This window comes from Pedobacter sp. AJM (genome assembly GCF_002197755.1).
In the GTDB taxonomy this organism is placed as follows: Bacteria; Bacteroidota; Bacteroidia; order Sphingobacteriales; family Sphingobacteriaceae; genus Pedobacter.
The window spans coordinates 170,792-228,462 of record NZ_NHOT01000006.1 but is presented as its reverse complement, the minus strand read 5'-3'; the positions used below and the strand labels follow the sequence as shown (position 1 = coordinate 228,462).

The 57,671-nt window shown below is 38.6% G+C and carries 47 protein-coding genes (2 of these 47 running past the window's edge); 23 read left to right on the top strand and 24 right to left on the bottom strand.

Annotated elements, in window-relative coordinates:
• From CBW18_RS14360 to surE, 9 genes are all read right to left on the bottom strand, one after another.
• Positions 1-584, bottom strand: partial view of a basic secretory protein-like protein gene (locus CBW18_RS14360; RefSeq protein WP_088302005.1) — the 5' portion only. Its footprint begins 88 nt before the window's first position; only the first 584 of its 672 coding nucleotides appear in the window; the start codon lies at positions 582-584; its stop codon lies off the left edge, out of view.
• Between the two features lie 205 nt (positions 585-789).
• Entirely contained in the window at positions 790-1,665 is an 876-nt protein-coding gene (locus tag CBW18_RS14355) for an ROK family protein (protein ID WP_088302004.1), read from the bottom strand.
• A 306-nt stretch (positions 1,666-1,971) separates the two neighbouring features.
• Positions 1,972-4,416: a glutaminase family protein gene (locus tag CBW18_RS14350; protein ID WP_088302024.1), complete on the bottom strand. Its 2,445-nt coding sequence runs from the start codon at positions 4,414-4,416 to the stop codon at positions 1,972-1,974.
• 292 nt (positions 4,417-4,708) lie between these two features.
• Positions 4,709-5,710: a LacI family DNA-binding transcriptional regulator gene (locus tag CBW18_RS14345; protein WP_088302003.1), complete on the bottom strand. Its 1,002-nt coding sequence runs from the start codon at positions 5,708-5,710 to the stop codon at positions 4,709-4,711.
• Between the two features lie 164 nt (positions 5,711-5,874).
• Positions 5,875-7,527 (bottom strand): RagB/SusD family nutrient uptake outer membrane protein, encoded by a 1,653-nt coding sequence (locus tag CBW18_RS14340; protein ID WP_088302002.1) that lies wholly within the window; start codon positions 7,525-7,527, stop codon positions 5,875-5,877.
• An 11-nt stretch (positions 7,528-7,538) separates the two neighbouring features.
• Positions 7,539-10,574: a SusC/RagA family TonB-linked outer membrane protein gene (locus CBW18_RS14335; protein ID WP_088302001.1), complete on the bottom strand. Its 3,036-nt coding sequence runs from the start codon at positions 10,572-10,574 to the stop codon at positions 7,539-7,541.
• Positions 10,575-11,500: 926 nt separating this feature from the next.
• A complete protein-coding gene (lpxB, locus tag CBW18_RS14330) occupies positions 11,501-12,601 on the bottom strand; it encodes a lipid-A-disaccharide synthase (protein WP_088302000.1) in 1,101 nt (366 codons plus the stop codon).
• Between the two features lie 156 nt (positions 12,602-12,757).
• Positions 12,758-13,030, bottom strand: coding sequence for a stationary phase survival protein SurE (locus CBW18_RS14325; protein WP_088301999.1), 273 nt, complete (start codon positions 13,028-13,030; stop codon positions 12,758-12,760).
• 10 nt (positions 13,031-13,040) lie between these two features.
• Positions 13,041-13,883, bottom strand: coding sequence for a 5'/3'-nucleotidase SurE (gene surE / locus CBW18_RS14320; protein ID WP_088301998.1), 843 nt, complete (start codon positions 13,881-13,883; stop codon positions 13,041-13,043).
• Between the two features lie 204 nt (positions 13,884-14,087).
• Here surE and CBW18_RS14315 point away from each other — a divergent pair, with 204 nt between their 5' ends.
• The gene (locus tag CBW18_RS14315; protein WP_088301997.1) at positions 14,088-17,021 is read left to right on the top strand and encodes a pitrilysin family protein; all 2,934 of its coding nucleotides are present in this window, start codon (positions 14,088-14,090) and stop codon (positions 17,019-17,021) included.
• 178 nt (positions 17,022-17,199) lie between these two features.
• Here the strand turns inward: CBW18_RS14315 and CBW18_RS14310 are convergent, their stop codons facing one another.
• Positions 17,200-18,252 (bottom strand): glycoside hydrolase family 130 protein, encoded by a 1,053-nt coding sequence (locus CBW18_RS14310; RefSeq protein WP_322974788.1) that lies wholly within the window; start codon positions 18,250-18,252, stop codon positions 17,200-17,202.
• A gap of 432 nt (positions 18,253-18,684) precedes the next feature.
• On the opposite strand from CBW18_RS14310, the gene CBW18_RS14305 reads away from it, so the two are divergent.
• A complete protein-coding gene (locus CBW18_RS14305) occupies positions 18,685-21,759 on the top strand; it encodes a TonB-dependent receptor (protein WP_088301995.1) in 3,075 nt (1,024 codons plus the stop codon).
• A 17-nt stretch (positions 21,760-21,776) separates the two neighbouring features.
• The gene (locus tag CBW18_RS14300) at positions 21,777-23,156 is read left to right on the top strand and encodes a RagB/SusD family nutrient uptake outer membrane protein (protein WP_088301994.1); all 1,380 of its coding nucleotides are present in this window, start codon (positions 21,777-21,779) and stop codon (positions 23,154-23,156) included.
• A gap of 53 nt (positions 23,157-23,209) precedes the next feature.
• Here CBW18_RS14300 and acs read toward each other — a convergent pair whose 3' ends face one another.
• Positions 23,210-25,108 (bottom strand): acetate--CoA ligase, encoded by a 1,899-nt coding sequence (acs, locus tag CBW18_RS14295; RefSeq protein ID WP_088301993.1) that lies wholly within the window; start codon positions 25,106-25,108, stop codon positions 23,210-23,212.
• A 213-nt stretch (positions 25,109-25,321) separates the two neighbouring features.
• Here acs and rpmB point away from each other — a divergent pair, with 213 nt between their 5' ends.
• The 7 genes from rpmB to CBW18_RS14260 all read left to right on the top strand — a co-directional run bounded on the left by rpmB (position 25,322) and on the right by CBW18_RS14260 (position 29,563).
• Positions 25,322-25,555: a 50S ribosomal protein L28 gene (gene rpmB, locus CBW18_RS14290; protein ID WP_025145121.1), complete on the top strand. Its 234-nt coding sequence runs from the start codon at positions 25,322-25,324 to the stop codon at positions 25,553-25,555.
• A gap of 42 nt (positions 25,556-25,597) precedes the next feature.
• A complete protein-coding gene (gene rpmG, locus CBW18_RS14285; protein WP_010599807.1) occupies positions 25,598-25,780 on the top strand; it encodes a 50S ribosomal protein L33 in 183 nt (60 codons plus the stop codon).
• An 84-nt stretch (positions 25,781-25,864) separates the two neighbouring features.
• Entirely contained in the window at positions 25,865-26,020 is a 156-nt protein-coding gene (locus CBW18_RS14280) for a DUF4295 domain-containing protein (protein ID WP_088301992.1), read from the top strand.
• A gap of 81 nt (positions 26,021-26,101) precedes the next feature.
• Entirely contained in the window at positions 26,102-27,064 is a 963-nt protein-coding gene (gene ftsY / locus CBW18_RS14275; RefSeq protein WP_088301991.1) for a signal recognition particle-docking protein FtsY, read from the top strand.
• Between the two features lie 85 nt (positions 27,065-27,149).
• Positions 27,150-27,524, top strand: a complete 375-nt coding sequence (locus tag CBW18_RS14270) for a GxxExxY protein (RefSeq protein ID WP_088301990.1) — start codon at positions 27,150-27,152, stop codon at positions 27,522-27,524.
• Between the two features lie 80 nt (positions 27,525-27,604).
• Positions 27,605-28,936: a 30S ribosomal protein S12 methylthiotransferase RimO gene (gene rimO, locus CBW18_RS14265; RefSeq protein ID WP_088301989.1), complete on the top strand. Its 1,332-nt coding sequence runs from the start codon at positions 27,605-27,607 to the stop codon at positions 28,934-28,936.
• A gap of 120 nt (positions 28,937-29,056) precedes the next feature.
• Positions 29,057-29,563, top strand: coding sequence for a hypothetical protein (locus CBW18_RS14260; protein WP_088301988.1), 507 nt, complete (start codon positions 29,057-29,059; stop codon positions 29,561-29,563).
• 56 nt (positions 29,564-29,619) lie between these two features.
• On the opposite strand, the gene CBW18_RS14255 is transcribed toward CBW18_RS14260, so the two are convergent.
• The 4 genes from CBW18_RS14255 to CBW18_RS14240 form a co-directional block, all read right to left on the bottom strand.
• Positions 29,620-29,961 carry a hypothetical protein gene (locus CBW18_RS14255; protein ID WP_088301987.1) on the bottom strand — a complete coding sequence of 114 codons (342 nt, stop codon included), beginning with the start codon at positions 29,959-29,961 and terminating at the stop codon, positions 29,620-29,622.
• Between the two features lie 201 nt (positions 29,962-30,162).
• Positions 30,163-31,161, bottom strand: a complete 999-nt coding sequence (locus tag CBW18_RS14250) for an NAD(P)H-dependent glycerol-3-phosphate dehydrogenase (protein WP_253249045.1) — start codon at positions 31,159-31,161, stop codon at positions 30,163-30,165.
• Positions 31,162-31,278: 117 nt separating this feature from the next.
• A complete protein-coding gene (locus CBW18_RS14245; protein WP_088301986.1) occupies positions 31,279-32,613 on the bottom strand; it encodes an efflux RND transporter periplasmic adaptor subunit in 1,335 nt (444 codons plus the stop codon).
• 29 nt (positions 32,614-32,642) lie between these two features.
• The gene (locus CBW18_RS14240) at positions 32,643-34,001 is read right to left on the bottom strand and encodes a TolC family protein (protein WP_088301985.1); all 1,359 of its coding nucleotides are present in this window, start codon (positions 33,999-34,001) and stop codon (positions 32,643-32,645) included.
• A 74-nt stretch (positions 34,002-34,075) separates the two neighbouring features.
• On the opposite strand from CBW18_RS14240, the gene CBW18_RS14235 reads away from it, so the two are divergent.
• Positions 34,076-34,711: a polysaccharide deacetylase family protein gene (locus CBW18_RS14235; RefSeq protein WP_088301984.1), complete on the top strand. Its 636-nt coding sequence runs from the start codon at positions 34,076-34,078 to the stop codon at positions 34,709-34,711.
• 349 nt (positions 34,712-35,060) lie between these two features.
• A complete protein-coding gene (locus CBW18_RS14230) occupies positions 35,061-37,340 on the top strand; it encodes an aconitate hydratase (protein ID WP_088301983.1) in 2,280 nt (759 codons plus the stop codon).
• A 343-nt stretch (positions 37,341-37,683) separates the two neighbouring features.
• On the opposite strand, the gene CBW18_RS14225 is transcribed toward CBW18_RS14230, so the two are convergent.
• The 3 genes from CBW18_RS14225 to CBW18_RS14215 all read right to left on the bottom strand — a co-directional run bounded on the left by CBW18_RS14225 (position 37,684) and on the right by CBW18_RS14215 (position 41,737).
• The gene (locus CBW18_RS14225) at positions 37,684-38,115 is read right to left on the bottom strand and encodes a putative signal transducing protein (RefSeq protein WP_088301982.1); all 432 of its coding nucleotides are present in this window, start codon (positions 38,113-38,115) and stop codon (positions 37,684-37,686) included.
• Between the two features lie 334 nt (positions 38,116-38,449).
• On the bottom strand, positions 38,450-39,787 hold the full coding sequence (locus tag CBW18_RS14220) for a GH1 family beta-glucosidase (RefSeq protein ID WP_088301981.1): 1,338 nt from the start codon (positions 39,785-39,787) through the stop codon (positions 38,450-38,452).
• 135 nt (positions 39,788-39,922) lie between these two features.
• Complete coding sequence (locus CBW18_RS14215) at positions 39,923-41,737, bottom strand: DNA mismatch repair protein MutS (RefSeq protein WP_088301980.1); 1,815 nt, start codon at positions 41,735-41,737, stop codon at positions 39,923-39,925.
• 43 nt (positions 41,738-41,780) lie between these two features.
• Between CBW18_RS14215 and rlmH the strand changes: the two genes are divergently transcribed.
• Positions 41,781-42,254, top strand: coding sequence for a 23S rRNA (pseudouridine(1915)-N(3))-methyltransferase RlmH (gene rlmH, locus CBW18_RS14210; protein ID WP_088301979.1), 474 nt, complete (start codon positions 41,781-41,783; stop codon positions 42,252-42,254).
• 259 nt (positions 42,255-42,513) lie between these two features.
• Here the strand turns inward: rlmH and CBW18_RS14205 are convergent, their stop codons facing one another.
• A complete protein-coding gene (locus CBW18_RS14205) occupies positions 42,514-43,056 on the bottom strand; it encodes a DUF5606 domain-containing protein (RefSeq protein WP_088301978.1) in 543 nt (180 codons plus the stop codon).
• 72 nt (positions 43,057-43,128) lie between these two features.
• Positions 43,129-43,587, bottom strand: a complete 459-nt coding sequence (locus CBW18_RS14200) for a peptidylprolyl isomerase (protein WP_088301977.1) — start codon at positions 43,585-43,587, stop codon at positions 43,129-43,131.
• Positions 43,588-43,817: 230 nt separating this feature from the next.
• Between CBW18_RS14200 and CBW18_RS14195 the strand changes: the two genes are divergently transcribed.
• Both CBW18_RS14195 and CBW18_RS14190 read left to right on the top strand, forming a co-directional pair.
• A complete protein-coding gene (locus tag CBW18_RS14195; RefSeq protein WP_088302022.1) occupies positions 43,818-44,999 on the top strand; it encodes an asparagine synthetase B in 1,182 nt (393 codons plus the stop codon).
• 261 nt (positions 45,000-45,260) lie between these two features.
• On the top strand, positions 45,261-46,007 hold the full coding sequence (locus CBW18_RS14190) for an outer membrane beta-barrel protein (RefSeq protein ID WP_088301976.1): 747 nt from the start codon (positions 45,261-45,263) through the stop codon (positions 46,005-46,007).
• A gap of 267 nt (positions 46,008-46,274) precedes the next feature.
• On the opposite strand, the gene CBW18_RS14185 is transcribed toward CBW18_RS14190, so the two are convergent.
• From CBW18_RS14185 to lpxK, 3 genes are read right to left on the bottom strand one after another with little or no spacing between them, the layout of a single operon-like run.
• Positions 46,275-48,287, bottom strand: coding sequence for a putative porin (locus CBW18_RS14185; RefSeq protein ID WP_253249044.1), 2,013 nt, complete (start codon positions 48,285-48,287; stop codon positions 46,275-46,277).
• On the bottom strand, positions 48,274-49,089 hold the full coding sequence (locus CBW18_RS14180; protein WP_088301975.1) for a purine-nucleoside phosphorylase: 816 nt from the start codon (positions 49,087-49,089) through the stop codon (positions 48,274-48,276). Before CBW18_RS14180 ends, CBW18_RS14185 begins: the two co-directional genes overlap by 14 nt.
• Complete coding sequence (lpxK, locus tag CBW18_RS14175) at positions 49,061-50,125, bottom strand: tetraacyldisaccharide 4'-kinase (protein WP_253249043.1); 1,065 nt, start codon at positions 50,123-50,125, stop codon at positions 49,061-49,063. The genes CBW18_RS14180 and lpxK overlap by 29 nt, the downstream gene beginning before the upstream one ends.
• A 330-nt stretch (positions 50,126-50,455) precedes the next feature.
• On the opposite strand from lpxK, the gene CBW18_RS14165 reads away from it, so the two are divergent.
• The 8 genes from CBW18_RS14165 (at position 50,456) to CBW18_RS14130 (ending at position 56,987) form a co-directional block, all read left to right on the top strand.
• A complete protein-coding gene (locus CBW18_RS14165; RefSeq protein ID WP_088302019.1) occupies positions 50,456-51,595 on the top strand; it encodes a sterol desaturase family protein in 1,140 nt (379 codons plus the stop codon).
• A gap of 78 nt (positions 51,596-51,673) precedes the next feature.
• The gene (locus tag CBW18_RS14160; protein WP_088301973.1) at positions 51,674-52,798 is read left to right on the top strand and encodes an NAD(P)/FAD-dependent oxidoreductase; all 1,125 of its coding nucleotides are present in this window, start codon (positions 51,674-51,676) and stop codon (positions 52,796-52,798) included.
• Positions 52,799-53,512 (top strand): methyltransferase domain-containing protein, encoded by a 714-nt coding sequence (locus CBW18_RS14155; RefSeq protein ID WP_088301972.1) that lies wholly within the window; start codon positions 52,799-52,801, stop codon positions 53,510-53,512. It begins immediately after the preceding gene.
• Positions 53,509-54,561 carry a type III polyketide synthase gene (locus CBW18_RS14150; protein WP_088302018.1) on the top strand — a complete coding sequence of 351 codons (1,053 nt, stop codon included), beginning with the start codon at positions 53,509-53,511 and terminating at the stop codon, positions 54,559-54,561. The genes CBW18_RS14155 and CBW18_RS14150 overlap by 4 nt, the downstream gene beginning before the upstream one ends.
• A 2-nt stretch (positions 54,562-54,563) precedes the next feature.
• A complete protein-coding gene (locus tag CBW18_RS14145; RefSeq protein WP_088302017.1) occupies positions 54,564-55,010 on the top strand; it encodes a 3-hydroxyacyl-ACP dehydratase FabZ family protein in 447 nt (148 codons plus the stop codon).
• Entirely contained in the window at positions 55,003-56,280 is a 1,278-nt protein-coding gene (locus tag CBW18_RS14140; protein ID WP_088302016.1) for a beta-ketoacyl synthase, read from the top strand. The genes CBW18_RS14145 and CBW18_RS14140 overlap by 8 nt, the downstream gene beginning before the upstream one ends.
• The gene (locus CBW18_RS14135; RefSeq protein WP_088301971.1) at positions 56,273-56,533 is read left to right on the top strand and encodes an acyl carrier protein; all 261 of its coding nucleotides are present in this window, start codon (positions 56,273-56,275) and stop codon (positions 56,531-56,533) included. Before CBW18_RS14140 ends, CBW18_RS14135 begins: the two co-directional genes overlap by 8 nt.
• Positions 56,523-56,987 (top strand): 4'-phosphopantetheinyl transferase superfamily protein, encoded by a 465-nt coding sequence (locus CBW18_RS14130; RefSeq protein ID WP_088301970.1) that lies wholly within the window; start codon positions 56,523-56,525, stop codon positions 56,985-56,987. The genes CBW18_RS14135 and CBW18_RS14130 overlap by 11 nt, the downstream gene beginning before the upstream one ends.
• A gap of 211 nt (positions 56,988-57,198) precedes the next feature.
• On the opposite strand, the gene CBW18_RS14125 is transcribed toward CBW18_RS14130, so the two are convergent.
• Positions 57,199-57,671, bottom strand: partial view of a type II CAAX prenyl endopeptidase Rce1 family protein gene (locus CBW18_RS14125; protein WP_088301969.1) — the 3' portion only. 205 nt of this gene lie beyond the right edge of the window; 473 of the gene's 678 nt are visible here — the last part of the coding sequence; its start codon lies beyond the right edge, outside the window; it ends in the stop codon at positions 57,199-57,201.

Genomic DNA, 57,671 nt, shown 5'->3' with positions numbered 1-57,671 from the left:
TGATCTCTTAAAGATGCATCAACTGCTTTGATGGTACCTGCCTTTACCTTTTTTTCTATCCAGGCAAAAAACCGGGCGGTAATTCTGTAACTGTTCTGATAACTGTGTTCAGGTTTTAAAGCCGGTAAGGTCCATTTTGCACCTGCATGATCTACACCAAACTTAAAGCGTGCATAATCTGCAATGCCTTCTGTAAGCCAACCTGGCCCAACACTGTTACCATAATCCTGAACAATATGCATTACTTCATGCGTAACTACATCAATATCTTCAGGGTGCTTGTTCATCCAGATCGAGCTGTAAGTTACTTTACCATTAGTCGTTGCCGCCACACCTTTATAAGCAGTATCTACAAAAAACTGAACTGATTTCAACGTATTTGGATTATACTCCTTCGCCAGCTTTGGATATACCACAAAAAAGGTTTCTATTAATCTTTTCTTCAGTTTTGGATCGAGCGCATCGTCATTACTTTCAAAGGATAGCGTGTAACCATTTTTTTTAATGGTTTCCTGGGCCGAAAGCTTTGATAAAGGCAATAGGGCCATAATGGGCAATGAAATTAAAAAGGATATTTTTTTCATTTAATTTTATTTTCAGTTTTAATCATTTGATGATAATACAAGTTTGCAATATATTTAAAACGTTTTAGCAAATCATCCAATTTTTTTCAGGCCGTTAATTACATTATTAAAAATTTTGTGAATGATATTTAAGCTGTAATTTAATCCTTATCTCCATTAATGAATGGATGGAAATTTTCCACCCATTTATATAATATCCGGTGATTTACATTACACGCCCATCGCAACAACTGGCGGCTCCAATTAAAGTGGCATGTTCTTTCAGTTCTGACACTTTAATACTGGCATCAATATCGTTACCCTTTAAGGCAGCAATCAATTCAGGTGCAAAAGCAGGAAAAGCTTGTGATATATTTCCACCAATAATGACGGCATCTATCTTATGTTCATTGATAATGGGAATCAGAAATTGCGCCAGGTTATAGCCAAACTCCATAAATACACGGGTGGCCAAATGATCCTCTTCTACAATCTCCACCAGTTCTTTTACACCTGCCAGTGTTTTTCCACTCAATTGCTGATACCGTTTGACAAACCAGCGGGTAGACAGGTAATCCTCGGCAATGCCATCCAAAAACGGGGCATTCCATAAATCGGCATCTATTGCCCTGGTTTTTAAACTCAATGATGACCCTAAACCTGTTCCCAGGGTTAAGCCCAAAACATTGGCATTTCCTTTTGCCGCACCTGCAAAAACTTCGCCTTGCAAAAATCCGGCGGCATCGTTAATGAAGTGAATGTTTTCAAGCGGAATATTAAGTCGACTGGCCAGCTCCTGTTTTACATTGACTTTGTAAAGTGATTTAAATTTATCCTGATCTTTGATGAGCGATATACCTTCCTGGTAATCAAACGGGCCAGGCATCGCGATCCCAATGTTCCGATGACCGTTTTTAATGTTTTCAAATGATTGATTAATAACCTCACACCAGGCGGATAAGATATCTTCTTTACTCTCCTGAGAATTTACAGGGCTACGTTTGATTGAATCATCAATCAGGCTTCTTGTTTCTAAATTTACCAATGCGGCTGTAATATGCGAGCCGCCGATATCTACACCCAGTGCTACAGGCTTTTCCATTATTTATGTATTTCTATTTTATTTGTTCATTATTTTACCAGACGTTAAACGTTTTACCAAATGAAAAATATAGATTTTTTATAAAAGCAATATTTAAATCATTCGTTATAAAGCAATTTATTTTCCGCCTGGTTCTGCAAGTACCGGCACGTATAAATTTTTCATCGGCCTGCGAAAATACAGAATCTAACCGAGCAACAAAATTTTAATGGCACTGATCAACAGGTGAATGTTCTTTTATAACGCATTTATTTCAAATCTGGTCTCCATTAAACCTTGTACTGCTCCTGTTCTGACAACTTTTGTCTATTTTATATTCCATTGATCAGCCAGCATTTTGATAAAATATCCGCCCACAACACTTCGTGCCTGAAAACCAACCTGTTTACCCGTTTTGGTTTCATGCCAATCTGTTAAGGGTACCTTACTCGTTGTTTCTGTAGCGAATTTGTGAACAGGACTAATAAATTTCTCAAAGTCAGCCTGATTATCTGCCAATGTAGCTGTCCACATGATCCAGTCTGATTTGGTATAGTCTTTCCGGCTATCCAATGGCAAACCAAATTCATTTTGTTTGCTCAGGTAAAAATCTATTTCTTTTTTATATACCTCCTGTGGAAAAAGATTTAGTTTTAAAAGCTTATCCCAAATGAGGTTATATTTCTGGCTCCAGGTATTTTTATCATTAAAGGTCAGGGCAAAATGATCACCGCTGTTGGCTAAAGTCTGCCAGTTTTTCGCCATTTCCAATGCTGCGTTTTTGTATTTAGTGGCGATATCCTTTTTACCTAATTTTTCGGCCATTTGGGCATAAGCGCCTAAACCTACAATTGCTTTCACTGATAAGTTTGCATTTCGGGCAAGATGACCTGCGAAATCATCTGTGCACAATTGATTTGCCGGATCAAAACCTTCCTTGAGGAGATAATCTGCCCAGATGGACATCACGGCCCAATGTTTACCTGCATAAGCGGTATTGCCATCTGCCCTGGTAATGGCCGCCGTTAAAATCAGCATGTTACCTGCTTCTTCTACCGGCATGTCTTCTCCGTAAATCTGGCCATTGGCTATGGGATAAACGCCAATATCATGTGCAGGATAAGGTTTTTTCCATCTTCCGCTTTCTGAATAATAGAAAATACCGTTTAGCATACCTTTTAACAATTCAGGATTGTATAACAAATATTGGGGTGCTGAAGGATAAGTTACATCAACAGTATTAATGAAACCACCACTAAAATTTTCCTTAGAGAGAAACAACAGGTCTCCGTTTGGTGCATAAACAATTTTATGTGCAGCTATACTCTGCCTGTACACCAGTTTACATAAATCTGCATATTCCTTACCGCCCGCTCGTGTCGCATCAGCAAGTAGCCTGGCATCAAAAGCTTTTGTTTTCGCCTGGAGGGATTCATAATCCTTACTGGCTGCCGCTAGTTGATTTTCAAAAGTACTCGCTTCAGATTTTCTCCAGATGGGAAGCAGTTGATTGCCAAAATATTCGATAGACTTCAGGTCATCATAGCCCAGCATGAGATATTTCTCTACCGGTTTCGAATTAACCGTACCAAATGGGATTACTGTACTTAAGCTTTGTGTTTTAACATTCAAAGCCTGTGTGGTTTGCGGGTATTTTCCTGTTTTGAAATTGCGGAGACTATCCATCGGTGTGCCTAAAAATTGGGTAGCCTTGAATTGATTGGGCACAGCGATGTACAGGTAACCCCAATCAATTCTTAAATCATCGTTTTTCTTTTTCAGCACGGGTTGTTCAACTGATCCGGCTTTTAGAATAGAAAGGTTATCCTGGTTCTTCTTCCAAACAGCAACGGGTTGATTGGGTGTATTTACAGCGAGATCAGATGAAGCACTAAAATAAATATCCACCTGATGTGGTTTTGCATCTGCTGATTGTACGGTATAAGTCAGGTAACTGATGGGCCTGGCGATTAAATTCAAATCATTCAGCAGTAAGGGCGAAGTAAAAGTAAGATTAAGGTTTATACCGCCGGCTTTAAAAGTATAAAGGGTATGGGTAGCCCCAACTGAAACATTGGTTTGACTTGCATTTAACATATTTGCAGCCTGCGGAACCTCTTCCACGATGCCGGCATCTAAAAACCGTCCGCCAGCTGTGTTTTTACATTCTATGGCTAAAAGGTTTTCGCCTTTTTTTAAAATACCCTCAGCCAATGGAATGTAAATGTATTCATGTACCCAGCCTTCTTTTTCATAAACTTTCTGACCATTGATATACACGATGACATTGTCATCATGGTTAAGCTTTAAATATTTTCTGGCTGAAGATATTTTGTTGACAGTAAACTTTCTTCTGTAAAAGATTTCATCCGTATTCCATTTGGTTTCCGACTGCTGGTTATCACCAAAAGGTGCATCTCCATTTTGCCAATTTTTATCGTTAAAGGCAAGCGTATTCCATCCATCAGCAGGCTTTTTAGTGAGATAAACGGCTTTATATTTTAATTCATCAGCCGCGGCCAGAATGGCTTTATAGGTTTTACCATCTGCACCTAAAAAGCGGTAGCACTGGTTATCTACTTTGATGATTCCGGTGAGGGCTTGTTCTTTACCTGTCCAGTGTTTGGTTGTTGATTGATTCAGTCCATCACCGAACGACCAGATACTGAGATACGTATCATGTGTGATTAAAGGATATGCAGGAGCCTTGTCCTGTCCGAAAGAACAAAGGTTCAAAAATATTAAAACTGCTGATAAATAAAGGGGTTTCATATAGATCATATTGGTTAGTGTTCTTCGCAAAAAAAATTACTTATTCAATTAGGGGCTAATTAGACAGCATCCCATAAATAAGTAAAACGTTTTACTACTCAATATTAAAAACTAAAGCCTGCAAATACAATAGTTCTCAGTAACATTTACATGACGGAATGATTAAGTCGGTTTTTTTGGTTGGTGTTATCTCCGGTTAATGTGTTGCATAGGAGTGGTGATTTACCGAGTTTGTTAGTGAAAACGCTACCTGAATGGAAAATCAAATGATAGAAGAATGAATGAATTATCATTATCTCTGAACAATTTTAGCAGGGAATATGATCTGCTGGTTATCCAGCTTGGTTTTAGAAGATAGCTGTCTCAAAATCAACTGAATAATGGCTTCAGCAATTTCCTCCAGTGGCTGTTGTATGGCTGAAATGCCTGGTGTATGGAGTTCGAAAACCTCATGGTCATCATATGCCATCACACTTAAGTTTTTGCCGATTTTTTGTCCGGTTTGTTTCAATACTTTTAGCCCGCTGATGGCCAGGTAATTGGTTGCAAAAAGTATGGCATCTGTTTCTACGGTGCGAAACAGTTTTTCCATCTGCAGCCTGGTTTCATCTTCTTCCTGATTAAAATGAACCTTTAAAACCAGGTTTTCATCATAGGCAATGTCATGGTCCTCAAGTGCTTTCTGATATCCTTCTAAGCGGGCAGTAATTTGCGCCACATCAATATCAGTGGTAATCAGTGAAATTCTCCTTCGTCCCTGTTTAATAAAACTTGCTATGGATTCATATGTCGCTTTAAAATGATCAGCACCAACATAATTGGTATCCAAACCGGGCAAACTCCTGTCAAAAAGAATAACGGGTTTCTGATCAGTTAATAACTGCTGAATATCTTCTTCCAAACCCTTTATCGGCGATATAATATACCCATCAACCTTTCGTGATTTAAACATGTTGATCAGTTCTTTAGCCTTTTCAACATTGTTTTCGGTACTGGAATAAATGATTTTATACCCTTTTTTATAGGCTTTGTCTTCTATCAGGCGTGCAATCCTGGAAAAAAAGGAATTTGAAATATCCTCAATGATTAATCCGATAATATTAGAATTTCCGGTGCGCAGGCTTCTGGCAATCTGGTTGGGCTTATATCCGCTTTCGGCAATTATTTTTTCTACTTTTTTAATTACGGCTTCGCTAATTGATTTATTCCGGGCTTTACCATTAATGATAAAAGAAACTGTGGTGATGGATACGCCAGCTTCAACTGCGATATCTTTTATAGAAAGGGTTTTCATTCAGGGCGTATATTTACTGGGGTACATTTCAGGGTCATCCAGCTGAGATTAACCTGCAATTGGCTAATATAATAATTAATATCAGTTGATTTTAAGAACAGGAAAACTAAAATTTCAGGCTGGAAACAAAAAGAGGCACCATGTGGCGCCTCTTTTTGTTTTGATTAATAACCCGGATTCTGAGCCAGATTCTCATTTAATGTTCTCTGAATCAAAGGAATGGGAAATAATTGCCTGAATGGTGCAGATGGTGTATGATCCCACCATGAGGCGGTATGAAATTTACCAAAACGAATCAGGTCATCCCTTCTGAATCCTTCAAAGACAAACTCACGTCCACGCTCATTCAAAAGCTCATCCAGCGTTAAACTGGCAGTAGTGTATTGATTTGCAGGCCAGTTCGCATCGGTAAAGGCACGTTTTTTACAATCATTAATTAACTGAACAGCCTCTGCGGTAGCTGTACCACCATTTTTACGCATTATTGCCTCGGCTTTAGCAAAATAGATCCATGTCAGACGGTATAAATTCCAGTCGGTACAATTGTAATTTAAATCAATCCCAACCGGATTACCGTTAACAATACCGGCCACATTGTTGCCCAATTTATATTTATTGAAACGGACACCGCTGTTTTCTTCACCCTCACTCATATTTGATACAGTAGAGTTTACCCTGGCGCGGCGAATTTCATCCACAAAATTAATCTGCTGACCGCTGTATTCGTTACCTCCGCTAGCGAGTGCCTCCTTACCATTGTTAAAACGTACCTGAGGCCCCTGTAATAACCAGGTTGTTTTTCTCAGGTCTTCATCTTTGTATTTGTTATAATTTCCGGGCACCATCACAATACCATTGTTTCCGTTTCTGGAACCACCATAAATCTGGTCCTGCTGAAAATGGAAGAATTCTCCGGTCCAGGATGGTTGCGAGTTTGCAATTCTGAATTCGTAGGCAATTGCAAAAATAACCTCCTTAGATAAATCGTTGGTTGACTTAAACTGATCTGTAATATTCGGATCAAGTGCCATTGTACCATTTTGACCGCCGGCTTCACCATTGATTAATTTATTTGCTGCGGCAATACAATCATCCCAACGTGCAGTACCTGTCCAAACTTCAGCATTTAAATACAGTTCTACCAACATGGCATAACCACCGGCCTGTGTCATGCGGCCCAGCATGCTTCTTGAAAGTTTAGGTGCCTTGTCTATATTTTCCTTAATCTCTTTTTCAATAAAGGCAAACACTTCTGCACGTGGCCTGGTTTCCGGTTTCGCCGGAATACCTACCTGGGTTACGATGGGAATATTACCAAAAAGATCCATCAGTTTGAGGTAATGATAGGCCCTGAATAATTTCAATTCAGCGATGTAAGCATCTTTTTCCGCTTGCGTGATGCCCATCTGTGATAAGGAACGTTTCTCGAGATTCCCGATGGGATCATTACAAAATCCCATACCGCCGTACATTAAGGACCAGGCATTGTTTAAAGGTCCGTCATCTACCAGCCAGGAGTGGTAGTGCAGGCGTTTCCACTTACCTCCATCTTCACCATGACGGCCTTTTGTTGGCCAGGCCAGCTGATCGCCGGACAGTTCAGAAGGTCTCCACCAGTTATCCTGCCCTGAAGGTGTTGCCCAGGCATTGGCATGGGTATATGGCCTTAACACCGCTGATAATACTTCATTTTTGTTATTATAATAGTTATCCGTAACCAGCGAGCTGTAAATATTCTCGTCTAACTTGGTACAGCCGTTAAATAAAACAGGCGAGGCCACCAGTACAGACCATATGATTTTTTTAAAATTTTTCATTCTTTCTAATATTAAAATCCAAAATTGACACCGAAAACAAATTGCCTGGTCGTTGGGTAAGGACTTCTGGTATCAATACCCAAACTGCGACCATTAATTTCCTGACCTAAACCGGTATCCTGAATTAAATCGGGATCGTTACCAGAATAGCCTGTTAACAAGGCCAGGTTCTGCCCAACGGCATATACCCGCAGGCTGCGGAAAGCTTTATCTTTAAACTTGAAAGTATAGCCCAGTGTTACCTCATCAACCTTTAAGAAACTTCCTTTTTCCAGATAATAATCAGAATACATATAAGTATCGTTAATCTCTGCATATTTGGTGAAAGCACTATTTAAAAGGTTACCCTGTGTTCCGAATTTGTTTCCGTATGATAAAGCCAGGGTATTCAGCACATCGAAGTCAAGTTTACTTCTCAGGAAAATTCTCAAATCAAATTGTTTGTAGGTGAAGGTATTTCCCAGTGACAGATAGTATTTCGGAATGGCATTTCCGATCAGGGCTAAATCAGTCTGATCACGGAAAGGTGATGTATTGATTTGTGCATTTGGAACAGCCTGACCATTCCGGTTATAGAACAGCCACTTGCCTTCAGGTGTAAAACCGGCAAAGCGTTTACCCCAGAACTCGCCGATATTCCTGCCTTCGTAGGTACGAAAGGCATCTCCGAGATCTCCTGCCCCACCAATACCGCCAAAAGTTCTCATATCCCTTTTGTAGACATCATTGGAATAGGTATCCAGCTTATTATCGATGGTGCTGCCGGCAAAATCGATGTTCCAGCTGAAATTGTTGCTCTTAATGGCCTGATAATTTAATGTTAACTCCAGACCTTTTGCAGAAATTGTTCCTACGTTGGTATAAATGGAACTCTGAACAAAGGGTGGTTGCGGAGAGGTATAGGTATCCAGTAAGTCAACAATATTTCGTTTAAACAAATCAATGGATCCACTTAACCTGTTGTTGAGCATTGAGAAGTCAAGGCCAAAGTTGTATTCCCGTTTACGTTCCCATCTTAAATCAGGATTTGGATTACGTGAGGGACCATAGGTTTGTAACCATTCACCGCTTGGAAAAGGATAAAGGTTTCCAGTGCCCAAGGTAACCAGAGAGGCATAGTTCGCAAAGCCTGAATTACCGGTTTCACCATAACCAGCTCTGATTTTCAGGAAATTAAGCCACTTGGCATTTTCCATGAACTTCTCACGGGTAATTTCATAAGATGCGGAAACTGCAGGAAAGCTTGCCCATTTATTGTTGGCACCAAACCGCGAAGAACCCTCTCTTCTCAATACTGCTTCCACATTTACCTTGCCATCAAAGGTGTAATGAATCCGTCCGAATAATGCGATAAGGGTATTATCATTTTTATTACTTGCCAAACCAACACGGTTTACGCCAATAGGTACACTCCCTAAGTTGTTTTCTTCAAAAATATCATTGGTATAACCTCTGTTATTGGCACTGAAAGATTCGTTGACCTCATAACGGTATGAATACCCAAGCATTCCGGTTAAACGGTGTTTCTCATTGATGGTTTTGTGATATTCTATGGTGGGCTCGAAGTTGAAATTCTCATTCAGTTCCGTTCCTTTATAGGCATACCCCCCGCCAGGTGCATCACCATTTTCAAGGGAATTCTGACTGCGCAACATGCGGTACTGATTATCAACAAACTGATTTCTCTGGTAAGCCACAAAGGTCGAAGCCTTTAAATCTTTTAAGATATCAACATCAATTTTTCCATCTATAGAGTAGGTTTGCTGAGATCTCTTACTGGTTTCCTGTGCTAAACGGGCCACTTCATTGGTGATATTCCGTGTAAACAGATAACTCCCGTCAGGATTGTAGTAAGATTCAGTTGGGTTTTTGGTAAGCACATTTTCCCAGCCACCACCACCTAAAAGATTGGCTTTGTTAATATTAGAGGCCACGTTAAATGCAGCCGTAACGCGATCTTTGAAACCTTTCTGCGTTAAGCTCATCCTGAACTGATATTGTTCTCTGTTATTTTCCCTTGCAAAACCATCCAGTTTGTTATAAGTGAATGAACCGCGATAAGTAGAATTTTCCCCGCCACCAGAAACTGAAAGATTCTGATAGTTGGTTAAATTGTCTTTGTTTACAATATCATTGAAGTAGTTAAAGTCGCCGCCGTAATCCTGCGCCTTATATTGCCCGCTGGCAATTTTCTCCCTAAACTGGCTGGCGCTCATGAAATCAGGACGCTCATATAAGGTTTCATGTTTGACATAACCATTGTAATTAAACTGAGAAGGCCCCTTACGTCCTTTTTTTGTAGTGACCAGAATTACACCGGCATTGGCCCTGGTACCGTAAATGGCTGCAGCCGAACCATCTTTCAAAACAGAGAATGATTCGATATCATCTTGTTGCAACAGGTCTAGATTTCCGCCTGGAATCCCGTCAATTACGATTAAAGGACTGGATGTACCTGAAATGGACGTTACGCCACGAAGCTGAATTGCCACACCAGAGTTTGGATTAGAACTGCTCCTGGTAATTTGTAAACCAGCTACTTTACCCTGTAATAAGTCCAGCGCATTTCTGGCACCACTTTGCCTGAACTGAGAAGTATCTACTTTAGTAATGGCAGAGGTAAGTTCTCTCTGGCTGCGGGTACCATAACCCACTACTACCACATCATCTAACTTGGTATCGGCAGATACGGCCAGCTTGATATTTAAACTGGTTTGTGTACCGATGGTGATATTCTGGGTTTGATAGCCGAGGTAAGTAAATCTGATTACTTCATTTTCATTTGCCTCAATTTTGAACTGCCCGTTGGCATCTGTTACGGTACCCTGGCCGGAGGTAATATTCTGTACCCCTACACCCGGAACACCCAGATTTTTTTCATCAACTACTTTTCCTGTAATCACTTTTCTTACGCTGGCTTTGTGCCAGGGAAATTCGAGCTCGAAAAAGCCTTCGAAATCTTTCCGGTCAGATTCTGCCGAAAAGGCCGGCAAGCTCGACAAAACAATTGCAGAGATACCAGTGAGTTTGAGTAAATTAATTTTCATTAGCGATTTTTTTATAGGTTAATATGAATGCGGATAGGGATTGCTAAACCATTGGCCTTTGTACAGCAGATCAGCTTATTTTATATGCAGGTACCATGATTCATTTCGTAAATAGTAATTCGGTTAGTGATCTGATGATCTTTAGGTCAATATTAATAAAATATCCATTTAATAAAACGTTTTAGTTAGTAAAAAAAGTGTTACAAAAACGTTTTAGTATTTATTAGAAGAATTATTTAAGTTTTAGTTTATAATGCATTTAACCCAGAGGTGATATAAATGTCAATGTTGCAGAAATTCATTTAATGTGTAAGAGAAATAGACATTTAGTTTCCTATTAATGTTTCCCGCGGATTTTAGATGATTTCGCAGATCAGGTCAAGATTATTAAATCGGCGGAAATCAATTTAATCTGCGGGAGAAACGGGCGTTTAGTTTCCTATTAATGTTCCCGCTGATGTTCGCTGATTTCGCAGATCAGGTCAAGATCATAAATGCTACGGAAATTACTTTAATCTGCAGGAGAAACAGGCGTTTAGTTTCCTATTAATGTTTCCCGCTGATGTTCGCTGATTTCGCAGATCAGGTTAAGATCATAAATGCTACGGAAATTACTTTAATCTGCGGGAGAAACAGGCGTTTAGTTTCCTATTAATGTTCCCGCTGATGTTCGCTGATTTCGCAGATCAGGTTAAGATTATTAAATATGCAGAAATCAATTTAATCTGCGGGAGAAACAGGCGTTTAGTTCCCTATTAATGTTCCCGCTGATGTTCGCTGATTTCGCAGATCAGGTCAAGATTATTACATCTGCGGAAATCAATTTAATCTGCGGGAGAAACAGGCGTTTAGTTTCCTATTAATGTTCCCGCTGATGTTCGCTGCTTTCGCAAATCAGGTTGCTTCTCTCTGATTCAAATGTGACCTTACTTGAGGTAGGAATAAATCAATTGTGCTGTTTTTGAAGATGCCCCGGGCGTCCCCATGAGTTTCATCAACGACTCATAATCGCGCAGTACGTCTTTTCGGCCTTCGCCATCCAGGATTTGGAAAAGTTCCTGGTTCAACTTTTGTGAATTGCAGTCTTCCTGAATCAACTCCGTAACAATTTTCTTGTTTACAATCAGGTTAACGAGTGAGATGAATTTAATTTTCACCAGCATCCTGGCTATGGCAATGGATATGGCGCCACCTCTATAAACCACCACCTGCGGCACCTTAAACAAGGCGGTTTCCAGTGTAGCGGTCCCCGAAGCGACAATAGCAGCATGTGCAACGTTCAACAGGTTATAGGTATTATTGAAAAGTAGCCGGACTTTTTTGGTTCCGATAAACTGATGGTAGTAGTCGTCAGAAAAAGTAGGTGCCGCAGCAATAGCAAAAGTATATTCGGGATAATTTTCGGTTACACTTAACATTACCGGCAAAAGCCGTTCAATCTCTTGTTTCCGGCTTCCCGGCAACAGGGCAATTATTTTATCCCCTAAATTATTCTTCGTGCTGAAATTTACATCGGGGCTGAACTGTGCAATTTCATCCAACAGTGGATTACCGACATAATCTACCTCCATCCCCCATTCACGATAAAAATCGACCTCAAATGGCAGGATGCAAAACAGATGATCGACTATTTTTTTGATTTTCAATACCCGCTTCTGATTCCAGGCCCATACTTTAGGTGAAATATAATAACAAACCTTGAGGCCATTGGCTTTTGCAAAATCGGCTATTTTAAGGTTAAACCCCGGGAAATCTATCAAAATCAAAACATCGGGTTTCCATTTCAGCAGGTCATCTTTGCAGGCTTTGAGGTTTTTAAAAATCGTGCGCAAATTCAACACCACTTCCGTAAATCCCATAAAGGCCATATCGGCATAATGTTTAACCAGTTCGCCACCTTCTCCCTGCATTTTATCACCTCCAAAATACCGGAAAACAGCATCGCTATCCTCTGCCTTTAAAGCCTTCATCAGGTTTGCTCCATGTAAATCGCCGGATGCTTCTCCTGCTACGAGGTAATATTTCATAATTTTTATTTTAGCACAAAATCGTCATTGCGGGAGGCACGACGAAGCCATCTTTGATATTGTTATTGTATTCGTTAATCCTTTTTTTGTTCTGGAAGGATTGCTTCACCCCAACTCACACGCCCCTTCTTTAGTTCGCAATGACGCCAGTTTTTTTCAAAAAACTTTATACGTAAAAAAAATAAAAGCGCACAGAAATGTAGCGGCTAAAATTCCTCTTCCAATGTTAAGTTTATGATATCTGAAAAAATATTGCATCACATAAGCATTGACAGCAATACTTCCAATATACAGTAAATCAGCTTTCGCCAATACGGCCACATGATGAATGATGTACCAGGCTAATCCGCATAAAATTGCCGGTATGATTAAACCCAGGCCCAGTCCAATCCAAACTGAATCATTCACTTTCCTCAACTTATCATTCATGTTTAATCAATCAGCCTAAGTTAATGCCATCAGGCGATGAAACCTGAGTGGTCTGACCAGATTTCGCTTTATTCACCATCCCAAAATCCCAGCTGCTTAGGGTTTGAATGGCGTGATGAGCAGTTAAATCAAACTGCACCGGAACTATGGAAACATAGCCATGTTCCAAAGCCCATACATCGGTATCTTCACCATGATCAAAATTTTCAAAAACACCGGTAAGCCAATAATAAGGACGGTTGTATGGATCGGTTCTTTCGTCAAATTCTTCCATCCATTTCGCATTGGCCTGTCTGCAGATCTTAATTCCTTTTAAATCTGCACCCTTTGGGAAATTAACATTTAACAAGGTGCCTTCAGGTAAACCATTGGCTAAAACCTGTTCGCAAATATTTTTAATATACTTTTTGGTATGACTAAAATCAGCATCAGCGGCAAAATCATCCATGGAAAAACCAATAGACGGAATTTTTTCAATGGCGCCTTCTACGGCGGCAGACATGGTACCGGAATAAAGTACATTGATTGAATTGTTTAAGCCGTGGTTAATTCCTGAAACACATAAATCGGGTTTTTTACCTTTGAATATCTTATTCACGGCAATCTTCACACAGTCTACAGGTGTACCACTGCATTTATACATTTCTACTCCTTCATAAATGCTTACTTTATCAAAGCGAATGGGCTTTCCTATTGTAATGGCATGCCCCATTCCACTTTGCGGACTATCAGGTGCAACCACCACCACATGGCCAATTTCCTGCATCACTTCCATCAGGTTTTTGATCCCGGTAGCTGTAATCCCGTCATCATTAACCACTAAAATATTGGGTTTAGAACTTTGCTTTGTCATACCGGTAAAAATACGGATTATTAAATTCAGGCCACAATTAATGGCAATTTAATATACTATTTTCATTAATTCCTGCAATTTTGTTTGAGATTTACAAAAAGCATTTCATTCAACAAAAGAAAGCATATATATTTGGGTAAAAATGAGTGCGCTGTTTATACCAATTGAACAGGCATTTATTTTATAAACCAAAAAAACAATTCAATGAAAATCAAACTATTTACTTTAGCTTGTTTTCTGATTACAGGTACAATTGCCCAGGCACAAAATACCTATCAATGGAAAACAGGGTCATCTGGTGGCTACAGTTATAAATATGTAACAAACGATCCCACCAAGACGCGTTTTTATACTTTAAAGAATGGCCTGACCGTTATTTTATCTCAAAATAATAAAGAACCGAATATTGTTTATAAAATGGCTGTCAGGGCGGGCAGTAATACCGACCCACGCACCAATACCGGCCTTGCACATTACCTGGAGCATTTATTATTTAAAGGAACGGATAAATTCGGAACTTTAAATTACGCCAAAGAAAAACCACTTCTGGATAAAATTGAGGCACTTTACGAAACCTACATTAAAACTACAGATCCGGCAAAACGTAAAGAAATTTATAAAGAAATTGATAAGATTTCAGGAGAGGCGTCCAATTATTCTATCGCGAATGAATATGATAAAATGATGAAATCAATTGGAAGCGGTTCAACCAATGCCCATACTTCGGTAGAGGAAACTGTTTATGAAGAAGATTTTCCATCTAACGCAATCGATAAATTTTTAGCTGTTCAGGCCGAACGTTTCCGTTCACCGGTTTTTCGTATTTTCCATACGGAACTGGAGGCTGTTTATGAAGAGAAAAATATCGGAATGGATAATGACGGACGTAAAATGTATGAAAAAATGCTTAATGCTTTATTTCCAACACATAATTATGGCCAGCAAACCACCATTGGTACCATAGAGCACCTTAAAAATCCTTCATTAGTAGAAATCAGAAAATATTACAATAAATATTATGTGCCTAATAACATGGCCCTGATTATGTCTGGTGATATTAATTATGACGACATAATTAAGAAGGTTGACAAAGATTTCTCCTACATGGTTCCAAAGCCATTTGCACTTTACAACCCTGCTGCTGAAAAACCACTTACACAGATACAAAAAGTTGATATTTATGGCCCAAGCGCAGAAAATTTATATGTAGCTTACCGTGGTTTTGCCCAAAATACCCATCAGAGTTTATTGCTGGATTTAATCGGCAACATCTTATCTAACGGCAAAGCTGGTTTAATGGACATCAACATCAATAAACAACAGAAAATGCTACGTGCCAGTGCAGGTTATAACCAGATGAAAGATTATGGCGTTTTCGTTTTATCAGGTTCACCTAAAGCCGGACAAAGTTTAGAAGAAGCGCAGAAACTATTACTTGAACAGGTTGAACTACTTAAAAAAGGCGAGTTTGATGAGGGACTGATCAAAGCTACTGTAGCCAACGCTAAACTATCGGAATTACAGGCATTTGAGAACAATGATGTACGGGCAGATTATACCATGACTGCCTTTATCCAAAACCGGGGAACCGAATGGGATAAAATGCTGGCTTCAACAGATGCAATGGGTAAAGTAACTAAAAAGGAAATTGTAGATTTTGCCAACAAATTCTTTATCAATAATTATGTTTCTGTTCTGAAACACAAAGGTGAAGATAAGAGCATTTTGAAGGTAGAAAAACCTGCCATAACTGCAGTTAAAACCAATTCGAATGAAGTTTCACCATTTACAAAAAGTATCATTGATGCACCGGTAAAACCAATTGCCCCTAAATTTTTAGATTACACCAAAGACCTTAATTTTGGTAAAGCCGGCATTGCAGATGTAATTACAGTTCAAAACACAGAAAATGAAATCTTCCGCATGAATTATCGTTTTGAGATGGGTTCTTATAACTATAAACTGCTTCCCTATGCATCGCAATACCTCGCTTTCCTAAGCACAGATAAATATTCTGCTGAAGACATCAGTAAAGCTTTTTATAACCTTGCCTGTAACTATAACATCAATGTTGGCACCGATGTAACCACTGTCAGCCTTTCTGGTTTGCAGGAAAACTTTGATAAAGCAACGGCTTTGTTAGAAGATGTATTGGCAAACTGTAAGCCAAATGAAAAAGCACTGGAAGATCTTAAAGGGAGGATTTTAAAATTAAGGGAAAACACAAAATTAAACAAGTCGTCAATTTTAAGCGGCTTGATGAGTTATGCACAATATGGTACTGATAACCCATTTAATTATGGCCTTAGCAACGATGAAATTAAAAACATGAAATCATCTGATTTAATTTATCTGCTGCACAATCTAAGCAATTACCAACATACCATTACTTATTACGGGCCTAAAACCTTAGCTGCTTTTTCTGCAGATATTGTAAAGGTACATCCGTTAGCCAAAGAGTTTACACCGGCAGCACCATTGAAGAAATTTGTTTACACCAAAACAGATTCTAACAAAGTATATTTCGCAGATTATGACATGGTGCAGGCTGAAATCCGCTGGGTAAGAAATGGCGGTTTATATGATCCTTTAAATGCAGCCAAAATTAGTTTATTTAACAACTATTTCGGTGGTGGCATGGGCTCTATCGTATTCCAGACTATCCGCGAATCAAAAGCCTTGGCTTACTCTACATTTGCGGTTTATTCTTCTCCAAACAGTAAGGATAAAGAAAATGCAGTAGTGGCTTATGTAGGTACCCAGGCTGATAAAATGAATGAAGCCGTTGCGGGCATGAATGAATTGCTTACTACTTTACCAGAATCAGATAAGTCTTTCAATCTTTCCAAAGCCAATTCATTGAACAGTATTGAAACTTCCAGGATTACAAAAGATGGCATTATCGCCAGTTATTTTTCAGATAAAAAGTTAGGATTTGATCATGATTCCAGAATAGATGAATATGCCAACCTTAAACCATTAAGTTTTTCGGATGTAAACACTTTCCATCATGATAATTTATCTGCAAAGCCTTACAACTATTGCGTTGTTGCTTCTGAGAAAAAAATTAACATGACTGATTTAGCCAAATTTGGTCCGGTTACTAAATTAACATTGGAGCAGATTTTCGGATACTAAGTAAGACTAAAGCAAAAGCTTAAAGAATAAAGTAAAAAGCGATTTCTGGAAACAGAAATCGCTTTTTTTATAGCTGTTGGTCTGGAAATATTTTCGAGATTATTGATCTGTGGATTTGTAATCCGCTTTAATAAAATATCCCCAACATCTCATCAGTCTCCATCTGCATGCTAATAAATTACAGCCATTTCAATGCCCCTAAAATTTCTTGAATCGAAAACTTTGCCCCGCAAACAAATTCATCGGCCGCACCATAATACAGGGTTAATTCATCACCATTTACCAGATGACCGTTGGTAAACACCACCTCCCCAAAGAAACCATTTATTTCATAATCAGTTGTTGGTACCATAATCGGGTATTCCGTTTGGGCCAATACTTTTGACGGATCTGCCAAATCCATTAAAAAAGCCCCTAAACAGTATTGGTGTTTTTCATTTGCACCATGATAAATTTCAAGCCAACCTTGTGCGGTTCTGATTGGAGCTGCCCCTGCTCCTACACGTTTGCTATCCCATTGATGCTTTCTTGTTTTGATGATGCATTGATGGTTTCCCCAGTGGATTCCGTCAGGCGATTCTGCCAGCCAGATATAATTCCCTCCTAAATCAACACTACTCGGACGGTGAAGCGCATAAAACTTTCCGTTAATTTTTTCTTCAAAAATGGCGCAATCTTTATTATGCGGAGAAATGATCATACCGTGCTTTTCAAAGGTCTTCCAATTTTTGGTGGTACGAAGCCCCACACCTACTCCATGTACAGATACCGCGGTATAGGTAAGGTAATAAGTATCGTCAATTTGAGCAACCCGGCAGTCTTCTATTCCAAAGGTTTCATTTTTGCCCTCCCCCAGTAATAACGGGAATCCTTCAGGCTGATAGAAATGAACACCATCTTCACTGCAAACCAAACGGAGGTGCGAAAGTGTGGTTAAATAATCCATTCCTTTATAACGGATGACTCTTGGGTCGTCTGCTATCAGTTCAGGATCATTTTCTTCTATCGATATTATCTCCATTCCTCCATCTTTCAGTACGGGAAAAGAAATGATACCAGGTTCTTGCTTGGGCCGCTCTGCAACCCTGATGATCATCCAGACTTTTCCCTGAAATCTAAATACGCCAGGATTTAATAAACAGGCTATTTCCAAACCTGGCCTGCTCGGAACCAAATCCATTGGTGAAAGAATTGGATTTTCTGAAAATCTTTTAATCTGTTCGTTCATCATACGCATTTAAAACTGTTGCTTATCTACCAAAACTATGAATAGCAATAACCACTTGCCCATAATTTTATTGTTTGATTGAATGACATTAATACTTCGCAAGGATTCATTATGCTCACTAAGAATCAGTTGATCTTACACAAGATTAAGCATATAAAGCTTATTAAAAGTTTCATTTTTAAAACATTCGCTTTCATTCTCTTCAAAAAGAAACTAATTCCGGAAAAATCACTCAAAAAACAACAAATAACCAAGAAATATCAATCATGTTCCCCATAAATTAAATTTAAAAACAAGATCACACTTAGAAAAGTGTTAAAATTTACATCTGGATATTTTTCTGACTATTTTTTACTTAAATTCCATTGTCATCCCCTAAATCATTCAATTACACTAAACAAAACTAAACAATTAATAAAAAAACTACTACTTAGCATGGTTTTAACTTTCGGGTTAATTTCATTTGCTTTCGCACAAAGCAAAATGATTAGCGGTAAAGTTACATCTGGCTCCTCTGGTCCTATACCAGGTGTGAGTGTCTTTGTAAAAGGCTCACCATCCAACATCACGCAAAGTGATGCCACCGGAAATTATAAATTAAATGTTGCCGACAATGCAAAAACACTTGTTTTTAGTTTTATCGGCTATACCACTTTAGAACTGCCCATTAACGGAACAACAGTTAATGCCAGTCTTAAAGAAGAAAACACTACACTTTCTGATGTTGTAGTGGTGGGGTATGGTACGCAAAATAAACGGGATGTATCCGGATCGGTTGCTTCTGTAAAATCAAAAGATCTGGAGAACTTACCTGTAACCAGTTTTGAACAAGCTTTGCAAGGTAAGGCTGCCGGTGTGCAAATATCTGCACAAAACGGAAAAATCGGCCAGGGCATTACGGTTAGGGTTCGTGGTGCCGCTTCTGTTACTGCAGGTAGCGAACCGCTTTATATTGTAGATGGAATCCCCATTACTTCAGGAAATTTCTCAGCAACGTCATCTCCTACAAGTGCACTCGCAGATTTGAATACCAATGATATAGAATCTATCGAAGTGCTAAAAGATGCATCAGCTTCTGCCATTTATGGTGCCAGGGCATCAAACGGTGTTGTGCTAATTACCACTAAACAAGGTAAGACAGGTAAAACATTAATCCAGTTTAATGCGCTCGGCGGAATAAGTACACCCTCAAATCATAGAGAATTTCTGAATGCCGAACAGTATGTTCAACTTATCAGAAGAGCCGGACAAGGTGCTGCTAATCAGGATTTTTTAAATGGAGATTATACCACATTGCAGGAAGCACTTGATGATTATAGTTCCATTGTTGAAGGCAGACTAAATCGTTATTCGGCAGGAAACAATGATTATCAAACCTATAAAGTGAATAAGAACTGGGAAAGAGAATCTTATCAGGATAATCCTGTAACACAACAGTATGATTTAAACTTTACTGGCGGCAACGAAAAAACAAAATTTTACATTGGTGGACAGGCACTCAATCAAAATGGTATTTTAGTGGGTAATAGCTATAAGCGCTACAGCGGAAGATTAAACCTGACCAATAAGGCAACAGATTTTCTGGAGGTTGGTATAAATTTGAATTTTTCTAATAGTATCAATAACCGTCTATCCAATGATAATGCTTTTTCTAGTCCATTACAATCAGTGGCCTTATCTCCCATTACGCCATTTATCGATCCAAGATCTGGCTTAATCAGCGGAACTTTACCTGGAGCTGCAACAAATTATCCTGTTTATTATAATCCATTTATTAGCATCGAAAATGCTGCATACAAAGCAACTGTATACCGCACCATAGGGAAAGCATTCGCCAATGTTAACATTGCCAAAGGATTAAAATTCAGCACAGATTTTTCTATTGACAATTTAAACCAGAATGAAGAAAGTTATTATGGTTCACTAACATTTAGAAATACAGGCACTTCCAATGGCGATGGACAAAATATCTCCACATTCGTAATCAATGCCAACACAAACAATTTCTTTAGCTACAATACCACGGCAGGCAAAAGTACTTTTGATGCTATTTTAGGAACAAGTTATCAAAAATCTACTACCAAATTTAGCAGCATTGAGGGCCAGGATTTCCCGAGTGATGCCTATATTAAGTTAGGCTCTGCGGCAACGAAGGTAGTTGCCCTGAGCAATGAAAGTGCCTTTAGTTTTCTTTCCTATTTTTTCAGAGCCAATTACAAATACAATAACCGTTATTTAGTTGGCCTTAGTGTTAGAGCAGATGGTTCATCCCGTTTTGGCGCAAACCACAGATATGGATATTTTCCTGCAGGATCGGTGGCATGGATTGCTTCAGAAGAAGATTTTCTGAAAAATAGTGAAACAGTTAGCTTATTGAAAATTAGAGCAAGTTATGGTCTTACCGGTAATGCAGAAATTGGTAACTATTCAGCAAGAGGCCTGTTTGCCGGAACGGGTGCTTATGGAGGCATAGCTGGTCAGATCCCATCACAAATTGCCAATCCAGACTTAACCTGGGAAAAAACAAAACAACTGGATCTTGGATTTGATTTTGGCTTATTAAAAAACAGGATTACGGGCACCTTTGATTTCTATCAGAAAAACACCACAGATTTATTGCTGGATGTGCGAATTCCCCAAACTACGGGTTTTGGTATTAAGACACAAAACTTGGGTGCCTTGAAAAATAATGGCTTTGAACTGGGCATCAATACTGAAAATTTTGTTGGTGACTTTAAATGGTCTACGGCCATTACAGGTGCCATCAATAATAACAAAATCACGAATCTGGGCGGACAGATCCTAAACTCGAATGAAATCAATGCCGCGGTGGAAGGACAGCCCATTGGTGTATTTTATTTACCAGAATATGCCGGTGTCAATCCAGCCAATGGCGATGCCCTGTATTACTTAAATACCGTAGACCCAAGCACAGGAACCATTAACAGAGGCACAACCACTAATATTAATGAGGCCGCAAGAATATTTGCCGGCAACCCAAACCCTAAATATACCTTCGGTTTAAACAATACATTTTCTTATCAGAACTTTGATTTAACTGTGTTTTTTCAAGGCGTATCTGGCAATAAAATATTTAATGCCGGTGGGCAGTACATGAGTGCAAATGGTTCAAACGGATACGATAACCAGACGGTTGATCAGATGCAATACTGGAATAAGCCAGGTGATATCACTTCCGTTCCTGAACCCAGGTTAGGTTATGGAAACGGAGTAGGATTCTCAACCAAATATATATCAGATGGCAATTATGTCCGCCTAAAAACCTTAACCCTAGGCTATACTTTTCCTGCATCAGTTTTAACGAAGATTAAACTTAGTAAACTGAGACTTTATGCCACAGCCCAAAACCTGGCAACGATTACGGGTTACAAAGGCTGGGACCCGGAGGTTAATGCAGATTATCAATCTACAAACATTAACCAGGGTGTAGATTTTTATTCTGCCCCACAGCCGCGGGTAATTTCACTTGGCATAAACATAGGTTTATAATTTACAGACGAATCAACATGAAAAATACATATAAATATACTTTGCTTTTTGCATCTGCAGTACTTTCTGTAGCCTCATCATGTAAAAAAGCACTTGAAATTTCTCCGGTAAATACCATTGAACAGAGCAATGCATTACGCACTTCAAAAGATGTTGAGGCTGCGCTGGTAGGTTCTTATTCGGCACTTGGAAGCAGAAATCTTTATGGTGGCAGACCATTTTTAATGGCCGATTTCTTAGCAAATACCGATGCCATTGAATGGTATGGAACTTATGCCGAACTTACTCAAACCATCAATAAATCGCTATTAAAAACAAATACCTTTGTAAATAATATTTGGGCGGATAGTTATACCGCAATTAATGATGTCAATAATGTACTGGCAGCGATTGATAAAGTAGATGCCGCGAAAAAAAATAAGGTTGAAGGTGAAGCCAAATTTATCAGAGGTTCGGTTTATTTTGACTTGGTAAGACTGTTTGGTAAGGCATATAATGATGGATCACCATCAACCAACCCAGGGGTACCTATAGTACTAAGTCCTACTATAAATATTACTGATGGAAGTTATGTTAGCAGAGCAAATGTTGCCGCTGTATACACGCAAGCTATTGCTGATTTAACCGATGCGGAGGCTAAGTTACCAGCAACTAATGGTTTCTTTGCTACAAAATTCGCAGCGGCAGGCATGCTGGCCCGAATCTACCTGCAAATGGGAAACTATGCAGCAGCTGGAGCAGCAGCCAATCGTGTGATTACATCTGGCAATTATAACTTAATAAATACTTTTATTGCAGCATTCCCTAAAATGCCAGAACCAGGAAATTCAGGTCAACCAGCAGACAATACAAAAGAAGATGTCTTTGCAATTCAAGTGAGAACCTTAACAGGCTTTAACGCTTATAATGAATTTTATGCCTCATCAACCTATGGTGGACGTGGAGATGCTGTGATTTCGAAAAATTGGATTGAACGTACTTACAGCACGGATGATGATCGAATTAATGCCTTTTATGATGATGGAGATATGTTCACTTCTAAGTTCGGCAACCAATATGGAAATGTTCCAATTATTAGATTGGCTGAAATGTACCTGATTAGAGCTGAATGTAATGTACGTTTGGCCCCTGCCACACCAATTGGTGGACAAACTCCTCTACAGGATTTGGACGTAATTAGAAATAGGGCTGGATTAACTGCAACCACAGCAACTTTAACGGATATCCTGACCGAAAGAAAACTTGAACTTGCTTTTGAGGGCTTTGCGCTTCATGATGCTAAGCGAACGCAAACCAATATCGGATCTATTCCATGGAATGCAAATCAACTGGTGTTCCCAATTCCGCAAATTGAAATTGATGCCAACAAAAATATTGTTCAAAATCCAGGTTACTAAACAAAAAATGCTCCCGGAAATCGGGAGCATTTTTTGTTTAAATCAATATTACACTACTTCAAAGCTTTAGCCGCTTCAATAATTTCATCTACCACAGCCGGATCCAACAATGTTGAGGTATCACCCAAATTTGAAGTATCACCCTCTGCTACTTTCCTTAATATTCTCCGCATAATTTTACCGGAACGTGTTTTAGGCAAGCCTGAAACAAAAAGAATTTTATCGGGCTTAGCAATTGCGCCAATAACACGTGTTACGGTTTGAAGGATATCTTTTTTAGTCAGTTCAGCTTCACCATGCATTTCAGGGTTAATCACGAAGGCATAAATGCCTTGCCCCTTGACATCGTGTGGATAACCTACAACCGCACTTTCCACTACTCCAGCATGCATATTGATGGCATTCTCCACTTCAGCAGTCCCGATCCGATGCCCTGAAACATTTAAAACATCATCAACACGCCCGGTAATTCTGTAATAACCATCCTCATCGCGTAAGCACCCGTCTCCTGTAAAATATAAATTTGGATAAGTAGAAAAATAAGTCTGTTTACACCGCTCATGGTCTCCATAAGTAGTTCGCAGCATTCCAGGCCATGGAAATTTAATACACAGATTCCCCATTACACCATTCCCAACAATTTCCTGCCCGTTTTCATCAACCAGAATAGGCTGAATGCCAGGCAAAGGCAAGGTTGCAAAACTAGGTTTGGTAGGTGTTACTGTAGCGATGGGCGAAATCATGATCCCTCCGGTTTCTGTTTGCCACCAGGTATCAACAATAGGCGCTTTACCCTTTCCTATTTTTTCATCGAACCAGTGCCAGGCTTCTTCGTTAATAGGTTCTCCTACCGATCCTAAAACGCGGATGCTGCTCAGGTCTTTCCCTTCAAGTGGTTCATCACCATAACTCATTAAAGACCGAATTGCTGTTGGCGCCGTATATAAAGTATTTACTTTGTGTTTTTCTACAACATCCCAAAAACGGGATGGGGTTGGATAAGTAGGGATGCCTTCAAATAATACTGAAGTTGCACCTTGAGACAGCGGACCGTAAACAATGTAAGAGTGACCCGTAATCCAGCCAATATCTGCCGTACAGAAATAAACTTCCCCCGGCTGGTAATTGAAGACGTTGGCAAATGTATAACCGGCATAAACCATGTAGCCGCCACAGGTATGCACAACACCTTTTGGTTTTCCGGTTGAACCGGATGTATAAAGAATGAAAAGCATGTCTTCTGCATCCATTTCTTCCGCTTCACAAATATCATTAACATGCTTCACTTCATCTTCCCACCATACATCACGACCTTTTAACATGGAAACAGGCGTACGCACATGTGTCAGCACAATACATTTTTCTACCGTTGGGCAACCAATCAGTGCATCATCAATTACATCCTTTAAAGGAATCTGTTTACTTCCGCGATAGGCACCATCTGCTGTGATCACCACTTTACATTGCGAATCATTAATACGATCGGCGATTGATTTAGCAGAAAAACCGCCAAAAATGACGGAGTGAACGGCACCGATTCTGGCACAAGCCAAAACAGCGATCGCCAGTTCCGGAACCATTGGCATATAGATACAAATGCGGTCGCCTTTTTTTGCACCATTGCGTTTTAATACATTGGCAAAGCGGCAAACACGTTCATGCAGCATTTTATAGGTAAGCGTAACGCTTTCTTCTTCAGGATTATTGGGTTCCCAGATGATGGCTGGTTGATCACCGCTTTTTTCCAGGTGGCGATCCAGACAATTTTCGGTAATATTCAGTTTTGCACCTTCAAACCATTTGATTTCAGGTGCTTCAAAATTCCATGACAATACCTTAAACCAAGGTTTACGCCATTGAAAATTCTGCGCAACCTCCCCCCAGAACTGTTCCGGATTTTCTACGCTTTTTTTGAAATCTTCCTCGTATTGCTTAAAAGATGTAATTTGCATTGCTCAATTATATGTTTTGGATTAGTATCGGCTAATTTAATTAAATAATGATAAGGAGAAATATTCAAAGATGATTAAAATGAATCTTGCACCATATTTAAAAAATATATGAAAATATTTACAGGCTCTCTTGCGCTTTTCATTTATTATTCAGATATTTGCACACTCTTAAAAAAATTAAGCGGACGATATTAACAACTATATTTACAAGTCATGTCAAGAGTTTGTGATTTAACAGGAAAAAAAGCAATGGTAGGTAACAACGTTTCTCACTCAAACGTTAAAACCAAACGCAAATTTTACCCGAACCTTCAACTTCAGAAATTTTATATTCCTGAAGAAAACCGTTGGATTACGTTGAAAGTTTCAACTTCAGCGATCAAAACCATTAATAAAGTGGGTATCAGCGAAGCCATTAACCGTTTCGTTAAAAAAGGATTTTTGTAAAAACATTAACTGTTGAGATTAACAGTTTAAATTTATATTATAATGGCAAAAAAAGGTAACAGAGTTCAGGTTATTTTAGAATGTACTGAACATAAAGAAAGTGGCATGCCAGGTATGTCTAGATATATTTCTACCAAAAACCGTAAAAACACGACCGAGCGTTTAGAATTGAAAAAATTCAATCCGGTATTGAGAAAAGTAACCGTACATAAAGAGATAAAATAATTGGATGATAGATTGATTCAATGATTGAGTTAAAAATTCTTTCATTTCAACATTCTATAATTCGATCATTAAAATTATAAAAACATGGCAAAGAAAGTAGTTGCAACCCTTAAAACAGGTACAGGTAAAGAATATTCGAAAGTAATTACAATGGTTAAATCACCAAAAACAGGTGCTTATTCATTTAAAGAACTTATCGTTCATAACGACCACGTAAAAGATGCTGTTGCATCTAAATAAGGTTAGTATTTTAATATTGAACATATTAAAGGCCGTTCCGTTTTAACCGGAAGGGCTTTTTTTGTTATATAAAATTTAGATATGGGCTTATTTGATTTTTTCAAGAAGAAAGAGACTGCGCCTGAAGCTCAGGAAGCTTTAGAGAAGGGTTTAGAGAAAACAAAAGATGGTTTCTTTAATAAAATTACCAAAGCTGTTGCCGGTAAATCTACTGTTGATGATGAAGTACTGGATAACCTGGAGGAAGTTTTAGTCACTTCTGATGTGGGCGTAAAAACCACTTTAAAGATTATCTCACGTATTGAGGGCCGTGTATCAAAAGATAAATACCTCAATACTTCTGAATTGAATTACATCCTTCGCGATGAAATCCAATTGCTTTTATCAGAAAACAACAGCAATGATTTCCGCCAGTTTGAATATGGCGACCACAAGCCTTATGTCATTATGGTCGTGGGTGTAAATGGCGTAGGAAAAACCACAACGATTGGTAAGCTGGCGCATAAACTGAAAGAATCGGGCTTAAAAGTTGTTTTAGGTGCGGCTGATACTTTTAGGGCGGCAGCTGTAGATCAGATTAAACTCTGGGGTGAACGTGTAGGTGTTCGGGTAGTGGCGCAAGCCATGGGCTCTGATCCTGCTTCTGTTGCTTTTGACACGTTGCAATCAGCCGTAGCTGCTGGTGAAGATGTCGTAATTATCGATACAGCCGGCCGTTTACATAATAAAGTTGGCCTGATGAATGAGCTGGGTAAAATTAAGCAGGTGATGCAAAAAGTGGTACCCAATGCCCCACATGAGATTTTATTGGTGCTGGATGCCTCTACCGGACAAAATGCTTTTGAGCAATGCAAGCAGTTTACAGAAGCTACTGATGTAAATGCATTAGCCATTACAAAACTAGACGGAACGGCTAAAGGCGGCGTGGTAATTGGTATTTCTGATCAGTTTAAAATACCCGTTAAATACATTGGTGTGGGTGAAAAAATAGGAGATTTACAGCTTTTTGATAAAAAAGAGTTTGTGAATAGCTTGTTTAAATAACGCAATCTGTTGAGTACAAATATTTTTTACTTCGTGGTTGATTCCATAGATTACATGATTACACCGATTTTATGTAATTTCAATAATGGAAGCATATGAAAATCATGAACTTACAAGAATTATAATTGGCTGTTGTTATGAAGTTCATACTCAATTAGGACCAGGCTTTTTAGAGAGAATCTATGCAAATGCACTTAAAATAAAACTTCGCCAAGCCGGGCTCAGTTTTGAAGTTGAAAAGGAATTTGTAGTCATATTTGAAAATCAGATGATTGGTAAATTTCGATGTGATTTAGTAGTTGAAAACAAAGTGATAGTAGAGCTTAAATCCATAACAGGATTTCAACCAAAATTATTCCAGCATCAGGTTATTTCCTATTTAAAGGCCAGTAAAATTAAAACTGGATTATTGATTAACTTTGGAAACATAAGTTGCGAAGTTAAAAGGATATCGGTTTAATCTCTTAAATACCACATCCGATCTGTGGAATCGTCAAATCTGTGACATCAAACCGTAGGTAAGACGTAATAAACAATAATATGAATACCAAAATTATAAAAAGTAAATCTGCTATAAAACAACCTAAAATCAATGTGATTACTTTGGGTTGCTCTAAAAATATTTACGATTCGGAAGTATTGATGGGACAGCTGCGTGGAAACAATTTAAATGTGGTGCACGAATCTGACAAAATGGGAAAAGATGATATCGTAGTCATTAATACATGTGGATTTATAGATAATGCCAAACAGGAATCAATTGATACCATTCTGCAGTTCAGCGAGCTGAAAGAAGCTGGCAAGATAGGAAAGGTTGTAGTTACAGGATGTTTATCTGAGCGTTACAAACCCGAACTAGAATCAGAAATCACCAATGTTGATGCCTTTTTCGGCACCAATGATTTGCAAAATATCTTACATGAACTAGGAGCGAATTACAAACATGAACTGATTGGTGAACGTTTGCTTACCACCCCTTCTCATTTCGCCTATTTTAAAATTGCCGAAGGCTGTAACCGTCCGTGTTCATTTTGTGCCATCCCGCTGATGCGCGGAAAGCACATGAGTAAACCCATGGAAGAATTGGTTAACGAAGCCAAAATCCTGGCCAAAAATGGCACAAAAGAGTTAATTTTAATTGCGCAGGACCTCACCTATTATGGGCTTGATTTATATGGCGTTCGCAAATTAGATGAACTGATGCGCCGCCTTTCTGACGTTCCCGGAATTGAATGGATCCGTTTGCAATATGCCTATCCGAGTGGTTTCCCAATGGAAATTTTAGATGCCATGAATGAGCGTGATAACATTTGTAATTACCTCGACATGCCGTTGCAGCACATTACGGATAACATGTTAAAATCCATGCGCCGTGGGACCACGAAACAGAAAACCATCGACCTGGTAAACCAGATCAGAGATAAGGTGCCGAATATAGCCATGCGTACAACATTGATTTGTGGTTATCCCGGTGAAACACAGCATGATTTTGAAGAAATGGCTGCTTGGGTGGCAGAAACTAAATTTGATCGCTTAGGTTGTTTCACGTATTCGCATGAAGAAAAAACACATGCACATACGCTGATTGACAATGTACCTGATGAGGTAAAGCAACAACGTGTTGATGACATTATGGAAATTCAGCAAGGCATTTCATTTGAGATCAACCAGGAAAAAGTTGGTCAGACATTTAAAGTATTGGTTGACAAAAAAGAAGGCGACTTCTTTGTGGGAAGAACAGAGTTTGATTCTCCAGAAGTAGACAATGAAGTTTTAATAGATGCTGCAACAGGTTATGCCGCAAACGGAAGTTTCGTTCAGGTTAAAATAGACCGTGCCGAAGATTTCGATTTGTATGGCACAATCGTTTAAGATAATTACCTTTACATTAATCCCGATAGCAATTACTCCTATCGGGATTTTTTTTGCTGTTATTTTTTCTCTGAACTGTAGCGGTATCCCTAACACAGTCGTTTAAAGAAAAAAACAATTATGAAAAAAATCTTTATCGTTCTCGCAGTCATGCTTGTCGTTGGCATTGCTTGTAAAAAAACAATTGATCCGGGTGGAGGTGCATGTGCCTGCTCCCCTACCGAAGAACCATCTTACTTAAGTTTATCTATAAAAGGAAATAATGGTTCAGATTTGTTAAATGCAGCAAATGTTGGTGCATTTAGTAAAGATCAAATACAACTTTATTATAAGGACAATCAAGGTGTTTCGCAGTCAATAGAATTTACCATCAGGCAATCTTTCTCTCGTGGAACCACGGTATATGCATTTAACCAATTATTTTCCACCCAAATTACGTCACTTGCTAAAAATATCAATCACACATTTTTCCTGAAACTTGGCGATCGCCAGCCGTTAGCGCTTAACCTGAAGATGAATGGAAACAAAACAGAGCAATTGTTAATAAATCAGGTAGCAGTACCTCTGGAAACAATGGTACCAAATGACGATTTCTACATCAAAAGTATATTTTCGCTAAAATTATAAAGCAAAAAAGCAGCTCATTATGAATGAGCTGCTTTCCTTACTAAATTTGCCTGACCCTATTTTTTAGATTGTGGTCTGTTTTTGATCTGGCTAGCTTTTAACCAGATTTTTGCACCTTTAGCATTAACATAATACTTTTCGTTTTTCGAATTGATGTATACATCAGAACCATCAGGTGCCATCTTACCTTTCCAGGTTTTATCTGCAACCTTTGAACCACCTTTAACAGCAACTTCAGCCGTTTTATTGCCTACAGATTTTGCACCTTTTTCAATAGCTTTACCGGTATGATCTAATGCTTTTCCTACTTCTGTTTTTTTCTCTTGTGCACCAGCACTGAAGGTTAATCCACCAACTAATGCAAGCGCTAATAATCCGATTGAAAATTTCTTTTTCATGGCCTTTATATTTATTTCAGATGATAACAGCCGTTGATTAATTTTGTTTTAATTTACAGGCAACCAAAATGTTAAATAATTTTACATTTTCATTCCAGGGTTAAAAACCAGATTAATAAATTGAAGGTAATACCATCAAAGAATGGTAAGCGGTGCAATAAACGTGGTGTAGTACATCTTTTCCATCACCGCAACAAATGATTAATTTAATTTTTCAGCCAGTAACTTCATCTCCACCTGCGGTGAACGGTTACCGTATAAAATATTATGAACGGCCTTGCTGATTGGCATATCTACATCATATGACTGATTTTTAATATGCATGCATTTAACGGCATAATAGCCCTCCGCAATCATATTCATTTCAAGCTGTGCCGATTTAACGGTATAGCCCTTGCCTACCATATTGCCAAAAGTACGGTTACGACTGAACTGAGAGTAAGCCGTAACCAGTAAATCGCCCAGATAGGCAGATTCCATAATATCTCTGTCGATTGGATGCACTGCATCAACAAAACGCTTAATTTCACGGATGGCATTGCTGATTAATACGGCCTGGAAATTATCACCATAACCAATACCATGGCAAATACCGCTGGCCACCGCATAAATATTTTTTAATACTGCAGCGTATTCGGTACCGAAAATATCATCTGATACATTGGTTTTGATATAACGGGTATTTAAAAACGCCGCAAATGTAGCAGCCTTTTCCACATCCGTGCAGGCAATGGTCAGGTAAGAAAGCTTTTCGAAAGCCACTTCCTCTGCATGGCAGGGACCACTGACCACTAAAATATTTTCATAAGGCACCTGATAAACTTCGTGCAAAAACTCACCGATGATCAGGTTATCCTCCGGTACGATTCCTTTTATCGCCGAAATAATTTTTTTCCCTTTTAAATCTTCCGGAGTGATGCCTTTTAAACTTTCCTTTAAAAAAGCAGCAGGAACATTCAAGATGACAAAATCTGCTGACTGGATGATACAGGCAATATCTGAAGAAATCTGATGTTCAGGCAATTTAATTTCTACAGAACTAAGGTAATGAGGATTGTGCTTGAACTTTTTAATGTGTTCTATCGCCACTTCATTACGCATCCACCAATAAATTTCCTTCTCAGATAAATTATCAGATAGCATTTTCACAATAGCCGTAGCCCAGCTACCGCCTCCTATCATTGCTATTTTAGGTACCATTCTATAAAAAAGATTTAAGGTAAAAGGTGTAAGCTTTAGGATATAGACCATTGCCTTAAATCCTAAACCTTACACCTTAAACAACGCAAGTTACTATTTCTTGCGATTAATTATCATCTACTTTTTACCGTCTTTGCTAAACAATTGGTCTTTAGCTGTTTTTTCTACGATCATTCCATCCTTTAATTTATTTTGAATGGCAGAATATGGTCCGGTTACAATTTCTTGTCCGGCTTTAAGACCAGATTTAACAATAATAAACTGATCGTTTTGGATACCAGTGGTTACTTCAGCTTTTTTAACCTTTTTGGTTTTAGCATCGTAAGTGTATACAAACTGCTTAACCTTTTTATCTGTTAATTTAGATTTTTGTTTATCTGCACTTTCCTGATTCCCTTGGTTTTGATCGGCATTTTTACCGCTTTCAGTAAATACGGCCTGAATCGGAATGGCTAAACCATTCACTGAAGCACTTTCGATATCTACTGTAGCTGACATCCCGGGACGGAAAATAGATTGCTGTTTGCCTTCCATAACCTCAGTAATCCTGATTTTAACTGAAAAGTTGGTTACCTGATCTACAGAAGTGCCGGTGGTCGTACCAACAGCGGTTGATGAACTGGCAATTTCAGTAACGATTCCCCTGAATTTTTTATCAGAAAATGCGTCAACTTCTATTGCAGCCTTATCACCCACCTTAACGCGGGTAATATCATTTTCATTCACATCCACATTCACTTCCATGGAAGATAAATTTGATATGCGCATAATTTCGGTACCGGCCATTTGAGAAGTACCTAAAATACGGTCGCCTAATTCGATGGAAAGTTTAGAAACTACCCCGTCTGCCGGCGCATAAATTGTTGTTCTGGCTAAGTTCGCTCCTGCTTCTTTCACATTTGCACCAGTTTGCTCCAGTGTAAATTTGGCACCGGTTACACTTTCTTTAGCACTGGCTAATGTTGCTTTAGCGGTTAAATATGCTGCTTTGGCCGAATCAAATTCAGAAGCAGAAATTACCTTTTTCTGAAACAGTTCAACATTACGTTTATAGGTGGCTTCCGCATTAACAAAGTTAGCCTGATTTTGAATCAGCTGTTGTTGTGCAGCCGCTACACTTGCTTTTTGTGCATTAAATGTTGCCACGCTTCTTTCATAACCTGACTGTAAGATATCCGGACGAACCTTACAAAGCAGCTGGCCTGCCTTTACAATATCACCTTCCTTAACCTTCAATTCTACTACTTCTCCTGAAACCTCAGAGCTGAGTTTAACTTCGGTTTCGGGTTGAATTTTACCACTTGCGGTTACTGTTTCCACAACATTTTTTGTGTTTGCTTTTTCAGTAGTTACTTTCTCAGTTTTATCTCCGCCAATCACGCCCGCCAGTTTTAATCCGATAAGAATGGCAATGATCACACCAATGGTAATGAGTATATGTTTCAGTTTCATAATTGTTAATGTGTTTCCTTTGTGGTTATTTAAAATGTTATCTGTTTCCCTAAGTAATAATCAATCACTTTGGCTCTGAATAAAAGATCATATTTAGCCTGAATAAAATCTATTTCCGCTTTATTTCTATTCGTCTGGGCTGTACTGTAATCCAATGAATTTACCAGGCCAACATTGTAACGTTGCTCAACTACATAAAATGCATCTTTTTGAGCATCAAAAGCATTTTGTGTAGAACTGTACCTGCTTTCGGCTGCTTTTAAATCCGTTGTGGCCTGAAAGATTACCTTATTTAAATTGTTCTTTGCAAGCTGCTCTGAAGTTAATGTATTCTGATAAGTTATTTTCGCCCTCCGGACATTTGAGCGGGCAGTAAATCCATTAAAAATAGGAATCTGTAAACTCATCCCAATACTTTGTCCTAAACGTTGATTAATCTGATCTGCAAATGATGACTGCGGAAATGCTCCGGAATAATCAAACTGGTACGAATAAGAAGTATTAAGTCCGGCACCCAGACTTAATGAAGGCGCATAAGCACCTTTTGCAACTGCAATTGCTTGTTTAGCTGCCAGTGAACGTAAATTTGCCAGTTTTATATCCGGAAAAATGTTCAAGGCATTATTGTAAATTTCTTCAGCATTAGCTGCTGAAGAAACTGCTTTAACATTATCAATTAATGGCGCCTGCACAACAAATCGCTGGTTGGGTTGCATTTCCATAAGTTGTCCCAGCGTTAAATAAGAAATTGACAACGCATTTTGAGCATTTGTTAAATTAAGCTCCGCAGTGGCCGCCTGAGATTTAGCCTGAGATACATCAGCAAGTGTTTTATTTCCCGCATCAAGTAAAGCATTTTCCCTGATTAAAGTTTTATTGGCTATATCCAGTTGTTCTTTTGATGCCCTTTCCAAGTCAGCATTATATAAAACCTGAAGGTAGGCCGTAACCACACTTAAAATTAAATCATTTTTAATCTTGTCTACATTGGTTTGATCAGCTTGTAATAACAATTTATTTTGTCTGATCTGATTAATTTTAGAAAAGCCTTGAAACAAATTAACATTAGAACTCAAATTACCGCTTGTATATAAGGATGTTTGATTGGTCACCTGAAAAGTGGTTTGATCCAAACCACGTCCGAATGTTAAATTTGGACTCACACTTGCGCTTAAGGTCGGATACAGTGCGTATTTAGATTGCGTTAAATTTTCATCAGTAATTGCAGCATTAAACTGCGCCTGCTTAATAGTAAGATTATTTTTCAAGGTATTATCAACCGCTTGCTGTATGGTAATGACTTCCTGTGCTTTAAGCGTTTGGCCAAAACCTAGCGCAACTAACAATACAGAACCGGTAAAAAACTTTGTTTGGGTAAACATCTTCATAATTTGTTTTCAAATCTATATAAACAACTCTAATAATTTAAATCTGTACAGGCATTTACTAACTTTGAAATTAAATGTACCTGATCAAATCACCGCTTCTGCTAAAATGGTATTATCCATCTTTGTTGTGGAATAAATCCCGCACCGAAAAAGTTATTTATTTGACCTTTGACGATGGACCTATACCCAATGTTACAGAATTTGTATTAAAAACTTTAAAAGCCTTTAATGCAAAAGCTACTTTTTTTTGCATTGGCGATAATATTGTAAAGCATCCTGAAATTTACGCTAAAGTTATAAAGGACAGTCATGCCATCGGAAACCATACTTTTAACCATTTAAAAGGCTGGAAAACCGATGATGAAACCTATCTCCAAAACACTTTAAAATGCCAGCAACTTACCCAAACCAACCTTTTCAGACCACCTTACGGAAGAATAAAGAAAAGTCAGATTGCGAGTCTTCAGTCCTTAGTCCAAAGCCCAAAGTCAGACTCCAAACTGAACATCGTCATGTGGGATGTACTCAGTGGTGACTTCGATATTAAACTTTCTCCTGAAAAATGCTATCAAAATGTAATTAAACATACCGAGAACGGCTCCATCATTGTTTTTCATGATAGCTTAAAGGCTTTTGACAGATTGGAATATGCATTACCACGGGTTTTAAAATATTTTACGGATAAAGGTTTCACTTTTTCAACGCTTTAGCTTTTAGCGATTGCTATGCCAATAAAATTAATCTGATTACAGGTGCGTTGGGCACACATTCCTTTCCTATTTAAAACTTAAAGCGTCCATAATTGAACAACTATGTTCGTTAGCGGACAATTGTTTTTACGGATATTAATCAATACCATGATTAAGTATATTTTAGCAAACGTTATACTAAAAAGTATAAACATTTATAGAAACTTCAATACTTATAACCACCTGAGCATATTTTATTTAGAACATTTCCAAATAATACAATGATCTAAGGATGACCCGAAGAGGTGCTTTTTTTTTGTAAATTCGCAGCTATTAGAATAGAAGTATTACCTTTTAACCAATAAAATCGATGGCTTTTGATATAGACATGATTAAAAAGGTGTATGCAAACTTTGGAAGCCGTGTTGATGCGGCCCGTAAAATTGTTGGCAGACCTTTAACATTATCAGAAAAAATATTGTATGCTCACCTTTGGGATGGCGATCCTAAAAAAGCATTTTCACGCGGAACTGATTATGTAGATTTCGCACCAGACCGCGTTGCGATGCAAGATGCAACCGCTCAAATGGCGCTTTTGCAATTTATGCAGGCGGGCCGTCCACAAGTGGCTGTTCCCTCTACCGTTCACTGCGATCACTTAATTACCGCAAAAGAAGGTGCTTCAATTGATTTGCCTCACGCCAGAACAGAAAGTGCTGAAGTTTTTGATTTCTTATCATCTGTATCAAATAAATATGGTATCGGCTTCTGGAAACCCGGAGCGGGTATTATTCACCAGGTCGTTTTAGAAAATTATGCATTCCCTGGTGGAATGATGATTGGAACCGACTCACACACCGTGAATGCCGGTGGTTTAGGTATGGTTGCTATTGGTGTTGGTGGTGCTGATGCTTGTGATGTAATGGCTGGTTTACCTTGGGAACTTAAATTTCCAAAGTTAATTGGAGTTAAACTAACAGGTAAATTAAATGGCTGGACTGCTGCTAAAGACGTTATCCTGAAAGTGGCTGGTATCTTAACTGTAAAAGGTGGTACGGGTGCAATAGTAGAATATTTCGGTGATGGTGCCACATCAATGAGTTGTACAGGTAAAGGTACCATCTGTAACATGGGTGCTGAAATTGGCGCAACAACTTCAACCTTTGGTTACGATGAAAGCATGGAGCGTTATTTACGTGCTACAAACAGAAATGAAGTTGCTGATGAGGCAAACAAAATCGCAGCATATTTAACTGGAGACAGCGAAGTTTATGCTAATCCTGAAAATTATTTCGATCAGGTTATTGAAATTAATCTTGATGAGTTAGAGCCTTATCTAAATGGTCCTTTTACACCAGATTTAGCTACTCCTGTTTCTCAGATGAAAGTGGAGGCAGAGAAAAATGGCTGGCCTTTAAAAGTAGAATGGGGATTGATTGGTTCTTGTACCAACTCTTCTTATGAAGATTTATCAAGAGCAGCATCTATCGCTAACCAGGCTATTGAAAAAGGATTGGTAACCAAAGCTGATTTTGGTATTAATCCTGGATCTGAGCAGGTTCGTTATACCGCAGACCGTGATGGTTTCTTAAAAACATTTGAAGATTTAAACGCAACTATCTTTACCAATGCCTGTGGACCATGTATCGGTATGTGGGACAGAACAGGTTCAGAAAAAGCTGAAAAAAATACAATCGTACATTCGTTTAACAGAAACTTTGCTAAACGTGCTGATGGTAATCCAAATACTTTCGCTTTTGTAGCCTCACCAGAAATGGTTGCTGCAATTGCTATTGCAGGCGATTTAGGCTTTAATCCATTAACGGATACGTTAACAAATGATAAAGGCGAACAGATCAAATTAGATCCACCTACAGGTGACGAATTGCCGACAAAAGGTTTCGCGGTAGAGGATGCAGGTTATCAGGCACCAGCTGCCGATGGTTCTGCTGTGGAAGTTTTGGTTTCTCCAACGTCTCACCGTTTGCAACTGTTAGATCCATTTACACCTTGGGAAGGCACCGATTTAAAAGGTTTGAATCTTTTAATTAAAGCTAAAGGAAAATGTACAACGGATCATATTTCTATGGCGGGCCCATGGTTAAAATTCCGTGGTCACTTAGATAATATCTCTAACAACATGTTAATTGGAGCAGTGAACTACTTCAATGATAAGACCGATAATGTTAAAAATAATTTAACAGGCGAATACGGTCCTGTTCCGGCTACACAACGTGATTATAAAGCGGCGGGTATCGGTTCAATCGTAGTTGGTGATGAAAATTATGGTGAAGGTTCATCTCGTGAACACGCAGCTATGGAACCTCGTCATTTAGGTGTTCGTGCTGTACTGGTAAAATCTTTTGCCCGTATTCATGAAACTAACCTTAAAAAACAAGGGATGTTGGGCTTAACTTTCGCAGATAAAGATGATTATGATAAAATCCTGGAAGATGATAAAATCGACATCTTAGGCTTAACAGAGTTTGCACCTGATAAACCATTAACATTGGTGTTACACCATGCAGATGGCACTGAAGAGTCATTCCCGGTTAATCACAGTTATAATGCACAACAAATCGACTGGTTTAAAGCTGGTGGAGCATTAAACATTATCAGGGCAGAAGCTGCTGCTAAAGCCGCGCTTTAATTCAGTCTAAAGTCTTCAGTCAATAGCCTGGAGTCTATCATAATAAAATCCCGTTTTGAGTAAAATCAGAACGGGATTTTTATTTTGGTTAAAGCACTAAAGTTGATGTTTAATCTTTTAGATCTGCTGGAAAATAATATACAACCATTCCTAATCCTATATCTGCGATTATCACCCCAAAATCTGCGGGAAAACATATATACCATCCTACATCTGCGCTTATCACCCTAATCAGCGGGAAAATAATGTACATCCCTTCCTATTTCCTATTCTTCAAAAATTCTTCTAACAGATTTAAATAACTAAAATCGAAAATCAACACAAATCTTTACTGATGACGGCCTTATTTAAACTCATAGCCGCAGTCATAACAGTGGTAGCATTTCTTCGCGAAGAATGGAAGAACTAAAAATATTAGAGACAATACTTTTACCCATGAACTGTGCTTATCTTGTGTTGCCATCCCATAGCTCACATTTAGTGAACCACATTTTTCACAGGCTATACCAGCCGTTTCTTCGGGCGTATATTCACTAAACTCTTGCTGATCGAGTACCGGATATTCGACAGCAAGCAATTCATTTATCGTCATGACGTCTTTTTCAAATACAATCAGCTTTACTCCTCCAATTGCCTGATTATAAAGCGGATTAAGCGTTGCAACATTTTCATCTGCAAGAAAACAAGCAAAACCACTATCTTCCAATCTGGATTTAATAATATTGGCTTCCATTGGATTATAATATGTGCTATGCACTATAGTTTTATCGCTCATGGTGTTAAAATAATGATTATTTGGGAATTAAAAAATTTATATGCGGAAAAATAATGTATAACACTTTATAATGCTATACCTTTCAATCTGCGTTTATCACTCCAAATCTGCGGGAAAATAATGTACAACCATACCTAATGCTATAACCCCTTCAATCTGCGCTCATCATCTCCAAATCTGCGGGAAAATAATGTACAACCATACCTAATGCTATAACCCCTTCAATCTGCGCTCATCATCTCCAAATCTGCGGGAAAACAATTTACATCCATACCTAACGCTATAACCCCTTCAATCTACATTGATCATCCCCAAATCACCAGAAAAACCCAACCTAATTCCTTAAAAACTCCTGCCACCAATAACCCGAATATTTAATTGTCCTCGCCAGTGTTTTAAAATCTGTGTGCACCAACCCGAACCGGGCATTAAAGCCTTCTGCCCATTCAAAGTTATCCATTAAAGTCCAGACCATGTAACCGGTAATATTGATTCCTTCTTTCTTTGCCTTTAGCAAGGCACTTAGATACAGTTCAAAATATTCGATCCGCTCGGCATCTACTATATTTCCATCTGTTAGCTTATCATGGTATGCAGCACCATTTTCACTAATCACCAAATTTTTAATATTAGGATAGGCAGCAAATTGCTTAATAATCCTATAAAAACTATCAGCATTAATCTCCCAACCCATTGCGGTATGCGGTTTCTTTCTGCTCTTCGCTTTAACTTCCCAGGCCTGAATCACAGGAATAAAAGCATTGTATTTTATAGTTAGAGGGAAGTAATTTTGCAAACCGATAAAGTCGAAATCAAACTTCATGCGTTCATTTAATCGCCAGGTGCCGTATTCAATTTGAAATTTCTCTAGTACATCCCAGTTTTCTGTCGGGAAACCTAAACCCTGAGCGGGTTCAACAAATAATCTGTTCATTAAACAATCTACCCGCTTGGCAGCCAGGAGATCATTATCGCTATGCGTATAAGGAATAATCTCAGAGCAGGAATAGGTTGTACCAATATTGGCATGTTGAATTTCAGCACGAAGAATCCTGCCCCCGTCTGCCTGTGCAATGGCGGTATGTAAAACAGCAGGAAAAAAATTACTTAATCCGGTTCTGCCAGGTGCATGGATTCCCAGCATGTAACCCAATGATGTGAATCCGAAGGGTTCATTTAACACCAGCCAGTTTTTAACTTTATCGCCATATTCTGATGCACAGCGGCTTACAAAAGCATTAAATGCGGCATTAATACTGAAACTTGTCCAGCCACCTTCATTTTCCAGTGCCTGTGGTAAATCCCAATGGTATAAGGTAATGCATGGCGTAATACCCAGGGTAAGACACTCGTCGATCAAATTATGATAAAATCTGATTCCTTGCTGATTAACTTCTCCTCTTCCTTCCGGTAAAATTCTGGGCCAGGAAATGGAAAACCTGAATACCTTAAAACCCAAAAGCTTAACAAGCTGAAGGTCCTCATGGTATTGATGGTAGAAGTCGCATGCCACATCCAGTTTATGTCCCTTTTTTATTTTTCCACTTCTGGCAGAAAAAGTATCCCAGATGGAAGGACCTTTGCCATACAGCTGTGCAGCACCCTCTATCTGTGCTGCTGCAGTAGCCACCCCCCATGAAAAATCATTACCGAAATCACTTGCTTTAATCATCTTATCAATTGATTGGGCGTAAGTTGCAAGTTTACTATTAAGAAATCATTAACAATTAAGATGGGATAAAGAATTTTAACCATTTTACAGCTAAATTATTCCCTTCATATTATGTCAGACGATTTTAGCTAAAAATTAAGTCAAGGTTAATCCAATTTCCTTCAGCAAAATTGCAGCATTAAAAGTAGCACAGGGACCCTCCTTCAATTTATAATCAAATTTCATCTCACCATTTGCAATTTGAATATCAAAATGAAAATTACGAAGTGTTTGTTCGTGATCATTTTTAAGATCAGCCAATTGCAGATCATGGGTAGCAAAAAGTGCAGGTGTGCCTTCTGCAATCAGTTTTTCTACAAAAACTTTCGATCCGAGGTATTTATCTCGACTATTGGTTCCCCGTAACATTTCATCAATTAACACGAAGGTATCTGGATCACGAACGACATGATCCAGAATCATCTTCAAACGATTGAGTTCTGCTTTGAAGGTAGAGGTGCTTTCATTCAGCGAATCTTTAATCCGCATGTAGGTATTGATCGAGAAAACGGAAAGACTCATTGATTGTGCACATACCGGTGCTCCTGCATAAGCCAATACCATGTTGATGCCCAGTGTACGGAGGAAAGTACTCTTTCCAGCCATATTGGAGCCTGTTATAATATCTACAGTAGGTTCTGCTTCTAATGAAAAGGAATTGGTTATTCTTATATTGAGTGAAATTAAAGGATGGCCAACCGCTATGGTACTTAAGGCAAAGGCATCTGTGATTTCAGGGAAAACCCATTCTGGCTCATTATGCGCTAAAGTAGCCAGAGAAATTAATTCTTCAAAATCACCTAAATGATTAAGTGCCGAAATCACATCATCAGATGAAGATTGATACCAATGATTCAGTTGAATGCAGCATTTAAGATCCCATAAAGACAGCGCATTGAGTACGGTGCCGACTACAACATTTAACCTGGTATCAAAACGCTGTATAATTTTAGACAGGCCTTTGATTTCCTGGCTAACGGGTATTTTCGAATGAAATAAAACCAGGATATAGGTACTGGTCCATTGATGGTTTTCCGTCCATAAAATGGCATCAGCATAACCATTCAGTAAATTAGAACTGCCCCCGAAGCTATAAAACGCCTTATTTATTTTTGAGTTTTGGAGCACGGTAATACCAATGTTAATGATCATATATATGGTAAGGACATTCCAAAAGGTACTGTTTAAAAATATTGCGGCTAAGAATATTATTCCGGAAATATAAGGCGTAATGGCAACATAATATTTCAAGATCTTCTTACGAATAAAACCCAGCTGTTCACCTAACTGAAATTTGAGCTGAATTTTAATCTGTTCAATTTTTTCCACATCGTGGCCATGCAGGTTAGCCCTGAAATCGAAAGTATCTTCAATTTTAGTCTGCATTTCTTTTACAGCCTCCTGTCTGTCTAGCATTTTGTTCCTGGATGTTTTTTCTGCTAAACTTTTAGCCAGCAGTTCTTTACCATTTTTAGTATAACACCTGTTTATCAAACCATAAAGTGATGCATTTCCAAAAACATCAAGATCAGAGGAATAGGGGTGAATCTCTGATTCAAACGATTTACCATCATCGTAACCATTAACCTTACCGTTTAAAATATTCCATTCATTTTGATAAACCCACAACAGTTCTTTTTGATATTCAATTTCACGATCCAGTTTACTTTGCTTTTTAACAATATAAGCGAATACCAGAACAGGCAATAAGAGTAAAATCTGAAGAAGTGTTCGCCAGCTATCGTCAGCAGAATTAAGAAGCAAAACGAAAAATAAAATTTCGATGAGAAAGAGTCCTATTCTAACCAGAGAGAGCTGATCTATCTGCTTTTTCGTGTGATCAATCCGATGGGTTACTTCACTAATTTTTTGGCTGTAACCAGATATTATTTGTGCTTGCGTTTTTAACATTATCTTTGAATCGCTGAAAATTCTAAAGATAGCAAAATATTAAATGAAGATTACCTTAATAGCCATTGGCAAAACGGAGGATAAGTATTTGATTGAAGGAATTGATAAATACATCAACCGCTTGAAGCATTATATTAATTTTAGCTTTTTAGCAATCCCTGATGTGAAGAATGTAAAAAACCTGAGTGAAGCGCAGCAAAAGGGTAAAGAGGCAGAGTTATTACACAAACAAATTAATAATGGCGATGTTGTTATTTTGCTGGATGAAAAGGGAAAAAAATATTCCTCTGTAGCCTTTTCAGAATATTTGAACAAACAGATGATTGGCAGTGTTCAACACTTAATTTTTATCATCGGCGGTCCATATGGTTTTGATGAGCGCATATACCAAAGGGCAAATGGATTGATTTCCTTATCCGACATGACCTTTTCACATCAAATGATTCGTTTATTTTTTGTGGAACAATTATACCGCGGATTCAGTATTCTAAAAAATGAACCTTATCATCATGCCTAAGATGAAAGATATGGGAAATGGTAGATGTAAAGGATGAAATTGATATGGATTTGCTTTTCATTAAGCATCATTAAATAAAAAAGATATGTTAGATAAATATAAACGCCAGTACCGGTTCAGAAGTAATCAAAGTGGAAACAGCAGAATGTTATGGATTAGTATTATCATTTCATTGGTAATTGTAGCAATCCTTTATTATTTCTTTTAAAAAAAACACCAGACAAATGGCCTGGTGTTTTCATCATATCCAAGTGAAAGACTAAACGCCTTTTTTGCTTGTCATACTTGCTTTTTTAGCTGGAGCAGAAGTTTTAGTAGTGGCTTTCGCGCTTGCCGAACCTTTAGTACTTGCAGCTTTCTGTTTTTTATCTGCAGCTACTTTTTCTTCAGCTAAGCTCACTTCCGCCGGAGAACCCGGAGTTTCAGGCGTATCTTCCGTAAATAATGGTAAATCTTTCAATAAGTTATACCAGGTAATGATTTTTTTCATATCCGAAGCATAAACTTTTTCCTGATCATGACCAGGGGCAACTTCTAAAAAATAAGCGCGTAAATCACCTTTTAAATCAGGAGTTGATCCCTTTTCAGAAATTTTAGTAAAAATATCTGCAAGTTTGATCTCTTCCTCTTCCCCATATACGGTAATATCTTCCAATGAAGCCAGTTTTGTATTGGTAATATTGGCTACCACTTTGGTTTTCTGGGCATCTAAACCCTCTAAAATATAACCTACTTTATTTTGTCCAACCAGTTTAAATAATCCTGGTCTGCCGGATACGGCAACAATTCCTCTTAAATTCATAATATATTTGTTAAGCGGTTAGCGGCTGGTGCATCGCGAAATAAACGCTTATCGCCAAACGCTCAACGCAATTTAATCTTCAATTATCTCAATTCCTACAATTTTGTCTCCCTGACGGATATCATCCACAAGATCAACATTTTCAATTGCTTTACCAAAAACGGTATGATTGCGGTCTAAATGTGCCGTATTGGCTCTGCTATGGCAGATAAAAAACTGAGAACCACCGGTATTGCGACCGGCATGAGCCATAGATAATACGCCACGGTCATGGTATTGATTTTCACCATCAAGCTCACAATCAATCTTGTAACCCGGACCACCAGTGCCTGGCATACCAGTAGCACCATCTTTGGAATTCGGACAGCCGGTTTGAACCATGAAATCAGGAATTACACGGTGGAAAGTCACACCATCATAAAAGCCTTCGTTGGCTAATTTTTTAAAGTTTGCAACTGCTTTAGGAGCATCTTGTTCAAAGAACTCAACAGTCATATTTCCTTTTTCGGTTTTTATTATTGCTTTACTCATATCAATTGGGTACTAATTTAAAATTTAACACGTTAAAAAACAGTTCATTTTTTAAGTAAAGGGCAAAAATAACAAAATTGTATCAATCCAATACCATTAAATTTTTCTAAACAGTTTAAATGCGTAATTTTAATAATTTAAACATCTGCATTTTGAGAAAAAAATATTATATCTGGATATTTTGTTTGTGCTGCACAATTGGTGCTCGGGCATCCTCCCTGTTAATTTATATGGATGAAGACCAGAAAAACCACCTGAAAGCCTATGGCATAGCATATTGGACCATCAGCAAGCAGGTAGAGGTAGATTGGCTTTTAAACTACCGTGGAGGCAGTTTCCTGATTAAATACAATAAAAACGTTGAAGATGAATTGAAGATCAGGGGTGTTTCTTACGAGGTAATGGCCGACAGCAAAGTGATTAACCTTTTAAATGAAATCAGCGATCCATCCGTAAATATGGAAATGGTTAAACTGGAAAAGACACCCAAAATTGCTGTATATTCCCCTAAAAGTAAACTGCCCTGGGATGATGCAGTAACGCTTGTGTTGACCTATGCTGAGATCCCTTACGAGGTTATTTACGATGATGATATCATTCAGGATAAATTAAGCAAGTATGACTGGCTCCATCTGCATCATGAAGATTTTACTGGTCAGTATGGCCGGTTCTGGTCTAACTTCAGGTATGCCAAATGGTATCAGGATGATGTTAAAAATCAGGAAGCCCTGGCCAAAAGATTAGGCTTCAAAAAGGTTTCGGAGATGAAACTTGCCGTTGCCAAACACATTAAGGAATATTGTGCCGGCGGCGGCTTTATGTTTGCCATGTGTTCCGGTACAGATAGTTTTGACATTGCCCTGGCAGCAGAAGGGGTAGATATTTGTGCCCAGATGTTTGATGGGGATGGTGTTGATCCAAATGCACAATCCAAACTCGACTTTAACAAAACACTGGCTTTTCAGAATTTCAAGTTGGACAATAACCCAATGAATTACGAATTTTCAGATATTGACGTTACGCAGTTCAGAACGCTGAACCAAAGTAATGATTATTTTACCTTATTTGATTTCTCGGCAAAATGGGATTTGGTACCAACCATGCTAACACAAAACCACGATAAGGTAATTAAAGGTTTTATGGGTCAGACCACTGCATTTAAAAAGAGCCTGGTTAAGCCTAGTGTAACCGTTTTAGGCGAAAATAAGGGTGCTGCAGAAGTGAGGTACCTTCATGGAGAAATCGGGAAAGGACAATTTACCTTTTATGGTGGCCACGATCCTGAAGATTATCAGCATGCCGTTGGCGACCCTCCTACTGACTTAAATCTACATCCAAATTCTGCAGGTTACCGTTTGATCTTGAATAACGTGCTTTTTCCGGCAGCGAAGAAAAAGCCACAGAAAACGTAATCAGCATCTAAAAAGAAAGAATAATACCTCCGATTTAATCATATTCCTGATTTGTATACACTTCACAAAGGTGTATTGAGTCCGTCCTGAGTTTATATTCCAATCTTAAATCAATGTAAAAAAGCACTGGCAAACAATGCTTTAGCACTGAAATCATCAAAGCATCATACTTTGGCACAGCTTTTGGAAAGAGGCATGTAATTAACAAAAGGTTTCGGCCTTGATTATTTTAAACATGATTTTTTATCTAAGAAAGATATTATGAAAAAGTTACTATTAAGTGCATCAGTGGTATTATTGGCAACGGGTGCTTTCGCGCAAACAACAACCATGACTGGCTCTGATGCTAGATTCGGAATTAAGGCAGGTGTTAACTTATCAAAGTTCCACATGGGCGGAGATAACGCTTTATCAAATGCATACAATGACAATGTAAAAAATAATGTTGGTTTTAATGTTACCGCATTTGCAGATTTTGGTGTGGCAAACAACTTTTTTATTCAGCCAGGCGTTTCCTTACAAAACAAGGGTGATAAGTTTGAATCAGTTAATTCAGCAACTGTAAATAACACGACTACAACTGTTACCACTACGGGAAAAAGAAATTTAATGGCAATTGAAGTTCCAATCAACGCAGTTTTTAGAATTCCTACTGGTACAGCTGGTGCAGTACAAATTAGTGCTGGTCCTTATGTAGGCTTCAACATTTCTGGTAAAAATAAAGGAGATATAACTACAACCGTTACAAACAATACGACTAATACAAGCTCATCGTCAACTGTAGCGAATGACACCGACTTATCTTTCGGTAGTGCAACAAACAAAAATTTTGCTAGTACAGATTTCGGTGCAAACTTTGGTTTAGCTTACCGTACCAATTCTGGATTCTTGGTTGGTGCAAACTATGGTTTAGGATTGTCAAACCTTATCCCTAAAGATTCAAGAGCGAATAACGATAACAAATTGACTAACCGCGTATTAGGTTTCTCAGTTGGTTATTCTTTCTAAGAAAGCGTAAAATTTCAAAAGCCGTTTTGATTCATTTCAAAACGGCTTTTTTGTTTAGAAATTTTAAAGTCCATTATTCGCTATAATATATTACGGCTGAATAACTCGCATTGACTACCTAATTCCTATAATATTTATCAAAGTTGACAAAGCTTATTTACTAAATCATATTCACTTCATGATTGTTCAATGAAATAGTATTTAATGGCCTTGTATCAAGGAGCATGAAGAAGCTGCTGATCTACTACAGTCAACACGATTAATTTGCTAGTCGTAAAAATTCCAGCTTACACCAAACTTCAATAAAGCATCCTGCATAGGATAGCGGTTAACAGTATAGTAACCCGGCACAAACAAACCCTGGTTAATAAAGTCGTATTTAATAAACAGGTTGGCCCTTTTTAAATTGGCTTTCAGGAAAACATCAACAATGGGCGTAGATTGGTAAACCGTACTGCTGCCCACATAAAACTGCGCAGTGGCTGGCGAATATGAATAATTGGCATATTCAGAATTGTAGCGCACATCAAAACCAATATTTGCCTTAAGTACCTTAAAAAAGGTATTGTTCAGGTAAAAACTGTTATAGGTATAAAATTCAGGGGTTCTTAAGATTTCATTCCGGTCTGTTTTTTGGTAAGCCAGATAATTTTCTAAAACAAATTTGCCAAACCGCCACTTTTTGGAAACATCAAACCTGATCAGGCTGATATCTCCATCTACCTGCTTTGGCGCGATGGCATTGGTACCGTTACTGTCATCCATACCAAAATATAAATAATTGCTGGTTAAAAAATACTTCGCTCCTGCTGTAAAATCATATTTGTCATTGATAAACTTGAATGAAAGGTTAGCGATTTTGGTATTCTTAAAGCCTGTATTATCCCAGCGGTAATGGTTACCATGATAATAGTTAAAAAGTTGTGAGGGAGACTGGTTCTGAGCATAAGCACCCAATTCTATCCTCCCTACCGATTTACTCAAAAGGATTTTAGTTTTGGCTTCATATAAATAATCACCGGCATTTTCGCCCTGTAGAATCTGCTGTAAATCCAGGTTAAAATCAATGTTATTAGAGAAGCGATAACCAGCAGACCCTAAAACAGTAATGTTCTGATAAGAAAACTTGCTTTCTTCGTAGGTAAGTCCATTGGGTTTAAAACCTAAAAACCTGTGCTGGTAATAATCATGACGAATCCCGGCATCAATTTTTAGCTCATTTTTAATTACTGTTGATTTTTTTGGACGTAAGAAGAAACTGTAAATAAATTCATTTTTAAGGTGTTTTACCTTAGTTGAATCATTGGTAAAACTAGCATCTGCCAATCCAGGTGGCATTACATTATTTACATCCAGCTCATTCTTAAAAAAACTGTAATTGTCGCTATTATATTCTACGGTATAGGTTACTTTATTGGTTGGTAAAACGGCATTATTAACATTTGCTGAAGTATCAATCCGGCCCACGTAATAGGTTTGCCTTAAAAACAAAGTATTTTTGCGGTATAAATTCCTGGCTGTATTTAAGTTAACGGCTTCTGCAGTCCTTTCAATTTTCTGATAACCTGGCTCAAATATGTTGGGGTTGGTGTTCGAACCATTTTCATATGCCCGCATGGTATTAAAAATAACGGATGCCCACATATTATATCGCTTACTGGGAGACTGGTACCATGAAAATACGGCAACATTTAAATTATCACCCCGCTCCCTACGGTAAAAACCACGTGAATCGCCACGGTTAAAATTAACACCAACATTCCAGTTTTTTTTAATGTTCTGACTGTGGATCATTTTAAACAGCTGCTCTTTTTGTCCGGCACTGATCAGGTATAAACTCGAATATGGTGCCCTGGCCTGATAATACACAATATCATCCGGAGTTAAAGCGTAATAATCTAAAGAATGAAAACCTACGTCAAAGCCAATTCTTTTGCTTGGCTCATAAAGCAAAGGCCTGGCAGAAAGCCCCATGTTTCCATTATTGATGGTTGGGTGTTCCGGCTGTAAAAGCGGGCTATAATTCTGGATATTTGTAGTAGAAGTATCAAGCGGCAGCAATACGATACTGTCTTTACTTAAGCCGAGTTTGGTATAACGGATAAATTTAGCCGTATAGATAATCGAGTCTTTACTATCCAGTTTTTTCCTGATGGAATCTGCTTCCGTTTTATTATTAATGCTTGTTTTTAAATCCTGTGCAAAAGTTTTGTTAATGCCGGTAAGCAGTAAGATGAAAAGAAAAATTTGAGCCAGTTTACCCATCTTACAGTTCAGCAATTAGGCGGGTTAAAATTTCGGTCATTTTAGGCTCTGCCTTTGCAGCAGCAGCTAAAATCTCATCCAGGTTAAAGGGTTGTAAATCTTCCGGGAAACCTTCATCTGTCAGCACAGAAATGGCAAACACCGGCAAGCCTGCGTGGTTGGCAACAATTACTTCGGGTACAGTGCTCATGCCTACAGCATCTCCTCCTATTAAACGAAGGTATTTATATTCTGCCTTGGTTTCCAAATTCGGACCTGAAACGGCTACATAAACGCCTTTATGGCATTTTATATCTACTTCTTCAGCAATCTTTAAGGCTTTTGCAATGACATCACGTTTGTAAGGTTCACTCATATCCGGAAAACGCGGACCCAATGAACTTTCAATTAAGCCCCGTAAAGGGTTATCCGGCTGAAGGTTGATGTGATCTTCAATAATCATTAAATCGCCTTTTTTAAACTCGGGATTCAGTGAGCCTGCGGCATTAGAAACAATTAAGTTTTCAATACCCAATCCTTTCATTACCCGAACCGGGAAAGTAATTTGCTGCATGCTATAGCCTTCATAATAATGCAGACGCCCTTGCATGGCGACTATTTTCTTACCGTTTAAGGTTCCAAAAATTAACTTACCGCTATGAAATTCTAAAGTAGAAATAGGGAAATTCGGAATATTCGAGTACATCAGCTGATGTTCGATTTGTATTTCCTTCACCAGGCCACCTAAGCCAGTGCCTAAAATAATACCAATTTCGGGCTTAAAGTTCTCGGTTTTACGTTTGATGTATTCAACGGTTTCTTCTATTGCTCTTAACATAGTTTAAAATAAGTTCATCAAAGGTAATCTTATCTTCCTCAAATAATTCAACCTCGATGGGTAAAAAATATACCGGTAAATTTACCAGTAAATCTTTAAATCCCGCAGCTTTTAAACGTTTGCTATCCTTTTCTGTTGTGATGATGATTTTTTCTTTTCTATTACCCGATTCATAAGCTGATTTAAACTTTTTGATATCATCCGTTTTAAAGGCATAATGATCAGGAAATTTTTCGTGCTTAATGGTTTTCGTATATTTCTCCAGTTCCTCAATTAAAGGATCCGGATTGGCAATACCGGTTAATAAATATATTTCAAAATCCCTGATTGTTTCCAGCGAACGTTGCTCTTCTGTATACAGCTGTTTCAGATCACCATATTTCAGGTAACTATGCAGTACTTTCTGGGTATTATTGGGTTGCAGTTCATTTATGGAAGCCTGTTGGGCAACATGTAACAAAGGCACCGGAGATTTGGTGACCAGTAAAACCTCGGCCCTTTTCCGTGAAGAAAAAACATCTCTTAAGTTTCCGGCGGGAAGTAAAAACTGTAGGGTTCCCAGCTTGCGGAATTCAAAAAGCAATATATTCAATCCTGCCTTAACGGGGCGATGCTGAAATGCATCATCCAGGATAATGAGGTCATGACCATCTTTTAATTTTTCGATGCCCTTAATCCGGTCCTCACAAACGGCCACGGTGATGCCCTCAAACTTCTGATAATACTGTAAAGGTTCATCGCCGATGCTTTTTGCAGTTGCCCGGTCATCAGCCAATATAAATCCTTTCGTTTCCCTTCCATATCCCCTGCTGAGTATGGCGATTTTATAACCTGCCAGCAAGCGCACCAAATATTCTGTGGTTGGTGTTTTCCCTGAACCACCAACGGCCAGGTTACCCACGCAGATTACAGGCAAATCAAATTTAACTGAACTTATAATACCCCAATCATACAGTTTTTTACGAAGCGTAATGGCAATCCCATAAATAAAAGAAAAAGGCAAAAGTAAAAGGCGCAAATAATTAAGTAGCATCATGATGTGTTCAAAATTACTGATTATTTAAAAAAGAAAAGTACCGCGTTATGGCGATGCCTATTAAAGCAACCCCAATCCAACAAAAAATGTTTTTCCAAATGTTTAGCTGATTTGCTGAAACTGATTTATTCAGAGACAGCATGAAAGTCTGTTTATAGAAAAATTTATCTGCAACATACCGCGCAAGAAACATTTTATAAAACGATGTCTCAACATCATGAATATTTTACTGGACAGAGAAATCTGATGAGGTTAAAAAATAATCTGATGCAAAACTTTACGTAATTGGCCCGTATTTTTATTATCATTGTTATCATCAAATGCAGCATCATGTCTCCAAATAAACGTTTAGTAGTTGGCCAGGGCCAGATCAGTGGCTATATTTCTATATTCCTTGCCGTTTTAGTTCTGCTTGGGATATTGTGTTTTCATTACCCCGAGAAGCTGACTACTCCAGAATTTAGAGAGATTTACACTAAAGACAGTATGGAAGTCTTAATGCTCGGGGGCGTAATTGCTTCATTCTTTTTCGCTGCTTTAAGTATTATTTTAAGCAAGAAACTTAAATGGGGCTGGCCGGGTTTCGCACTGGCGGCGCTGGCGGTTATCCTGGGTGCCTTGAGTGTAGAAGGTAGGGATGTAGCCAAATCAGGCTGGCATTTTGGCCTTGACTGGATGATTCTGGATTTACTGCTGATGGTTGCTATTTTTGTTCCGCTTGAGCTATTCTTTCCAAAGAACAATGAACAAACCAAATTTCATGAAGAATGGCGTACCGATTTAACCTATTTTGTCATCAGCCATTTGTTTATCCAGTTTTTCGGAATCATTACCCAAAAGCCTGCTGTGTTATTTTTCGGCTGGATGGGATTAGATAAATTACATACCTGGGTACAAGGCCTACCTTTCATCGTGGCCTTATTTCTTGCCTTTTTTACTACAGATTTATTTCAATACTGGGCGCATCGCTTTTTCCATACCCGTGTGGCGCTGTGGCGTTTCCATTCCATCCACCACTCTACACAGCATATGGATTGGCTGGCCGGTAGCCGAACCCACTTTATTGATATCTTTTTTACCCGGGCCATGACGTTCATTCCTTTGTACGTCCTTGGTTTTTCCTCAACAGTGTTTAATGTGTACATCATTTTTATCGCCATCCATGCTGTATTGATCCATGCGAATACCAGAATTAATTTCGGGCCGATTAAATATATTTTTACTACGCCGCAATACCACCATTGGCACCATTGTGAAGATCCTAAATATTACGGACATAATTTCGCATCTATTTTCCCCTTTATCGATATGATGTTCGGAACCTATTATTTGCCGAAAAATGAGTGGCCTGCGGGTACAGGCGTACATGAGGCATCATACCCAAAAGGATTTGTCAAGCAATCCATTTATCCTTTTACCAAAAGTCCGTTTGATACTGACTTAAATATGGAGGAAAGAAGCGACAGATAAGTTTGATCGATCGCTTTCGTTTAGCATTTGATTGATGACTTCAAACATTCTTCATTTAATTACCTTAAATTGCGGAATATGTTTGATGCCGATGTGATGATTATTGGAGGAGGCCTTGCCGGGTTGGTGAGTGCCATTCATTTATCGCAGGCAGGCAAGAGGGTAATTGTGATCGAAAAAAATAACTATCCGCATCATAAAGTTTGCGGTGAATATGTTTCGAATGAGGTATTGCCATATCTTACCACCTTAGGCGCAAATCCGGCCATTTTAAATCCAGCAAACATTACTAAATTTGAAATGAGCACACCAAAAAGTGCCCTGGTACAAGCTGATTTACCTTTAGGTGGCTTTGGGTTGAGCCGTTTTTCATTTGATCATTTCTTACAGGAAAGGGCAAAACAATCAGGTGCGATCCTTATCCACGACACCGTTGTAGAAGTAGTTTACGAGGATGAAATCTTCACCGTTGTAAGCAAAGATAATCGCTACAAAAGCCGCATTGTAATTGGCGCCTATGGCAAAAGATCAAACCTGGATCTTAAACTGGAACGTCCTTTTATAAAAGAAAAATCTGATTGGCTGGCTATAAAAGCACATTATACAGGTGATTTCCCAAACGATCTAGTTGCGCTGCACCATTTTAAGGGTGGCTATTGCGGGGTATCAAAGGTAGAGCATCACTTCATTAATATCTGTTACCTGGTTAACTACGCTTCCTTTAAAAAGTATAAGAATATCAAAGAACATCAGGAAAATGTATTGTTTCAAAATCCACATCTGAAAATGATCATGGAAAACAGCACCCTGCATTTTGATGTGCCAATGAGTATCAGTCAGATTTCCTTTGAACAAAAAGAATGCGTCAGAAACCATATTTTAATGGTTGGCGATACTGCCGGATTGATTCATCCGCTCTGCGGCAACGGAATGGGCATGGCCATCCACGCGGCCCAAATCGCCTGTACACTAATTTTAAAGTTTTTAAATGGAGAAGTGACCACACGAAAAAATCTGGAAAATGCCTATACAGCCGAATGGAAACTTCATTTTAATTCGAGATTAAAAACCGGGAAGCTCCTTTCAGGGTTACTAAGAAAGGAAGGCCTGTCTGAATTTTTAATCAATGGTTTGGCTAAATTCCCGGCACTTTTGCCTGAAATCATCAAACGTACACACGGAAAACCCATAACAATAAATTAAATGCCGGTAAACACCAGAACCAGAAGCAATGAACCCGAACTGATGGATGATTTTGCACTTGAGGGGGAGATATTGAGGGATGCACTTGACAAAATTGCCAGCATAAATAAACTGCTGGGCGGAAACAATGTAACCCTGCATGGTGTTAAAACTTTAATTACTCACCTGCACACTCAGAAAGAAATATCCATTCTGGACGTAGGTTGCGGAAACGGCGATATGCTGAGAACATTGGCAGACTACGGACAGAAAAACAATATAAACTTTAAGCTGACGGGTGTTGATGCAAATGCTTTCACCATCAAACATGCTGAGGGCTTGTCTGTAGCTTATGAAAATATCAGTTATGACTGTGTTGATATTTTTAGCGATGCGTTTAAAACTAAAGATGTCGATATCATTTTATGTACATTAACCTTGCACCATTTTAAGGATAACGAAATTTTAGCCTTAATGCATGCATTTCAGCAGCAGGCTAAACTTGGCGTTGTAATTAATGATTTACACCGCAGCAAACTGGCCTATTATTTATTTGATGCGATATGTTTTGTATTCAGGCTGAATGACATGTCAAGAAAAGATGGACTGGTTTCTATTTTAAGAGGGTTTAAAAAAACTGATCTGCAGCGATATTCATCCACATTAAAATTTAAAAATTTCAGCATCCGGTGGAGATGGGCTTTCCGTTACCAGTGGATTATAAAATCAATATGAGCGTAAAAATTAAAGCCGTTAGCAAAGCCTTACCACCTTTTAACCGTGCCACTGAAGAGATTGTACCGTTTCTGGATGCCTGGCTAACCGGGCAGGACGAAAGGTTTATCCGGAAAGTGAAGAAGATTTTCGAAAATGCAGCGGTTGATAAACGCTATTCGTTCATGTCGCCGGAAGAGGTTTTTAGTGATGCTTCATTTGAAGAAAGAAACAAAATCTATATTAGAGAGGGGATTAAACTGGGTACGCAATGCCTCACTGATGCTTTGGAAAAAGCCAATTGGAAACCCGGAGACCTGGACTTTCTGATTACGGTGAGTTGCACCGGGATTATGATCCCATCTTTGGATGCTTTTTTAATCAACGAATTAAAACTCCGTCAGGATGTTGTTCGCCTTCCGGTAACCGAAATGGGTTGTGCTGCCGGTGTTTCAGGAATGATTTATGCCAAAAACTTTTTAAAGGCAAACCCAGGCAAAAGAGCAGCAGTTGTTGCTGTGGAATCACCAACGGCAACTTTTCAGTTAAACGATTTCTCCATGACCAACATTGTAAGTGCAGCTATTTTTGGTGATGGTGCAGCTTGTGTGTTATTATCTTCACATGAAGAAGATGAAGGGCCTGAAATTATCGCCGAAGAAATGTACCACTTTTACGATGCGGAACACATGATGGGTTTTGACCTCACCAATACTGGTTTAAAAATGGTTTTAGATATTGAAGTTCCGAATGCGATAGAAGCACATTTCCCGGATATTATCCATCCTTTTCTGGCTAAGCAAAACCTGAAAATTGATGACATTGACTATTTAATCTTCCATCCGGGAGGAAAAAAAATTGTACAGATGGTAGAGGCGTTATTTGGTGCACTCGGAAAGAATATTAATGACACCAAAGAAGTTTTGCGCCTCTACGGGAACATGAGCAGCGCAACTGTATTATATGTTTTAGAACGTTTTCTGGATTCAAAACCTGCCAAAGGAGAAAAAGGCTTAATGCTGAGTTTTGGTCCGGGGTTTTCAGCACAAAGAATTTTAATCGAATGGTAAAAATGACAAGCAAAGAAATAATAACCCTACTGCCCTATTCAAAGCCATTTCTTTTTGTTGATGATATCGAAAGCATCAACGAGGATGGTGTAAGAGGTTCTTTTACTTTTGATCCGGAACTAGATTTTTACAAAGGTCACTTTAAAAACAACCCGATCACACCTGGCGTTATTTTAACGGAAACCATGGCGCAGATTGGCCTGGTTAGCCTGGGGATTTTTTTGCTGTCGGCTAAAGAAGAGGACTTTAATGGTCAGGTGGCGATGACATCTACCAATGTTGAGTTTTTACGACCTGTTTTTCCGGGAGAGAAAGTAAGCGTTGTTTCAGAAAAAATATATTTCAGGTTCAATAAACTGAAGTGTAAAATCACCATGCAGAACCTGGCTGGAGATAAGGTTTGCTATGGGGAACTGGCCGGGATGTTTATCAAAAATGCCAATGGATAATCGAGTCGTCATTACCGGGATGGGTGTAGTTTCACCAAATGGCATTGGGTTAGATCAGTTTCTATCCGCCATACAAAATGGTACTTCAGGGATTAAACACCAGCAGCTTTTAAGCGACCTGAAATTTTCCTGTCAGATTGCCGGCTTACCAGACGTACCTGCTGAACTTGCTGCTCAATACTTCAGCCCTTTAGAATTGCGTAATTTTAACAGCACGGGCATTTTATATGGCGTAATCGCCGGCATGGATGCCTGGAAGGATGCAGGATTGCCTTTAAATGATACAGATGAGCCCTTCTGGAATTATGGAATGGTTTTCGGTGCCGGCACTTCCGGAATTGACCGCTTCAGGGAAGCCATTTACACCATTGATAAACTCGACATCAGACGCTTGGGCAGTACCGTGGTGGCACAAACCATGAACAGTGGGGTAAGTGCATACCTTTCAGGAAAAATAGGACTGGGAAATCAGATTTCCACCAACTCATCCGCCTGCTGTACCGGAACAGAAAGTTTATTAACGGCTTTCGAAAGAATAAGGAGCGGGCAGGCAAGCGTAATTCTCGCTGGTGCCACCAGTGATAGTGGTCCGTACATTTGGGGCGGTTTCGATGGTATGAAAGTGTGTACTTACAAGCACAATGATAGCCCTGAAAAAGGTTCACGACCAATGAGTGCCACCGCAAGTGGTTTTGTACCGGGAGCTGGCGCAGGTGCTTTGGTGGTAGAATCATTAAGCCATGCCAAAGCAAGAGGGGCAAAAATATATGCCGAAATTTTGGGTGGACATGCCAATTCCGGCGGACAAAGGGGGGCCGGAACCATGACCGCGCCTAACTCAACTGCGGTTCAAAGGTGTATCAGTAAAGCGATTGAAAATGCAGGGGTGTCCACGGATGAAATCGATGCCATCAACGGGCATTTAACAGCTACCGCGATGGATGCATTGGAAATTAAAAACTGGACAACTGCACTGAATAGGAAAGGGATTGATTTCCCTTACATTAATGCTTTAAAAGGAATGACAGGCCACTGCTTAACGGCATCTGGCAGTATAGAATGTGTAGCCTCCGTGCTGCAAATCCATCATAATTTTCTTTTTCCAAATGTAAATTGTGAAGATTTAAACCCCGCCATTACGGCGTTAATCGATGCAGAAAAAGTTCCGCAAAAAATGAAATCAATAAAAATCAATACCTTAATTAAGGCGAGCTTCGGTTTTGGCGATGTAAATGCCTGTATTATTTTCAAAAAATACGCACATGAGTAACGAAGAAATTATCCATAAACTAAAACCAATCATCACCACTTATGCACCGGCTTCCGCGGCATTGGAAAACCTGAGCGAAGAGTCTGATTTTATCAAAGATTTAAACATCAACTCAGCCAATTTGGTAGACATCATCTTAGATGTAGAAGAGGCATTCGGCATCAACATTGATAACGCCTCTATGGAAAAAATGTTAACTGTGAAGGCTTCCATTGAAGTGATAAAAGAAAAACTAAGCGAAATTGATCGGTAACGATATTGTAGATTTAGATTTAGCGAAAGTACAAAGCAACTGGCGACGTAAAGGCTATCTGGATAAAATTTTTTGTCCAAGCGAACAAACCTTAATTGCGACCGCAAACTGTGCTGATGAAATGGTTTGGCTCTTATGGAGCATGAAAGAAGCGGCTTACAAAATACATAATCGTAAAACAGGTATTCGAAATTTCGCCCCGGCAAGCCTGGCCTGTAAACTGACTTCTACTCATGCAGAAGTTAATGGTTCGGTTACTGTTGATGGCCAGGTGTATTTCACGAAAACGAGTGTTTTGCCAAATTATGTGCATACGATTGCTGCTCCGGTTTGTGATCAGCTTAGTAAAATCAGCATCGCCATTTATTCACAACCCCATCACCCAGCGGATTATAAGAGTATGGCTCCCGGCTGTGTAAGCCATCATGGGCGGTATCTGGCTTTGGTGTATTAAAAATAAGAATTGTTAAGTAGGCAATTGAATATTATATATTAATGCTATTGTCTAATTATTAGCAGAACTCATTTAAAAAATGTTATTAATTTTCCGAAGAAAAGCCCTGAGTAAAGCCAAGAAGAAAATCCCTCCTGTTTAAAAACAAATAACAAACAATTACTGCTATGATAATGAGAAGTATAATCTTGATTATCTTTTTTTTCATATTTTAAGTACTAAATTTTATTAATAAAATAATTATGTGAGGTAAGTTAAATATTATATGAAAAAGACAGCCCAACCAAAAATTACATTTTATTCTAATATAACTAAGCATTAGTCCTACAAAAATTTGTGGAATAATTAATACCATACAAATACCTAAAGAATTGAAATTTAAGGGCAGAAAATTCAAGATATGCATCAAGCCAAAAAGAATAGCCGAAAAATAAACCAATAGCCTAAAGCGATTTCTATTTAACCATAAATTAATTAAAACTAACAAAGAAAAGCCAATAAATATTAGTTGTGAGGTATACTCTTTATGTGCCAAAAAGTTGGCAATAATTATTCCTATCAACAAGATGCAACTCAATGCATTATGTATAAATTTAGGGCGTAATGGTAAACGAAAAATTGTTTCTTCTACTAATGGCATTAAAAGTAAGATTCCAATTAGTGCGGGCAAACCATACTTATTAA

Bases quoted from the DNA above. Each gene is read 5' to 3' on its own strand.
- CBW18_RS14355 (WP_088302004.1), bottom strand. From the start codon at position 1,665: ATGGAAAAGCCTGTAGCACTGGGTGTAGATATCGGCGGCTCGCATATT.
- CBW18_RS14350 (WP_088302024.1), bottom strand. From the start codon at position 4,416: ATGAAACCCCTTTATTTATCAGCAGTTTTAATATTTTTGAACCTTTGT.
- CBW18_RS14345 (WP_088302003.1), bottom strand. From the start codon at position 5,710: ATGAAAACCCTTTCTATAAAAGATATCGCAGTTGAAGCTGGCGTATCC.
- CBW18_RS14340 (WP_088302002.1), bottom strand. From the start codon at position 7,527: ATGAAAAATTTTAAAAAAATCATATGGTCTGTACTGGTGGCCTCGCCT.
- CBW18_RS14335 (WP_088302001.1), bottom strand. From the start codon at position 10,574: ATGAAAATTAATTTACTCAAACTCACTGGTATCTCTGCAATTGTTTTG.
- lpxB (WP_088302000.1), bottom strand. From the start codon at position 12,601: ATGAAATATTACCTCGTAGCAGGAGAAGCATCCGGCGATTTACATGGA.
- CBW18_RS14325 (WP_088301999.1), bottom strand. From the start codon at position 13,030: ATGAATGATAAGTTGAGGAAAGTGAATGATTCAGTTTGGATTGGACTG.
- surE (WP_088301998.1), bottom strand. From the start codon at position 13,883: ATGACAAAGCAAAGTTCTAAACCCAATATTTTAGTGGTTAATGATGAC.
- CBW18_RS14315 (WP_088301997.1), top strand. From the start codon at position 14,088: ATGAAAATCAAACTATTTACTTTAGCTTGTTTTCTGATTACAGGTACA.
- CBW18_RS14310 (WP_322974788.1), bottom strand. From the start codon at position 18,252: ATGATGAACGAACAGATTAAAAGATTTTCAGAAAATCCAATTCTTTCA.
- CBW18_RS14305 (WP_088301995.1), top strand. From the start codon at position 18,685: ATGGTTTTAACTTTCGGGTTAATTTCATTTGCTTTCGCACAAAGCAAA.
- CBW18_RS14300 (WP_088301994.1), top strand. From the start codon at position 21,777: ATGAAAAATACATATAAATATACTTTGCTTTTTGCATCTGCAGTACTT.
- acs (WP_088301993.1), bottom strand. From the start codon at position 25,108: ATGCAAATTACATCTTTTAAGCAATACGAGGAAGATTTCAAAAAAAGC.
- rpmB (WP_025145121.1), top strand. From the start codon at position 25,322: ATGTCAAGAGTTTGTGATTTAACAGGAAAAAAAGCAATGGTAGGTAAC.
- rpmG (WP_010599807.1), top strand. From the start codon at position 25,598: ATGGCAAAAAAAGGTAACAGAGTTCAGGTTATTTTAGAATGTACTGAA.
- CBW18_RS14280 (WP_088301992.1), top strand. From the start codon at position 25,865: ATGGCAAAGAAAGTAGTTGCAACCCTTAAAACAGGTACAGGTAAAGAA.
- ftsY (WP_088301991.1), top strand. From the start codon at position 26,102: ATGGGCTTATTTGATTTTTTCAAGAAGAAAGAGACTGCGCCTGAAGCT.
- CBW18_RS14270 (WP_088301990.1), top strand. From the start codon at position 27,150: ATGGAAGCATATGAAAATCATGAACTTACAAGAATTATAATTGGCTGT.
- rimO (WP_088301989.1), top strand. From the start codon at position 27,605: ATGAATACCAAAATTATAAAAAGTAAATCTGCTATAAAACAACCTAAA.
- CBW18_RS14260 (WP_088301988.1), top strand. From the start codon at position 29,057: ATGAAAAAAATCTTTATCGTTCTCGCAGTCATGCTTGTCGTTGGCATT.
- CBW18_RS14255 (WP_088301987.1), bottom strand. From the start codon at position 29,961: ATGAAAAAGAAATTTTCAATCGGATTATTAGCGCTTGCATTAGTTGGT.
- CBW18_RS14250 (WP_253249045.1), bottom strand. From the start codon at position 31,161: ATGGTACCTAAAATAGCAATGATAGGAGGCGGTAGCTGGGCTACGGCT.
- CBW18_RS14245 (WP_088301986.1), bottom strand. From the start codon at position 32,613: ATGAAACTGAAACATATACTCATTACCATTGGTGTGATCATTGCCATT.
- CBW18_RS14240 (WP_088301985.1), bottom strand. From the start codon at position 34,001: ATGAAGATGTTTACCCAAACAAAGTTTTTTACCGGTTCTGTATTGTTA.
- CBW18_RS14235 (WP_088301984.1), top strand. From the start codon at position 34,076: ATGTACCTGATCAAATCACCGCTTCTGCTAAAATGGTATTATCCATCT.
- CBW18_RS14230 (WP_088301983.1), top strand. From the start codon at position 35,061: ATGGCTTTTGATATAGACATGATTAAAAAGGTGTATGCAAACTTTGGA.
- CBW18_RS14225 (WP_088301982.1), bottom strand. From the start codon at position 38,115: ATGAGCGATAAAACTATAGTGCATAGCACATATTATAATCCAATGGAA.
- CBW18_RS14220 (WP_088301981.1), bottom strand. From the start codon at position 39,787: ATGATTAAAGCAAGTGATTTCGGTAATGATTTTTCATGGGGGGTGGCT.
- CBW18_RS14215 (WP_088301980.1), bottom strand. From the start codon at position 41,737: ATGTTAAAAACGCAAGCACAAATAATATCTGGTTACAGCCAAAAAATT.
- rlmH (WP_088301979.1), top strand. From the start codon at position 41,781: ATGAAGATTACCTTAATAGCCATTGGCAAAACGGAGGATAAGTATTTG.
- CBW18_RS14205 (WP_088301978.1), bottom strand. From the start codon at position 43,056: ATGAATTTAAGAGGAATTGTTGCCGTATCCGGCAGACCAGGATTATTT.
- CBW18_RS14200 (WP_088301977.1), bottom strand. From the start codon at position 43,587: ATGAGTAAAGCAATAATAAAAACCGAAAAAGGAAATATGACTGTTGAG.
- CBW18_RS14195 (WP_088302022.1), top strand. From the start codon at position 43,818: ATGGATGAAGACCAGAAAAACCACCTGAAAGCCTATGGCATAGCATAT.
- CBW18_RS14190 (WP_088301976.1), top strand. From the start codon at position 45,261: ATGAAAAAGTTACTATTAAGTGCATCAGTGGTATTATTGGCAACGGGT.
- CBW18_RS14180 (WP_088301975.1), bottom strand. From the start codon at position 49,089: ATGTTAAGAGCAATAGAAGAAACCGTTGAATACATCAAACGTAAAACC.
- lpxK (WP_253249043.1), bottom strand. From the start codon at position 50,125: ATGATGCTACTTAATTATTTGCGCCTTTTACTTTTGCCTTTTTCTTTT.
- CBW18_RS14165 (WP_088302019.1), top strand. From the start codon at position 50,456: ATGTCTCCAAATAAACGTTTAGTAGTTGGCCAGGGCCAGATCAGTGGC.
- CBW18_RS14160 (WP_088301973.1), top strand. From the start codon at position 51,674: ATGTTTGATGCCGATGTGATGATTATTGGAGGAGGCCTTGCCGGGTTG.
- CBW18_RS14155 (WP_088301972.1), top strand. From the start codon at position 52,799: ATGCCGGTAAACACCAGAACCAGAAGCAATGAACCCGAACTGATGGAT.
- CBW18_RS14150 (WP_088302018.1), top strand. From the start codon at position 53,509: ATGAGCGTAAAAATTAAAGCCGTTAGCAAAGCCTTACCACCTTTTAAC.
- CBW18_RS14145 (WP_088302017.1), top strand. From the start codon at position 54,564: ATGACAAGCAAAGAAATAATAACCCTACTGCCCTATTCAAAGCCATTT.
- CBW18_RS14140 (WP_088302016.1), top strand. From the start codon at position 55,003: ATGGATAATCGAGTCGTCATTACCGGGATGGGTGTAGTTTCACCAAAT.
- CBW18_RS14135 (WP_088301971.1), top strand. From the start codon at position 56,273: ATGAGTAACGAAGAAATTATCCATAAACTAAAACCAATCATCACCACT.